General features: G+C 43.2%; 59 protein-coding genes. 14 read left to right on the top strand and 45 right to left on the bottom strand.

Annotated features, from left to right (window positions below; translation table 11 throughout):
- The 16 genes from HMPREF9965_RS05020 to HMPREF9965_RS05095 all read right to left on the bottom strand — a co-directional run.
- On the bottom strand, positions 1-939 hold a 939-nt coding region (locus tag HMPREF9965_RS05020; protein WP_255264841.1), incomplete at its 3' end, for a hypothetical protein.
- A 36-nt stretch (positions 940-975) separates the two neighbouring features.
- Positions 976-1,542, bottom strand: a complete 567-nt coding sequence (locus HMPREF9965_RS05025) for a GNAT family N-acetyltransferase (RefSeq protein ID WP_000434139.1) — start codon at positions 1,540-1,542, stop codon at positions 976-978.
- Between the two features lie 358 nt (positions 1,543-1,900).
- Positions 1,901-2,296, bottom strand: coding sequence for a helix-hairpin-helix domain-containing protein (locus HMPREF9965_RS05030; RefSeq protein ID WP_000038701.1), 396 nt, complete (start codon positions 2,294-2,296; stop codon positions 1,901-1,903).
- A 97-nt stretch (positions 2,297-2,393) separates the two neighbouring features.
- A complete protein-coding gene (locus HMPREF9965_RS05035) occupies positions 2,394-2,648 on the bottom strand; it encodes a DUF1912 family protein (protein WP_000119707.1) in 255 nt (84 codons plus the stop codon).
- Between the two features lie 9 nt (positions 2,649-2,657).
- Positions 2,658-3,992, bottom strand: a complete 1,335-nt coding sequence (locus tag HMPREF9965_RS05040) for a DUF438 domain-containing protein (protein WP_000752868.1) — start codon at positions 3,990-3,992, stop codon at positions 2,658-2,660.
- On the bottom strand, positions 3,992-4,225 hold the full coding sequence (locus HMPREF9965_RS05045; protein WP_000368739.1) for a DUF1858 domain-containing protein: 234 nt from the start codon (positions 4,223-4,225) through the stop codon (positions 3,992-3,994). The genes HMPREF9965_RS05040 and HMPREF9965_RS05045 overlap by 1 nt, the downstream gene beginning before the upstream one ends.
- Positions 4,226-4,320: 95 nt before the next feature.
- Positions 4,321-4,671 carry a 30S ribosome-binding factor RbfA gene (gene rbfA / locus HMPREF9965_RS05050; protein WP_001273601.1) on the bottom strand — a complete coding sequence of 117 codons (351 nt, stop codon included), beginning with the start codon at positions 4,669-4,671 and terminating at the stop codon, positions 4,321-4,323.
- A 250-nt stretch (positions 4,672-4,921) separates the two neighbouring features.
- Positions 4,922-7,672, bottom strand: a complete 2,751-nt coding sequence (gene infB / locus HMPREF9965_RS05055; RefSeq protein ID WP_000039233.1) for a translation initiation factor IF-2 — start codon at positions 7,670-7,672, stop codon at positions 4,922-4,924.
- Between the two features lie 16 nt (positions 7,673-7,688).
- Positions 7,689-7,988 carry a YlxQ-related RNA-binding protein gene (locus HMPREF9965_RS05060; protein ID WP_001041400.1) on the bottom strand — a complete coding sequence of 100 codons (300 nt, stop codon included), beginning with the start codon at positions 7,986-7,988 and terminating at the stop codon, positions 7,689-7,691.
- The gene (rnpM, locus tag HMPREF9965_RS05065; RefSeq protein WP_000857571.1) at positions 7,981-8,274 is read right to left on the bottom strand and encodes an RNase P modulator RnpM; all 294 of its coding nucleotides are present in this window, start codon (positions 8,272-8,274) and stop codon (positions 7,981-7,983) included. Before rnpM ends, HMPREF9965_RS05060 begins: the two co-directional genes overlap by 8 nt.
- Positions 8,275-8,295: 21 nt before the next feature.
- Entirely contained in the window at positions 8,296-9,432 is a 1,137-nt protein-coding gene (nusA, locus tag HMPREF9965_RS05070; protein ID WP_000032280.1) for a transcription termination factor NusA, read from the bottom strand.
- 42 nt (positions 9,433-9,474) lie between these two features.
- A complete protein-coding gene (gene rimP, locus HMPREF9965_RS05075; RefSeq protein WP_000338689.1) occupies positions 9,475-9,954 on the bottom strand; it encodes a ribosome maturation factor RimP in 480 nt (159 codons plus the stop codon).
- A 126-nt stretch (positions 9,955-10,080) separates the two neighbouring features.
- Positions 10,081-10,716, bottom strand: coding sequence for a tRNA (guanosine(46)-N7)-methyltransferase TrmB (gene trmB / locus HMPREF9965_RS05080; protein ID WP_001266105.1), 636 nt, complete (start codon positions 10,714-10,716; stop codon positions 10,081-10,083).
- Complete coding sequence (gene ccrZ, locus HMPREF9965_RS05085; RefSeq protein ID WP_000363016.1) at positions 10,713-11,507, bottom strand: cell cycle regulator CcrZ; 795 nt, start codon at positions 11,505-11,507, stop codon at positions 10,713-10,715. The genes trmB and ccrZ overlap by 4 nt, the downstream gene beginning before the upstream one ends.
- Before the next feature lie 47 nt (positions 11,508-11,554).
- Positions 11,555-12,604 carry an ABC transporter permease gene (locus tag HMPREF9965_RS05090; RefSeq protein WP_000653785.1) on the bottom strand — a complete coding sequence of 350 codons (1,050 nt, stop codon included), beginning with the start codon at positions 12,602-12,604 and terminating at the stop codon, positions 11,555-11,557.
- The gene (locus HMPREF9965_RS05095) at positions 12,601-13,332 is read right to left on the bottom strand and encodes an ABC transporter ATP-binding protein (protein WP_000889933.1); all 732 of its coding nucleotides are present in this window, start codon (positions 13,330-13,332) and stop codon (positions 12,601-12,603) included. Before HMPREF9965_RS05095 ends, HMPREF9965_RS05090 begins: the two co-directional genes overlap by 4 nt.
- 67 nt (positions 13,333-13,399) lie before the next feature.
- Between HMPREF9965_RS05095 and HMPREF9965_RS05100 the strand changes: the two genes are divergently transcribed.
- From HMPREF9965_RS05100 to HMPREF9965_RS05110, 3 genes are all read left to right on the top strand, one after another.
- Complete coding sequence (locus HMPREF9965_RS05100) at positions 13,400-13,810, top strand: HIT family protein (protein ID WP_001278324.1); 411 nt, start codon at positions 13,400-13,402, stop codon at positions 13,808-13,810.
- A 9-nt stretch (positions 13,811-13,819) separates the two neighbouring features.
- Positions 13,820-14,098 carry a hypothetical protein gene (locus HMPREF9965_RS05105; protein WP_000777740.1) on the top strand — a complete coding sequence of 93 codons (279 nt, stop codon included), beginning with the start codon at positions 13,820-13,822 and terminating at the stop codon, positions 14,096-14,098.
- A 69-nt stretch (positions 14,099-14,167) separates the two neighbouring features.
- Positions 14,168-14,821, top strand: coding sequence for a hypothetical protein (locus tag HMPREF9965_RS05110; RefSeq protein WP_000808738.1), 654 nt, complete (start codon positions 14,168-14,170; stop codon positions 14,819-14,821).
- 77 nt (positions 14,822-14,898) lie between these two features.
- Here HMPREF9965_RS05110 and dnaJ read toward each other — a convergent pair whose 3' ends face one another.
- From dnaJ to HMPREF9965_RS05175, 13 genes are all read right to left on the bottom strand, one after another.
- The gene (gene dnaJ / locus HMPREF9965_RS05115; protein ID WP_001066318.1) at positions 14,899-16,035 is read right to left on the bottom strand and encodes a molecular chaperone DnaJ; all 1,137 of its coding nucleotides are present in this window, start codon (positions 16,033-16,035) and stop codon (positions 14,899-14,901) included.
- A gap of 244 nt (positions 16,036-16,279) precedes the next feature.
- Positions 16,280-16,630, bottom strand: coding sequence for a hypothetical protein (locus tag HMPREF9965_RS05120; protein WP_000868201.1), 351 nt, complete (start codon positions 16,628-16,630; stop codon positions 16,280-16,282).
- 163 nt (positions 16,631-16,793) lie between these two features.
- The gene (gene dnaK / locus HMPREF9965_RS05125) at positions 16,794-18,617 is read right to left on the bottom strand and encodes a molecular chaperone DnaK (protein WP_000034667.1); all 1,824 of its coding nucleotides are present in this window, start codon (positions 18,615-18,617) and stop codon (positions 16,794-16,796) included.
- A 262-nt stretch (positions 18,618-18,879) separates the two neighbouring features.
- Positions 18,880-19,395, bottom strand: coding sequence for a nucleotide exchange factor GrpE (gene grpE / locus HMPREF9965_RS05130; protein WP_001288014.1), 516 nt, complete (start codon positions 19,393-19,395; stop codon positions 18,880-18,882).
- A 38-nt stretch (positions 19,396-19,433) separates the two neighbouring features.
- Positions 19,434-20,468, bottom strand: a complete 1,035-nt coding sequence (gene hrcA / locus HMPREF9965_RS05135) for a heat-inducible transcriptional repressor HrcA (protein WP_000256773.1) — start codon at positions 20,466-20,468, stop codon at positions 19,434-19,436.
- A gap of 160 nt (positions 20,469-20,628) precedes the next feature.
- The gene (locus tag HMPREF9965_RS05140; protein ID WP_001086355.1) at positions 20,629-21,141 is read right to left on the bottom strand and encodes a DUF2812 domain-containing protein; all 513 of its coding nucleotides are present in this window, start codon (positions 21,139-21,141) and stop codon (positions 20,629-20,631) included.
- Positions 21,142-21,175: 34 nt separating this feature from the next.
- Complete coding sequence (locus tag HMPREF9965_RS05145) at positions 21,176-21,751, bottom strand: DUF2812 domain-containing protein (RefSeq protein WP_000412847.1); 576 nt, start codon at positions 21,749-21,751, stop codon at positions 21,176-21,178.
- Positions 21,751-22,071 carry a PadR family transcriptional regulator gene (locus tag HMPREF9965_RS05150; protein ID WP_000423983.1) on the bottom strand — a complete coding sequence of 107 codons (321 nt, stop codon included), beginning with the start codon at positions 22,069-22,071 and terminating at the stop codon, positions 21,751-21,753. Before HMPREF9965_RS05150 ends, HMPREF9965_RS05145 begins: the two co-directional genes overlap by 1 nt.
- Before the next feature lie 113 nt (positions 22,072-22,184).
- Positions 22,185-23,531, bottom strand: coding sequence for a type I glutamate--ammonia ligase (gene glnA, locus HMPREF9965_RS05155; protein WP_001122885.1), 1,347 nt, complete (start codon positions 23,529-23,531; stop codon positions 22,185-22,187).
- Positions 23,532-23,567: 36 nt separating this feature from the next.
- Complete coding sequence (gene glnR / locus HMPREF9965_RS05160) at positions 23,568-23,924, bottom strand: transcriptional repressor GlnR (protein ID WP_000664331.1); 357 nt, start codon at positions 23,922-23,924, stop codon at positions 23,568-23,570.
- A gap of 76 nt (positions 23,925-24,000) precedes the next feature.
- Positions 24,001-24,528, bottom strand: a complete 528-nt coding sequence (locus HMPREF9965_RS05165) for an FUSC family protein (RefSeq protein WP_000540311.1) — start codon at positions 24,526-24,528, stop codon at positions 24,001-24,003.
- 124 nt (positions 24,529-24,652) lie between these two features.
- Complete coding sequence (locus HMPREF9965_RS05170) at positions 24,653-25,852, bottom strand: phosphoglycerate kinase (RefSeq protein ID WP_001096769.1); 1,200 nt, start codon at positions 25,850-25,852, stop codon at positions 24,653-24,655.
- A gap of 240 nt (positions 25,853-26,092) precedes the next feature.
- Positions 26,093-30,808, bottom strand: coding sequence for an endo-beta-N-acetylglucosaminidase (locus HMPREF9965_RS05175; protein ID WP_000653734.1), 4,716 nt, complete (start codon positions 30,806-30,808; stop codon positions 26,093-26,095).
- Positions 30,809-31,124: 316 nt separating this feature from the next.
- Here HMPREF9965_RS05175 and HMPREF9965_RS05180 point away from each other — a divergent pair, with 316 nt between their 5' ends.
- Positions 31,125-32,756, top strand: a complete 1,632-nt coding sequence (locus HMPREF9965_RS05180) for a Na/Pi cotransporter family protein (RefSeq protein ID WP_000026666.1) — start codon at positions 31,125-31,127, stop codon at positions 32,754-32,756.
- A gap of 92 nt (positions 32,757-32,848) precedes the next feature.
- Here the strand turns inward: HMPREF9965_RS05180 and HMPREF9965_RS05185 are convergent, their stop codons facing one another.
- Both HMPREF9965_RS05185 and pepA read right to left on the bottom strand, forming a co-directional pair.
- A complete protein-coding gene (locus HMPREF9965_RS05185) occupies positions 32,849-33,145 on the bottom strand; it encodes a hypothetical protein (protein ID WP_000852592.1) in 297 nt (98 codons plus the stop codon).
- Positions 33,146-33,165: 20 nt separating this feature from the next.
- Positions 33,166-34,230 carry a glutamyl aminopeptidase gene (pepA, locus tag HMPREF9965_RS05190; protein ID WP_000209187.1) on the bottom strand — a complete coding sequence of 355 codons (1,065 nt, stop codon included), beginning with the start codon at positions 34,228-34,230 and terminating at the stop codon, positions 33,166-33,168.
- 236 nt (positions 34,231-34,466) lie between these two features.
- Between pepA and HMPREF9965_RS05195 the strand changes: the two genes are divergently transcribed.
- The 4 genes from HMPREF9965_RS05195 (at position 34,467) to HMPREF9965_RS05210 (ending at position 38,185) form a co-directional block, all read left to right on the top strand.
- Positions 34,467-35,426, top strand: a complete 960-nt coding sequence (locus tag HMPREF9965_RS05195; RefSeq protein ID WP_000777214.1) for an ABC transporter permease — start codon at positions 34,467-34,469, stop codon at positions 35,424-35,426.
- The gene (locus HMPREF9965_RS05200) at positions 35,416-36,372 is read left to right on the top strand and encodes an iron chelate uptake ABC transporter family permease subunit (protein ID WP_001159834.1); all 957 of its coding nucleotides are present in this window, start codon (positions 35,416-35,418) and stop codon (positions 36,370-36,372) included. Before HMPREF9965_RS05195 ends, HMPREF9965_RS05200 begins: the two co-directional genes overlap by 11 nt.
- Entirely contained in the window at positions 36,369-37,121 is a 753-nt protein-coding gene (locus HMPREF9965_RS05205; RefSeq protein ID WP_000764280.1) for an ABC transporter ATP-binding protein, read from the top strand. The genes HMPREF9965_RS05200 and HMPREF9965_RS05205 overlap by 4 nt, the downstream gene beginning before the upstream one ends.
- A 98-nt stretch (positions 37,122-37,219) precedes the next feature.
- Positions 37,220-38,185 carry a siderophore ABC transporter substrate-binding protein gene (locus HMPREF9965_RS05210; RefSeq protein WP_000858292.1) on the top strand — a complete coding sequence of 322 codons (966 nt, stop codon included), beginning with the start codon at positions 37,220-37,222 and terminating at the stop codon, positions 38,183-38,185.
- Positions 38,186-38,216: 31 nt separating this feature from the next.
- Here the strand turns inward: HMPREF9965_RS05210 and yidD are convergent, their stop codons facing one another.
- The 10 genes from yidD to HMPREF9965_RS05260 form a co-directional block, all read right to left on the bottom strand.
- Positions 38,217-38,459 carry a membrane protein insertion efficiency factor YidD gene (gene yidD / locus HMPREF9965_RS05215; protein WP_000821618.1) on the bottom strand — a complete coding sequence of 81 codons (243 nt, stop codon included), beginning with the start codon at positions 38,457-38,459 and terminating at the stop codon, positions 38,217-38,219.
- A complete protein-coding gene (locus HMPREF9965_RS05220; RefSeq protein WP_001222214.1) occupies positions 38,459-39,181 on the bottom strand; it encodes a pseudouridine synthase in 723 nt (240 codons plus the stop codon). Before HMPREF9965_RS05220 ends, yidD begins: the two co-directional genes overlap by 1 nt.
- Positions 39,168-39,737 (bottom strand): SMC-Scp complex subunit ScpB, encoded by a 570-nt coding sequence (gene scpB / locus HMPREF9965_RS05225; RefSeq protein ID WP_000105288.1) that lies wholly within the window; start codon positions 39,735-39,737, stop codon positions 39,168-39,170. Before scpB ends, HMPREF9965_RS05220 begins: the two co-directional genes overlap by 14 nt.
- Before the next feature lie 18 nt (positions 39,738-39,755).
- Entirely contained in the window at positions 39,756-40,484 is a 729-nt protein-coding gene (locus HMPREF9965_RS05230; protein ID WP_000351917.1) for a segregation/condensation protein A, read from the bottom strand.
- Positions 40,484-41,218 carry a site-specific tyrosine recombinase XerD gene (gene xerD / locus HMPREF9965_RS05235; protein WP_303742442.1) on the bottom strand — a complete coding sequence of 245 codons (735 nt, stop codon included), beginning with the start codon at positions 41,216-41,218 and terminating at the stop codon, positions 40,484-40,486. The genes HMPREF9965_RS05230 and xerD overlap by 1 nt, the downstream gene beginning before the upstream one ends.
- Positions 41,215-41,676 (bottom strand): cyclic-di-AMP-binding protein CbpB, encoded by a 462-nt coding sequence (cbpB, locus tag HMPREF9965_RS05240; RefSeq protein ID WP_000560695.1) that lies wholly within the window; start codon positions 41,674-41,676, stop codon positions 41,215-41,217. Before cbpB ends, xerD begins: the two co-directional genes overlap by 4 nt.
- The gene (locus HMPREF9965_RS05245; RefSeq protein WP_001118946.1) at positions 41,673-42,194 is read right to left on the bottom strand and encodes a metallophosphoesterase; all 522 of its coding nucleotides are present in this window, start codon (positions 42,192-42,194) and stop codon (positions 41,673-41,675) included. Before HMPREF9965_RS05245 ends, cbpB begins: the two co-directional genes overlap by 4 nt.
- Positions 42,170-43,141: a nucleoside-triphosphate diphosphatase gene (locus HMPREF9965_RS05250; RefSeq protein ID WP_000182424.1), complete on the bottom strand. Its 972-nt coding sequence runs from the start codon at positions 43,139-43,141 to the stop codon at positions 42,170-42,172. Before HMPREF9965_RS05250 ends, HMPREF9965_RS05245 begins: the two co-directional genes overlap by 25 nt.
- Positions 43,138-43,932 (bottom strand): glutamate racemase, encoded by a 795-nt coding sequence (gene racE, locus HMPREF9965_RS05255; protein WP_000370379.1) that lies wholly within the window; start codon positions 43,930-43,932, stop codon positions 43,138-43,140. Before racE ends, HMPREF9965_RS05250 begins: the two co-directional genes overlap by 4 nt.
- Before the next feature lie 205 nt (positions 43,933-44,137).
- Positions 44,138-44,386: a YneF family protein gene (locus HMPREF9965_RS05260; RefSeq protein ID WP_000364987.1), complete on the bottom strand. Its 249-nt coding sequence runs from the start codon at positions 44,384-44,386 to the stop codon at positions 44,138-44,140.
- Positions 44,387-44,717: 331 nt separating this feature from the next.
- On the opposite strand from HMPREF9965_RS05260, the gene HMPREF9965_RS12705 reads away from it, so the two are divergent.
- Entirely contained in the window at positions 44,718-49,778 is a 5,061-nt protein-coding gene (locus HMPREF9965_RS12705) for an SIALI-17 repeat-containing surface protein (RefSeq protein WP_000716132.1), read from the top strand.
- Between the two features lie 67 nt (positions 49,779-49,845).
- On the opposite strand, the gene mraY is transcribed toward HMPREF9965_RS12705, so the two are convergent.
- The 4 genes from mraY to rsmH are packed head-to-tail and all read right to left on the bottom strand — an operon-like array spanning position 49,846 to position 54,365.
- Positions 49,846-50,826, bottom strand: a complete 981-nt coding sequence (gene mraY, locus HMPREF9965_RS05265; protein WP_000625788.1) for a phospho-N-acetylmuramoyl-pentapeptide-transferase — start codon at positions 50,824-50,826, stop codon at positions 49,846-49,848.
- A gap of 1 nt (position 50,827) precedes the next feature.
- Positions 50,828-53,083, bottom strand: coding sequence for a penicillin-binding protein PBP2X (gene pbp2X, locus HMPREF9965_RS05270; protein ID WP_000816046.1), 2,256 nt, complete (start codon positions 53,081-53,083; stop codon positions 50,828-50,830).
- 3 nt (positions 53,084-53,086) lie between these two features.
- Positions 53,087-53,404 (bottom strand): cell division protein FtsL, encoded by a 318-nt coding sequence (gene ftsL / locus HMPREF9965_RS05275; RefSeq protein WP_000840800.1) that lies wholly within the window; start codon positions 53,402-53,404, stop codon positions 53,087-53,089.
- Positions 53,405-53,414: 10 nt separating this feature from the next.
- A complete protein-coding gene (rsmH, locus tag HMPREF9965_RS05280) occupies positions 53,415-54,365 on the bottom strand; it encodes a 16S rRNA (cytosine(1402)-N(4))-methyltransferase RsmH (RefSeq protein ID WP_000159388.1) in 951 nt (316 codons plus the stop codon).
- Between the two features lie 165 nt (positions 54,366-54,530).
- Here rsmH and HMPREF9965_RS05285 point away from each other — a divergent pair, with 165 nt between their 5' ends.
- Genes HMPREF9965_RS05285 through HMPREF9965_RS05305 form a run of 5 tightly spaced genes read left to right on the top strand, consistent with a single transcriptional unit; the run spans position 54,531 to position 56,699 of the window.
- On the top strand, positions 54,531-54,725 hold the full coding sequence (locus HMPREF9965_RS05285; protein ID WP_001082470.1) for a helix-turn-helix transcriptional regulator: 195 nt from the start codon (positions 54,531-54,533) through the stop codon (positions 54,723-54,725).
- 15 nt (positions 54,726-54,740) lie between these two features.
- Complete coding sequence (locus HMPREF9965_RS12710) at positions 54,741-55,283, top strand: DUF3278 domain-containing protein (protein ID WP_000712416.1); 543 nt, start codon at positions 54,741-54,743, stop codon at positions 55,281-55,283.
- Between the two features lie 10 nt (positions 55,284-55,293).
- On the top strand, positions 55,294-55,635 hold the full coding sequence (locus tag HMPREF9965_RS13320; RefSeq protein WP_000838125.1) for a hypothetical protein: 342 nt from the start codon (positions 55,294-55,296) through the stop codon (positions 55,633-55,635).
- A 12-nt stretch (positions 55,636-55,647) separates the two neighbouring features.
- A complete protein-coding gene (locus HMPREF9965_RS05300) occupies positions 55,648-56,226 on the top strand; it encodes a DUF3278 domain-containing protein (RefSeq protein WP_000711215.1) in 579 nt (192 codons plus the stop codon).
- Complete coding sequence (locus tag HMPREF9965_RS05305; RefSeq protein ID WP_000200910.1) at positions 56,223-56,699, top strand: glutathione peroxidase; 477 nt, start codon at positions 56,223-56,225, stop codon at positions 56,697-56,699. The genes HMPREF9965_RS05300 and HMPREF9965_RS05305 overlap by 4 nt, the downstream gene beginning before the upstream one ends.
- The last annotated feature ends 306 nt before the right edge of the window (positions 56,700-57,005 follow it).

Below are 57,005 nucleotides of genomic sequence, written 5' to 3' on the forward strand. Positions count from 1 at the left end.
TGTTATATTATATTTTATATCCCATGATTTTTGTTTCAATCTATAATTTAAATTATAAATTCCGTAATATTTCAACTCTAAATCTGTCTTATTTTTTTCTATCTTTTTTATTTGAGAAATATATTTGTGACCTATATCGAAAATTTGATAAAGGAAAAAAATTTCTGAAGAAATTATAATTAACACTAAGATTACTGGCAGGATGTCTACTAGCAAATTCACTTTAATCAGATTATAAAAATTTAATAAAATAATTGTTAAATAAAGTGAATATAAATAAGGGAATACAAACGCCATTATGAAAGAAAGGAATAAAATTATTTTTTCTTTTCGCGAATCAAAATTGAGCTTAGATAGCAATTTTATCAGGAAATATTGCAAAATTAAAAAAATAAGTTGAAAAAAAGATAGATATATATTGAGTATGTCGTTTACATTGTTTGCCCAGAAAAACATTATTGTATTTAAAAATATCAGTCCCCATCTTAAAAGATTCCATAGGGCAGTACGACCAATTCCTACCTCATTTTTCGAACGTTCCCAATCATATTTCAGGAGCAGTTCTAGGTATTGACTGAGCTTTTGTGACTTTTCCTCTGAGTAATCAAAATTACTTAAAAGATCCCAAATATGTCCATCTTTCATGTAATACTCATTAACATATTTTACATTCATATCAGAGCCATATGGATTGATTTGTGATTTAAGTCTACTAACTGCAGATTTCCTATTTTTTCCGTCTAGTAAATCAACAATTATCAACTTTATACTTTTTCTCCATTCTGTTCTTTCCTTAGTAATATAATCAAGCCAATTTCTTTTACTATTATTTACAAACACTAAAATCGCACTCAAGATAGCCCCTAGACCAGCTCCACTAATTAGAGTAATAATCTGGCTTATTTCCAATCTTCTAACCTCGCTTTCAAAATTCTTCAATACATCCCAACTGTTCGATTTTCTCGAACAGTTCAACTAACAGTTTAAACTCTCCCACTCACTCCTCAGCAAGCCATATATCAGACTGTCACAGCGGTTGCCTTGAGCATCTTTGCGGTCTCTTATGCGAGCTTCTAAGGTAAAGCCAAGTTTTTCTGCAACTCGTTGACTTTGGAGATTATGGCTGTAGCAAGATAGTTCAACCTTGTGAAGACCAAGTTCTTTAAAAGCCTCATCAATCAAGGCACGTGCCGCCTCTGGAACATAACCTAGACCCCAATAGTCTGGATGTAAGATATAGCCAATCTCCAAGACATCATCCTCATGACGACGAGGGAAATCAACAGAGCCGATGACCTTATCGGTTCCTTTAACGACAATTCCATAGCCCGCTGGGAGATTGTTCTTTTCATTACGCTCGGGAAGGATATGCTCTAGATAATAAATCTCATCTTCCAAGGTCTTGACGGGCGGAAATGCTGCTGGATAGGCGACCTCTGGCAAACTAGCGTAGGCATGGATATCCTCGGCATCCGCCACTGTACGGACTCGTAAAACTAGCCGTTCGGTTTCTAATCGTTCTGGTAATTGTGCTTGCTCCATCTTCCTACCTCGCTTCCCATAAAAAATGCCCCTGCCATCTACATGACAGGGACGAATGTGTTTATCCGCGGTACCACCCAATTTCGGGCAGATGCCCGCAACTCTAGTCTTCTTGTTTCTCTTTTATGATGTCGTTAGCTCGCTTTGACGTACTTCAGTACAGCCTACAACTCGCTGCCTAGTCCTAAAAGGAAACAAAAAGACTATTCTAATATTTCATTTTCATCCATCAGCAACCAATTTTGACACATTTGTGGACTTCTCAGCACCGCCACTTTCTGTAAAATGTGGGATTCAAAACACCTCTGATGGCTTTATTGTAGCAAGTTTTTCACAGAAATGCAAGGGACAAGAAAAATTACTTGAAGCTGATTCCGTGTTCTTTTAATTTCTTGATGGTAGCTGGGCCGATTCCTTTCAAAGCAAGGAGTTCTTTTTCCGTCCAGTTTTTAAAGTCAGCAGCCGACTTGATACCTTCATCATAGAAAGTCTTAGCACGATCTACTGAGAGGCCACCCAAAGTAGCTGCGAAATCTTCTACTGAACTGGCTACTTTTTGAGCTTGTTCCTTGGTCGCTTCTACTGCTTGTTCCACTTTTTTAGAGACAACTTTTCCTGCTTCGCTGGCAGACTTTTCTGCGTGTTTCACGACTTTTTTGGTCTCTTCGACAACCTTAGTCACAGTACTTGAAAATGCACCTGAGCGACGGAGGCTATTTCGCAATTGTTTTTTACGTTGGAGTTTCTTTGACATGATAAAATCCTTTCAATAAAAAATCCCTGATTTGACAAGGATTTAATAAAGATATTCTATCAAGATTTCGGCGAAAAATCAAGAAAGTATCACTATTTTAATAATTTCGCTCGCCAAACAAGCCCTCTGGCAAGTCATGGAATCCCTTGCCCGCCTTGAAATTTTCAAACTTACCAAGCAAGAACTGGTAGGCATCCAAGCGGCTTTCGTAGCGAATCATGGCATCTTTGGCACGCTCGTCTTGATCTTCCTCGTAGACCTTTTGACTTTCCTTGTGCGCCATGTCGTTGATCATGATCTGGGTATTGACCCAGGCTTCAAATTCCTTCATAAATTCCTGTTCGTAACTCATTGATTCTCCTTATTCTAATCCACGGAAATAGTCCGTATCAATCTCACGGTAGGGCTGGATATCCTGAACATACTCCAACACCCCTTGAAATTCTCCGTCTTCATCGTGTACCGCGGCATAGGTTATGTGGACAAACTTGCCTCGTGACTCTGACTTGAACCACATTTCATACTTGTCCTTGACCCCTTCACGAAGACCTTTCATAACGGCCTTCACCTTGTCTAAGTACTTGGGCGGATGGCAGAGTTCTACATTGCGCCCGACTTGGGACGGCGTCCGTTTGAAAATCATCTCATCAGCTGGCGCATTGTCATTGTAATACTGAAAAATATCGTCTTTATTGACAAAGGTAATCTCCATGGGGAGGTGATTGAGGATGAGGTTGGCCTGCTCAACAGAGAGATAGCCATTGCCAAAAGCCTGTTGACTATGGCGGTCCAGCACTGCTTCCTTTTCCTTAGGGGTAAAGGTAATGGTAAACTGACCTTCTGGCGTATCGATAACTTGCTGCACTTGACCTTCAGCCGTGTCTAGTTGCACGGGCTCCTCTGCACTCTTTTCCTCAACAAAACGCTGTCGTTCTGGAACCCATTTCTCAGACGGACGGATGATGGCATAGCCATAGGCATCGCTCTCCTCCGCAATCTGAATCCAATCGTCCTGGGTGAAAGACTCGAGGAGAATCATGAGGAGGATGGACTCTTCCTTGAAAATCATACTTTCAAACTCTGTCGCAAAAGCTTCAAAATCTTCTTTCACACTGCTAATCGACACTTCTGGAAGTGACTTGGCTGTCGTTAGAGCTGTTTGAAAGAGTTCCCTAATCTGGTCATCCACTCCCCACATAACTTTTGGAGGTGAATCGTGACCATAGCGCTCCATGATGGGAAAGAAGAGCTCTTCCTTGCGCTGGTAGTGGATATCAAATTGCCCCAAAAGCCCCATTTGACGGACCAAACCCTTGCGCATTTCTGCCAGCATTTCCTCGTCTTCCATAGACTCATAGGTATCTAACAGTCTCCGAATGCGAATCAAGGCAGCGCGGAGGGCCAGATTTTCATCCTTGAAGACCCGAACTGGGTGACCTGGGTGCTCTGTATCCTCTACTTCGACACCCTTAACAGCATTTTTAAAAAGATTGGCATGGACATCACAGAGCTCCATGACATCTTCAAAAGTGACTCCTGAGTCTGAGTTCATCAGCTCGTGCTCCATGAGGGAAATTTCGATGGCTGACACACCTGTAAAGGTCGCATCAAAACGCTCCTGAACTGACTCAGGAGAGGCGCCATTGTGCAATTCTAACAAAATATCCCGTAGGATATGAATCCGTTCATCTGCCATTAGTCTAATCCAATCACTTCGTAACCATTCGCTTCTAGCGTGCGGACAATCTTGTCCATAGGAGTTCCTTCGAGCTTAGAACCCTGTTTGAGCGATACTTTGCGACCGACTGTGTTGCGCATCAAGGGATTAGCAAGTGGTTTAAAACCAAGCTCCACTAGGATTTCCAAGACTTCTGGATGCTTATCCACCACTTCTGCAACGGGAATTGACACATCGATGATATTATCCATGACGACCTCCATGTATGTTCTAAAATGATTTTGCTGCTTATATTATACCATAAGGACGATTAGCATACACCAAAAAAGAGGGTTGCCCCTCTTTCTTAATTTTTATCCAGATTACGTAGCATCTCGTCAATCTTGTTTCCATATTCAATGGACTCATCTTTGACGAAGGTTAAATCTGGGATTTTGTACAATTTCAAATTGCGACCAAGTTCACGTTTGATCGTACCAGTTGCTTTTTCAAGCCCGATTTGAGCTTTTTGATTATCCGAAGCAAGGTTACTCAAAATGGTGTAGTAAACCTTGGCAACAGACAAGTCACCCAGCATCTGAACATCTGTAATGGTCACACCTTGGACACGCGGATCACGGACCTTCTTTTGCAAAATCTCGTTGACTTCACGCTTGATTTCCATGCCTACACGATCCGTACGGAAATGATTTGCCATGATATTCCTTTCTCTACTTTGAACCAAAAGCTAGGCCAGCAGACCTAGCTATTTTTAAACTTATTGATTTTCATTTCAAATTGAAACGAAGTTCAATTTGAAACCACCTGCTTCTTTCGCTGTGGTGAAAGTGATGGAACTGATTTATCAGTCCCATCACAGGGGATTTTTGAGACCCTAGGCTCAAAAATAAGCAATGAAACCATCGGTTTGCTTGCGTCCCTCACCACCTAAGAAAGGAGCAAAAATCTTATCTCTTGATTTCTTCCATGACGTAGGCCTCAATCACATCATCCATCTTGATATCATTGTAGCCATCAATCATGAGACCACCTTCACGACCGTTTGTAACTTCTTTGACGTCATCTTTGTAGTGTTTCAAGCTTGCGAGTTCACCGTCATAGATAACAACACCGTCACGGATTACACGGACTTTAGAATCACGGGTAACTTTACCGCTAGTAACCATAAATCCACCGATGGTTCCCACTTTAGATACCTTGAAGGTTTCACGGATAACTGCTTCACCGATAACTTTTTCTTCAAATTCTGGATCAAGCATCCCTTTCATGGCTTCTTCCATCTCTTCGATAACCTTGTAGATAATGCTGTGGAGACGGATTTCTACATCGTCAGCTTCTGCTTGTTGACGCGCTTGTGGCGTAGGGCGTACGTTGAAACCAACGATAAAGGCATTTGAAGCTTCCGCAAGGGTCACGTCAGATTCGTTGATAGCACCAACTGCCGAGTGAACGATAGTAACTTTCACACCTTCTACGTCAATCTTTTGAAGTGAGGCAGAAAGGGCTTCAACCGAACCTTGGACGTCGGCCTTGATGATAACATTGACTGACTTGAGTTCACCTGCCTTAAGCGTATCAAAGAGGTTTTCAAGGCTGACACGTTGGGTAGCTTGACGTTGTTTCATGAGGGCACGTTTTGCACGCTCTTCACCGGCTGCACGCGCAGATTTTTCATCTTCGTAAACGGCAAAGTGGTCACCCGCCATTGGTGCTTCGTTCAAACCTGTGATAGAAACTGGCGTTGATGGTCCAGCAACCTTGACACGACGACCAAGGTCATTTGTCATAGCACGGACACGTCCGAAAGTATTACCAACAACGATTGGGTCTTGAACATTCAAAGTACCTTGTTGGACAAGAAGGGTTGCGACCGCACCTTTTCCTTTATCCAAGCGAGCCTCGATAACTGTACCGATCGCACGAACTGTTGGGTCGGCCTTGAGTTCTTGGATTTCAGCTACAAGTAGGACCGTTTCCAAGAGTTCATCGATGTTTTGGTTGAATTTAGCTGAGATTTCGACAAATTCAGAATCTCCACCCCAGGCAGTTGACATGACACCGTGTTCAGCCAATTCACCGATAACGCGTTCTGGGTTGGCACCTGGTTTATCAATCTTGTTGATGGCTACGATGATTGGAACGTTCGCTGCTTTTGAGTGGTTGATGGCTTCGATAGTTTGAGGCATAACCCCGTCATCTGCCGCTACAACCAAGATGGTAATATCGGTAACAGAAGCACCACGCGCACGCATAGATGTAAAGGCCGCGTGTCCTGGTGTATCAAGGAAGGTAATCTTCTTGCCATTTTCCACGATTTGGTAGGCACCGATATGCTGAGTGATACCTCCTGCTTCTCCTGTTGCAACACGAGAGTTACGAAGGGTATCTAGAAGGGTAGTTTTACCATGGTCAACGTGTCCCATGATGGTTACAACTGGTGGACGCTCAACTAATTCATCTTCATTAAGATAGCCATCCTCGACAAAGAATCGTTCGATGTCGGCATTATCCACTTCAACCTTTTGTTTGGCTTCGATACCGTAATCCACCATGAGGAGTTCAATTGTTTCCCCATCCAAGGATTGGTTTTGTGTGGCCATGACACCCATCATAAAGAGTTTCTTAACGATTTCAGCTGGTTCACGTTTGATACGTTTTGCGATTTCAGCAACGGTCATACCATCTGTATACTCAAATTCCGTTGGCAATTCGTGGAACTTACGCTCTGTAACAGGTTTTGGAGTCTGGTTACGGTTGTTTTGCTTGTTCCCTTTTTTATTTTTCTTGTTGTTATTCCAGTTACTATTTCTTTGATTTCTCACTTGATTCTGACTACTTCGATTCTTTTGTTGTTTTCTAGGACCATCTTCTTCGTGATCATAATCGTCACGTTCTTTGTCTGGTCGAGCTTGTTTTTTACGACGTGTATCCACTGGCGCTTCTTTCGCTACAGGAGCTACTGTTACGGCTGGCTGCGTTTGTTCAGCTAGCTTAGCAGCTTCCTCAAAGATTTCCTCAGGTTCCTTGCGTTTATTAGCTTGAGCCAAGGCTTCTTTGGCAGCTTGCGATTGTTTGAAGCGCTCCTCGCTTGAGCGTGCGTACTCTGCATTTTGCTCTGCTTTTAGGGCTGCTGCACGGGCTTTAAAGTCAACACGTGGCCCAGCTGGTTTTGGCTGGAAGTCTTGCGGCTGACGGCGATCATTGCCACGATTCCCTTGACCTTGTGGTTTTTTCCCTTGGTCGTTGAAACGGCGATTGTCGCGATTTCCTTGACCAGGTTTGCCACCATTACGGCCATCGTTTTTCTGACGGTTGCCGTTTTGTTGTTGGTCACGGTTGTTTCCCTTATTTTGTTTGCGTCGTTCTGCCTGCTCTTTGGCACGCGCCTCACGCTCCGCCTTGAAGTTTCGGCTCTGCGGTCTTGCAGCCACCACTTTTTCTTCCTTAGCGGCAGCTGGTTTAGCTGATGCAGGCTTTTCAGCTTTCTTTTCTACACTTGCTTTTGGTGCTGCAGGTTTTGCTTCTGCCTTAGGAGCAGGTGCAGATTTAAAACTAGCTGCGATTTGCTCAGCAGCAGCAGTTTCCACGCTCGATGAGTGGCTTTTTACATCCAAGCCCAACTCTTTTGCACGCGCTACAACTTCTTTACTTTCTTTTCCAAGTTCTTTTGCGATTTCGTACAATCTTTTCTTAGACAAATCATGTCCTCCTCTTCTATTCCATAAGAGACCTCATTTTCTTTGTAAATCCAGCATCTGTCACAGCCAAAACCTTTCTTGATTTTCCGACTGCTATGCTTAATTCCAGTGTTGAAAACACGGTTATAACTTCTACTTGATAATAGTCACTTTTATCTTGAATCTTCTTGGTTAGATTAGGGCCAGCATCATGGGCTAGAAAGACTAGCTTGGCTTTCTGTTCTTGAATGGCCTTGACTACCAATTCCTCACCCGATATGATCCTGCCTGCTCGTTGAGCCAGTCCCAAGAGATTGCTTATCTTTTGCTTATTCAAGTCCCAACTCTCTTCTTTTCACTTTGTGATCCACATAAGCGATCAACTCATCATAAAAGCTTTCATCCACTTCCATGCTAAAGCTGCGGTTAAAGACCTTCTTCTTTTTCGCCTCTAGGGCTTCTGCATTGTCTAGTTTGATATAAGCGCCGCGGCCATTGGCCTTGCCTGTCGGATCGATAAAGACTTGCCCTTCCTTGTTCTTGACAATGCGCAGCAAATCACGCTTATCAATCACTTGGTTGGATACAACAGACTTGCGCAAAGGGATTTTTCTTGTTTTCATCTTTCCCTCCTCTAGCAGCTTTTATTCTTCGATCAATTCATCCGCAACTGCGTAATCAACTTGACCTGCTTCTTCCATAGCTTCAAACTCACTGGCAGACTTGATATCGATACGGTAGCCCGTCAAGTGAGCTGCCAAGCGAACGTTTTGTCCACGACGACCGATGGCAAGAGAAAGCTTGTTATCAGGTACAACGACCAAGGCACGTTTGCTGTCGTTTTCATCAAAGATAACTTGGTCAACCTCTGCAGGTGCGATGGCATTGTAGATAAACTCAGCTGGATCCGCTACCCACTCGATAACATCAATGTTCTCTTCTACAGGAATCATACGGTCGCTCTTAGCGTCGTAGCGAGCTGGGTGGAACTTGCTGGTGATCTTCTTGATATTGGCACCACCACGCCCAACGATTGTCCCGATAGCGTCCACGTTTGGATTGTGGCTACGAACGGCAACTTTAGTACGGTCACCAGCTTCACGGGCTACGCTCATGATTTCGACAGTTCCATCGTAGACTTCGGGAATTTCTTGCTCCATCAAGCGTTTGATCATTTCTGGATGGCTACGACTGACAAAGACGTTGACACCACGAGGGTTGTCTTCAACCTTGTAAACATAAACTTCGATACGATCATGAGAAGCAAAAACTTCTCCAGGGATTTGGTCTTGTTTTGACAATTGAGCTTCGATGCTACCAAGATTGACATAGATGAAACGGTTGTCAAAACGTTCTACTGTACCAGACATGATTTCTTGTTCATGTTCCTTGTAAGTATTGTAAGTGATGGCACGTGTTTGCTTGCGCATTTTTTCCATGATGGTTTGTTTGGCAGATTGGGCTGCTACACGACCAAACTCAGCTGGCGCTTCTTCAAACTTGATTTTATCACCAAGTTCATAGGCTGAATTAATGGCAAGGGCATCTTTCAAGCTGATTTCCAAACGACTATCAAATACTTCATCTACAACTTCACGGACAGTATAAACTGTAAAGTCACCTGTTTTTTCGTTGAAGTCAATAGCTACGCTGTCTGATTGACCATAGCGTCTGCGATAAGCGGAACGAAGCGACTCTACTACTGCGTCGATGATATCTTCTTTTTTGATTCCCTTGTCTTCTTCCAAAATGCGGAAGGCCTCTAGCATTTCTTTACTCATGTTTTCTTCACTTTTGAATCCTCAAAAGCTATCCTTTCTTTTCTATAGTTTTACTGCTAAACGTGCTTTTGATACTAAACTGTATGGAATTTGGACGGTTTTCTTACGTGTTTTGTCCATATACTCCATGGTCAACTCATCCTCTTCAAAGGATAGCAAGGTACCTTCAAAGACTTTTTGCTTATCGATGGCTTGGTAAAGCCCGACATGAATGTATTTCCCAACTGCTCCAGCGACTGCATCCTTGGTTTTCAAAGGACGTTCCAAACCTGGACTGGTGATTTCTAAGAAATATTGTTCTGGGAAGGGATCGGGCTTGATGTTGTCTAAGACAGGACTGATAATTTCTGTCAAGTCTGCCGTGTCGTTCAAGGTAATTCCTTCAGGTTTGTCTACAAAAATACTGAGAATCATGTCACTGCCAATCTTTCCATACTCGATATCTACGAGCTCGAAAGGCGCTTGGATGACAGGTTCTACAACTTCTCTGACTAATTCTACGATTGTTGCGATTGCGTCCACCTCCTCATAAGCAAGAGGCGAAGATATTTCCCCGCCTCTCTTTCTCATATTCTTACTATCAGTATAGCACGTTTGTCAATTTATGTAAAGCATAAGCACTCAAACGGCTGGTTTTCAAGCTATTTCTTAAAATTCTGCCTCAACTCGGTAGATCACTTGACCCTTGTTGGAGAATTTTTGCTCATATTCCGTCATGACATTGCCTTCAAAATCACTGGCATGCAGGTCCAGCCAAACACCATTGAGTTTCATCCCATACTGAGAAAAACTCACTAGACTGTACTCAAACAAGCCACGATTGTCTGTCTTGAAATGGATTTCCCCATTCTCAGGCAAAATGCGCTTGAAGGTATCCAAGAAACTCTTGTAGGTCAAACGACGTTTTTCATGGCGTTTTTTAGGCCAAGGATCAGAAAAGTTTAGGTAGAGACGATCAATCTCACCGTCTTCAAAGTAGTCAGTTAAATCCGAACCATCTACCCACAACAACTTGATATTGGGCACTCCAACTTCAAGCACCTTGTCCAAGGCATAACTCAATACCGACTTTTGGATGTCAATCCCGATGTAGTTGATGTCAGGATTTTGCTTGGCCATACCTGATACGAAGGCCCCTTTCCCACTTCCAACTTCTACATGAATAGGATGATCATTTCCAAACAAGTCTCTCCATTTCCCTTTGGATTCCAAGGGATTGAGGACAACATACTGGGGATTGGCCTCTAGTAACTCTGTCGCCCCTTTACGATTCCTAACTCTCATCTCTTCTTTCCATACTTGTCACGGAAGACACGCAAGGCATAAATCTCCCGGTTTACATTATCTAAATCTTGATTTACAAAGTATTTGGCAATCTGGCTCAAGTAAGAATACTGACCGTACCAATACAATTTATCTAACACTGTCTGATTGTACTTATAGCCGTAGTCTCTCAACCATTGGCGCCACTGATGATCTGGAATGTAGTGGCATAGCAAATGCGCCACATCAAACATGCGATCCGTCAGGCGAACCGAATCCCAATCCACTAGATAAACAAGCCCACTCTCTGTCTCAATCCAATTACTATGGCGAAGATCACCATGCACAATCGTTGCATGGTCTTCCCTAAATCCTGGAACCGTCCTGCGCAAATCATCAATCACCGAATTTAAGTACTGATGTCGTTTCAAGACTTCAGGTGCTTCTTGCCTCCAAGACTGCAACAAGTCTACTGGCGTCTCCATGGTATATCCCAAACGGCTCAACTGCTTCATCAAGGGACGTGAGCGGTGGAGACGTGTCAAGATATTGATGATCTGCTTGCGGTTCATATCGTGCGGTGTCAAGATTTTACCCGTCAACCATTCTTGGGCACACATATCACGACCATCTGGCAAACGACGAGTCCATAGTAATTGAGGAGCGATTTGTTCTCTGGCAAGGCCAGGTAGGATTGGAGAGGTGTTCATTTTTACAAAGACGCGCTTCCCATCAGGGTAGCTTCCCATATAAGCCTTGCCGCTCTTCCCAGGTATCGGGGTCAGCGTTAGCTCATTATCACCCAAGTCCATTTCTTTCCTCCGTATAAAGTTTCCTTACTATTCTACTAGTTTTTGGTCTATTCGTCAACCAATCTTTTCAGTTGGTAAGGTAAATAAAACAATTGTAGGAAGAGACTAGCCCCTACAAGAGTCAACAAGGCTATTTTTTCTTGAAAAATCACTGTTCCGACTAGCATTTCCAACAAAAGAACTACACTTCCAACACCGACTACAATCTGTTTTAAGCCCTTTTCTTTTTCACCCTTTTCTAAAGGAAAGAGCTGGGTCAAGTACTGGTAGTCAAAGGCATGATAGAGTGCTAGCAACTGGAAGAGCAAGAGATAGTTAAACAGGACAACCACTGCCGTCGCAATCCAAGACTGCTCGATAAAGATCTCAGCTAACAAGGATAGGAGCAAGAGGCGGAGACTGAGGGCAAAGAGATCCCCATTTCGCAGATAAGAGCGGAGATAGAGGTTTTGCCAGATCTTCCCTGGCACCTTTTGAACAGTCTTTAGGATGAAATCCAGATAAGCACGACGCTTGACACTGTTTGAAATGCCCTTGACCTGAGTAAAGAGAGCGAAGAAACGAAGCAAGAGTTGCTTGCGTTTGCTTTCTTGGGCAATGACATAGTCCCAGTCCAGCCCAGTTTCAGTAAAAAATTTGCTGGCTTTTTGGCGAAAGAGGAGGTATTTCCCAGTTCCCAATAAAAGCACATAGATGAGAAAGACTGGCAAACCATAGCCCATGGCTAAAAATAAGGGCGCAAAAAGAAGTAAGCAGAGAGTCTGTACCAATAGCCAAAAGACCAGTGAGCGCACCGTCTGCCCTTTGAGGTGGGACATGATCTCCTCTTCACTGACTAAGAGAAAGAGTTTGTCAGGTACTTCCATGTAGGTCGCGATTCCTCCCCAAGCTAAAAGCAAGGCAGAGACAATCCCCAAAAACAAGAGAATAGGCCAATGATTTTCAGGAAAATCTTGCAAGAGTTGACTGTACTGGTAAGCTAGAAAACCAATGAGAACCAGCAGGAACAAGACAAAGTGGTCATTGAGAACATAGCGCAGATAACCGACACATTCCTTACGAAAAGCCTGTTTTCGCTTTAAAAACAAGTCTTTCATAGCTCCTCCTCTTTGGTCAGAGCCAAGTAAATGTCGTTCAAACTAGCATCAGGCATATCAAAGGCCTCGCGGAGTTGCTGGAGGTTCCCCTGAGCCCGCATCTCCCCCTTGTGGAGAATGACAAAGGCGTCACACATCTTTTCCGCCGAGTCCAGAACATGGGTACTCATGAGAATGGACTTGCCTTTTTGCTTTTCTACTTCCAAAAGCTGAATCAAGTCGGCAATTGCCAAGGGATCAAGACCAAGAAAAGGCTCATCAACGATGAAAAGACTCGGATCCACGACAAAAGCACAGATAATCATAACCTTCTGCTTCATTCCTTTTGAGAAATGGACAGGAAACCAGTCTAATTTTTGATCCAGACGAAACATCTTTAACAAAGGTTTTACACGCTCAAAAGCCACTTTCTGATCGATACCATAAGCCATAGCAACCGTCTCGATATGCTCTCTGAGGGTCAATTCCTCATACAAGCTAGGCGTCTCTGGGATGTAGCCAATCTGCTTGCGGTAGTTGGTCGCATCTTCTCGCAGGGTGAGGCCATTAATCTTGATTTCCCCACTGTAAGGGGTCAAAAGACCAATAATCTCATTGATTGTCGTTGATTTCCCAGCACCATTGAGACCAATCAAACCAACCAACTGCCCACTTTCAACTGTAAAGGACACATCTTTCAAGACAGGAACGTGAACATAGCCTCCTGTCAGGTTTTTAATTTCTAACATATTTTCTCCGAATCTGGTATAATGTAGCTATATTATATCAAAATTCAATACAGTAGAGGTGGATTTTATGTCAGATTGCATTTTTTGTAAGATCATCGCAGGGGAGATTCCTGCTTCAAAAGTATACGAGGATGAGCAGGTTCTTGCCTTCCTTGATATCTCTCAAGTAACGCCTGGACACACCTTGGTCGTACCAAAAGAGCACTACCGCAATCTTTTGGAGATGGACGCTACTAGCGCCAGCCAACTATTTGCCCAAGTGCCAACAGTGGCTCAAAAAGTTATGAAAGCTACCAAGGCTGCTGGTATGAATATCATCGCCAACTGCGAGGAAGTTGCTGGTCAAACGGTCTTTCATACTCACGTGCACCTCGTACCTCGCTACGGTGCAGAAGATGACCTTAAGATTGACTTTATCGCCCACGAACCAGACTTTGACAAACTTGCCCAAGTCGCTGAAACCATTAGAAACACCTAAGGAGTTGCCATGAAACTATCAAATCTACTGCTATTTGCAGGAGCTGCAGCTGGAAGTTATTTTGTTGTGAAAAATCGCCAAGCCATTCAGGATGAAGTGCTAGATACAACTGACCGCGTCGAAGCTATCAAGGATGATTTGGATATCATCCAAAACAGCCTACAAATCATCGACCAACAAAAAGCCCTTATCAAGGAATACCAAAAAGATTTAACCTACAAGTTCAAAGTTTTAGAAAAAGATTTCCAAACTAGAATGGCGGTCCTCCAAGAAGAAAAACAAGAATAAGAAATCCTCCAACTTTCCTTAAATCCATTTTGGATTACTAGATTCGAACAGAAAAGGGAGGGAGTGAAAATGAAACAGTTTTTAAAAGTTCTAGCGAAGGTCATCGCGATCCCTTGTGGCTGTCTCTGCCTTCTTGCGGTCCTAGCATTTCTACTACTGATGAATCTTTTCAAGGCTTCACCAAGTGACATCCGTGAGGGGAATGAAGCCTTAAAACAAATCTTTATCTCCCTTGACATGCCTCCTAAGAAAGTAGAATCAAATGGACACTATCAATTCGAGGGTGGAGGCTTAAATTTTTATGTTACTTTCTCAGATGAGGTTATCAATAGTCACACCGTCCTAAAAGAAAGTCCAAAACTCACCAAAAACCGACTCGAAGTCTATGTCCTACAGACAGGAGAGATTTCATACTATAAAGTTGGAGACAACTTATTCAATCATGGTTTAATACAATTTTTAGAGGAGGAGGGCGAGAAGTATCTCCAAGAAATCGGAAAGAAATTTAATCCCAATTACTCAATTCTCTTTTGGAATGATCAGGAAAGTCTAAAAAGGGGAATTGCATTCTATGAAAAAGCTTTGACTTTGGTGGATATTCAGGATAATTCAGCAATCAAACACATTGATACCGTCACCGTTAAGTCAGGTAAAGAAGCGGAAATCAAGCAACTCATCCGAGAGATGGATGCAGCTGGCCTGCTTACTCAAAGAGCTAAATAGCCAACCAGCTAAAGAATGAGTTTCTCGGTGCTAAATTTTCAAAGATAACAAAAAAGAGCCAATCGGCTCTTTTTACTTTATTCTCCTTCAAAGGCATCTTTTATGTGGTCAAAGAAGCCTTTTTTCTTTGGATTGACTTTCAAGTCACCTGCAGCTGCGAATTCCTTCAAGGCTGCTTTTTGGCGGTCGTTCAAACCTGTCGGAGTCACGACATTGACAGTAACGTATTGGTCACCAACGGCACCGCCACGAAGGCTCGGTGCTCCCTTACCACGTAGACGGAATTTCTTGCCAGTCTGAGTTCCTTCTGGGATGACCAATTCGACATCACCATGCACGGTTGGAATTTCCACAGTATCTCCAAGGGCTGCTTGGACAAAGTTGAGGTTCAGATTGTAGAAGATAGTCGTTCCTTCACGTTCAAACTTATCACTAGCTTCAACTGAAACCACCACGTACAAGTCCCCGTAAGGTCCACCGTTAAAGCCTGCTTCGCCTTGACCAGCTAAGCGGATTTGTTGGCCTGTTTCCACACCAGCAGGGATTTTTACATGTACGCTATGAGCTTGTTTTTCATGACCTGTTCCGTGACATGTAGTACATGGATCTTTAATTTCTTTTCCGCGACCATGACAGACATCACAGGTTACTTGACGACGCATCATACCAAGAGGAGTCTGCGTATCGACGTTAATAACACCAGCGCCATGACAGCGTCCACAAGTGACTGGACTTGTCCCTGGCTTAGCACCAGATCCATTACATGTACGACAGCTGGCTTCACGGTTGTACTTGACTTCTTTTTCAGTTCCGAAGATAGCTTCTTCAAAGGTCAAGTTCACACGGTACTGGAGGTCGTCACCTTGACGAGGAGCGTTTGGATTGCGCGAAGCTCCGCCTCCTCCGAAAAAACTTGAGAAGATATCTTCAAAACCACCGAAGCCACTTGCTCCGTCAAAGCCACCGAAACCGCCAGCACCACCAAAGCCACCGTTGGCACCCGCAGCCCCATATTGGTCGTAGGCTGCACGTTTTTGGTCATCACTCAAAGTCTCATAAGCTTCTTGAACTTCCTTGTATTTTTCCTCAGCTCCAGGCTCCTTGTTGATATCTGGGTGATATTTTTTGGAAAGCTTACGATAAGCCTTTTTGATCTCGTCTGCCGAAGCGTTTTTTGACACCCCCAGACGATCATAAAATTCAGTATTGTTCATACAAGATACCAAGACCGTAAAATTCGACTGAAAAATAGGAAATCTGACGCTGGAGCGATGCTCCTAGACAGATTTCTCTTTTTTCCGAGAATTTAGGTCGAGTTCAATTCCTTTCTTTTATATTGTTGAGACAAAACCCAAACAAATCAGGTTCAGTCCCTTTTTACCGAAAAACAGAGGCTGGGTTGCAACCTCTGTCTTCTCAGCTTGAGTAATTAAGCATTTAAAAATGGAAATTATAGCGTCATTTTTTTCTAATTTGACAAAGCTCTTTGACTACGTTGTAACTAGAAATAGCAACCTCAATATAATCTTCATTGCTACCGTTTCCAACTTTTATTTGTTTCGTGATAGGGCTACCATCTCCCGTTTTTTCAATAAATTCCAGTAGAGAAGTGGGCGAAACTGTTTCTTTATGAAACTTCACCCGAGTAACATCATTATTTTTATCTTCATAAATTTCTAAAAACTTCCTACCACGCATCTTTTCAGAGTAGTATAACGCAACATATGGAGGATTAGATTTTAATGCGTATTCATCATGAACATCCAAACCTCGCTCTTTCAGTTCCTTAATTAATTCTCTAACTTTCATAACAGTCTCCTTACACCTCATCCCATCGTGAAAAAGAGACGTAGCTGTTTTCGCGTTAGCGAATTACAGATATGGCTACTTTTGGGTGCAAATCTTCCTAGAAACTAAAGTTTCTGCGTCAGATTTCCTATTTTCACTGTGAGGTTTTAACGGGCTTTGCATCTTATTTTTCCGTAAACTCTCCGTCTACGACGTCATCGCCTGCGTTTCCTGTTGCTTGTGCACCTTCTGCTCCTGCTTGAGCTTGTTGGGCTGCTGCGGCTTGTTCGTAGAGTTTCACAGCAAGTCCTTGAGCTTTTTCGTTCAATGCTTCAAGTTTTGCTTTCATTTCGTCCAAGTTGTTGTCTTCTTGCGCTTTCTTAAGGTCATCAAGGGCAGCTTGGGCAGCATCACGTTCTGCGTCAAAGCCCTTACCTTCAGTTTCCTTGATTGTCTTTTCAGTAGCAAAGATTGCTTGGTCTACTTCGTTACGAAGGTCAACTTCTTCTTTACGTTTCTTATCTGCTTCAGCGTTTGCTTCTGCATCTTTCATCATACGGTCGATTTCTTCGTCAGTCAAACCTGAGTTTGATTGGATGACGATTGTTTGTTCTTTTTGAGTTCCAAGGTCTTTAGCTTTAACAGATACGATACCGTTCTTGTCAATGTCAAATGTTACTTCGATTTGTGGGATACCACGAGGTGCAGCTGGGATGTCTGTCAATTGGAAGCGCCCAAGAGTCTTGTTATCTGCTGCCATAGGGCGTTCACCTTGAAGAACGTGGATATCAACGGCTGGTTGGTTGTCTGCTGCTGTTGAGAAGACTTGTGATTTAGATGTTGGAATAGTTGTGTTACGGTCGATGAGTTTTGTGAAGACACCACCCATTGTTTCGATACCAAGTGACAATGGTGTTACGTCAAGAAGGACAACGTCTTTAACATCACCAGTGATGACACCACCTTGGATAGCCGCACCCATAGCAACTACTTCGTCAGGGTTCACTGATTTGTTTGGTTCTTTACCAGTTTCAGCTTTCACAGCTTCTACAACGGCTGGGATACGAGTTGAACCACCAACAAGGATAACTTCGTCGATTTCTGACAAGCTCAAACCTGCATCTGAAAGGGCTTGACGAACTGGAACTTTTGTACGTTCTACAAGGTCACGAGTCAAATCGTCAAATTTCGCACGAGTCAAAGTCATTTCCAAGTGAAGAGGGCCAGCTTCACCAGCAGTGATAAATGGCAAGCTGATTTGTGTTGAAGTTACACCAGAAAGGTCTTTCTTAGCTTTTTCAGCCGCATCTTTCAAACGTTGCATTGCCATTTTGTCAGTAGACAAATCAATACCGTTTTCTTTCTTGAATTCTGCTACCAAGTGGTCAATGATTTTTTGGTCAAAGTCGTCACCACCAAGTTTGTTATCCCCTGCAGTTGACAATACATCGAAGACACCGTCACCCAATTCAAGGATAGATACGTCGAATGTACCACCACCAAGGTCAAATACCAAGATTTTTTCTTCTTTGTCAGTCTTGTCCAAACCATAAGCAAGGGCTGCTGCTGTTGGTTCGTTGACGATACGTTCTACTTCGAGACCAGCGATTTTACCAGCGTCTTTTGTTGCTTGACGTTGAGCATCGTTGAAGTAAGCTGGAACTGTGATAACTGCTTTGGTTACTTTTTCACCAAGGTAGTCTTCAGCATAACCTTTCAAGTATTGAAGGATCATAGCTGAGATTTCTTGTGGAGTGTATTCTTTTCCGTTAGCAGAAACTTTTTCAGAAGTTCCCATCTTAGATTTGATAGAGATAACTGTATCTGGGTTTGTAACTGCTTGACGTTTTGCAGCATCACCAACGATGATTTCTCCGTTTTTGAATGATACTACAGATGGAGTTGTGCGGTTCCCTTCTGGGTTTGCGATGATTTTGCTTTCAGTTCCTTCAAGAACTGCAACTGCTGAGTTTGTTGTACCTAAGTCAATACCGATAATTTTAGACATGTGTTTTTCTCCTTAAATTTTATATTCTTTCTTTTTGATTTTTTGATATTTCCCTTAAGTGGTGGGGACGTAAGCAACTCCCTTCGGGATTTCATCACTTATTTTTGAGCCAATTGTCTCAAAAAATCCCCTGTTTCAGTAGCACACGCTACTGAAACTTTCACCACGGCGGGAAATATCTTCCTTGCAAGCCTCCGGCTTGCTTCTTATCTTTCTTCATAGTTTATTGTCGTTTCGGACAAGGTTTTTTAGGTTTTCTAGCCTAGTTATAGACCACTACCATCGCTGGGCGTAGGATGCGGTCATGGAGTTTATAGCCTTTTTGAAAGACTTGCGCGATGGTATCTGCTGGATGTTCGTCGTCTGCTGGGAGAGTTTGGATGGCCATATGATAGTTATGGTCAAATTCGCCATCAGCTGCGATTTCTTCGATTCCTTCTTCTTTCAAAGCATGAATCAAGCTTTCTTGCACCATCTCCAATCCTTTTTTGACGTCGTCTGTCAAGCCTTCAACGGCAAGGGCGCGTTCTAGGTTGTCGAGCGATGGGAAGATTGCTTTTGCCAAGTCTTGACTACGATAGCGTTGCAAGTTTTGACGCTCTTCATTAGCACGGCGTTGGATGTTTTGCATTTCTGCATGAGCGCGAAGGTATTTGTTTTCGAACTCGTCCGCACGTTCATTTGCCAAGTCCAACTCAGACTTCTCAGGAGTTGTTTCTTCAGCTGTTTCCACAACTTCCTCTTCTTTTACTTCTTCGTTTTTGATTTCCTCAGACATTTTTCGCCTCCTTTTTAGGAATTTATGTAATTTCATGTTCAACTCACCTCATAATGATTACTACTCAAATATCGGTAGAAATCTGTGAGTTTCATAGTTAAGACTCGATTGACCACATTGACCTGGTTGATTAGTTGCTGGTAGTCCAGATTGACTGGACCGATAATTGCCAGAATTCCAAAACCACGATAAGGTATAAGGAATTTACTGCTAATCACTGCTAGATCAGCTAGGCAGGATTCTTGACTATCTGCAACACGAACATTTTGCATCTGATCTTCATGCAGACCTTCACGAATTTCTAAGGCTACCTTCTGTGGTTGGTCAAAGAACTGATAGGCTGCTAGATTGGCAAAATTCAAGAGATTGACCTTGCCCGCCACTACAATGTTTTCATTGAACATTTCCTTAAAAATGTGTTCAAAGAGATCCATAACATTGTCCGTTGTTGTAAAGTAACGCTGGATAATCTGCGGAATCTCCGTCCGAATCTTGTAGTGAATATCCAGAACGGTGTGACCGAGGAAACGTTCCTGAATGATGGTCTTCAGTTTCAGCAAATCCTCTTGCAAGAAATTCCTTGGAATCAGAAACTGACTGGTAACCGTTCGAGACTCGTCTAGGGTGAAAACTGCAAGAGCAGTATGTTGTCCTAGAACGACAATATCGAAAGCTGTCAGGCGCTGTCTACTTGGCTCAACATCCAGAGCCACTACCGTACAGCCACTTAGGTCTGTTAGTAGATTGGCAGCCTCTTGCAGAATATCCTCCAGTTTGAAAAATTCCTGATCGAAGGCTTTAACAATCTCATAAACCTCATTTTCAGCCAGTCGGTCAAAATCCAGTGAATGTTTTACATAGTACTGAAAACCAGCGACACTTGGCATCCGACCACTAGAAGTATGAGCTTTCTCAAGCAAACCTTGCTTTTCTAGAGCCGCCATATCATTACGAATGGTTGCACTGCTAGAGTTAATAGACTCTTGTAGTGCTTTGGATCCGACAGGTTCGTGCGTTTTGGTAAAGATGTCAATAATCAGATTCAAAATATCCTGCTGACGCTTTGTAACCATCTCATCACTCCCCTCTGTCAGATTGATTAGCACTCGATACACCTAAGTGCTAACTTATGATTCTATTATACACCCTTAAAAGAGAATGTCAAGACAAAAACTCAAAAAATTAGCACTCTTTTGCCAAGAGTGCTAAAAATCAGTCTGAAGACCTAGAAACTTACTTTTCATCAATTTGGTATTTCCTTTTAAGTCTGAAAAAACCATAGATTAGATAAGAAATTAAGCAAGCATATAACAAGAAAATAATAAAGAAAGACATAGAAAGTTCTTCTTTAAATAAACTCATACAAACAACAAAACCACCTGAGAAAGCAGCTGTACAGGAACGAAGTCTAGAACACATTACCTCCCATCTGAGACCATTAGTCATATAGACTTGATCCTCTGGAAGTATATCTGAAGATGATTTACGAAGAATCAAACAAGAACCTGTTTCTATCAATTCCCAACCTCTATTTATAAATTCTTGCAGTTCATGCTTATGCTTTCTAAGAAATCTAGAATCATAGATACGATAGATGACATCATCCGGTTGACATTGGTCAAAATAGAAAAAACCAAAACGACTCGTTCTATATCTCCAACCTTTCAAGTGCATCTCATGCAAATACTCTTCTTCCTTGTCCAAATCAATAATGGTGAAAATCCGAAATTGTACTTTGCTATTCATTGCCTGACCTCCAAATCAGAAAACAAGTATTGTTTCAGCTATCAGATAATTCTTTCCACTTTTGGAACAATCTCCAAAAAATATAAGAAATCTGAATCGCAAAAACTATCAATAAAACACAATCCATAATAACAATCAAAAACATTACCCAACTGAAAGAACTACCTCCACTGAAAAACTTTGAGAAAACCGGTAGTAGAGCTGAAAAAAGAATCAAAATAGGTAGCATCCGCATTATTAAAATCCGTTTGACCATGGCTAACTTCCCAGTAGCGTCATTATAGATTTCAAACTCGGCATCCAACTCAATTCCAGAACGAAGCTTTCTAAAGTAGGAAAAGCCATTAAAGTCTGTAATATGCTCCCAGCCACAGTCTTTAAATAGTTGTAAATAGGAGGCTCTCTCTGATTTTTCCATTGGGTGAAAATCCAACTGATAAGACACCTGCTCCGGTTGGCACTTTTCAAAAGTATACTTAACCGCAACTACTAAGTTAGAGTAACTCACTTCCTTAAGTTTCCAACCCTTAGCATGCATTTCCCCAAGGTATAAAGCCTCTCTATCATAATCCGCAATGGTAGTAATTCTATAAACAACCTTCTTTTCCATCATCCTTCCTCCCGACTGTTTCTGTAGAGTCGTTCAATACGTTTCAATTCTATCTCCAAAACTTTTTGTCCCAAGTCAGTGATCTGATAGATTTTACGTTTTTCCTCTTCTCGGACAAAGGAAATCAAGCCATCCTTTTCCATCTTTGACAAGGTCCCATACATAGTTCCAGGACTAATCGAAACTTGCGAATCTGTCACCTCCTTGACCTTTTGTGTGATACCATATCCATGGTTCTCCTTCTGTAAACAAAACAAGATATAAAAACCCGTTTCAGTCATGGGAAGGTAAACACGCCTGATCTTATCTGTTAACTCCATTTATAAACACCTCCTATTCAGTTCGATACATCGTACTTCGTTATACAAATATATCACACCTCGATATAAAATGCAAGAAAAAAAGACCGCCCTCAGGCAATCTTTCTTCTATATTAGTAAAGATCTAAATAATTATCAACTTCCCATTGTGACACAAAGGTTGCATAGCTAGCCCACTCGATACGTTTGGCTTCGAGGAAGCTCGTATAGATGTGTTCACCTAGGGCAGCCTTAACCACTTCATCCTCAGTCAGAGCTTTCAAGGCATTGTGAAGAGTTGATGGAAGGTCTGTAATTCCTGCTTCCTTACGCTCTTCTGCCGTCATGATGTAGATATTTTCTTCAATCGGAGCTGGTGCTTCGATTTTGTTTTCAATACCATGCAAACCAACTTCTAACAGAACCGCCATAGCGATGTATGGATTTGCCATTGGATCCACTGAACGCAACTCGAGACGAGTTCCCATACCACGTGAAGCAGGCACGCGCACAAGTGGTGAACGGTTGCGACCAGCCCAAGCAATGTAAACAGGCGCTTCGTATCCTGGAACCAAACGTTTGTATGAGTTAACTGTTGGGTTCATGATGGCAGTATAGTTGTAGGCATGCTTGATCAAACCACCAAGGAAATGATAGGCCGTTTCTGACAACTGCATTCCTTTTGGATCATTTGGATCAAAGAAGGCATTGTTTCCTTCTGCATCGAACAAGGACATATTACAGTGCATACCTGATCCAGCAATACCAAATTTTGGTTTTGCCATAAAGGTTGCGTAAAGACCATGTTTGCGAGCAATGGTTTTAACAACGAGTTTAAAGATTTGAATCTTGTCACAGGCACGGAGGACTTCATCATACTTGAAGTCAATTTCATGTTGACCAACCGCAACCTCGTGGTGACTTGCTTCTACTTCAAATCCCATTTTAGTCAAGACATTCACGATTTCACGACGCGTATTGTCTGCAAGGTCAGTAGGTGCCAAATCAAAGTAGCCACCCTTGTCATTTACTTCAAGTGTCGGGTCACCATTTTCATCGAGTTTAAATAGGAAGAATTCTGGCTCTGGACCAAGGTTGAAGGATTTGAATCCTACTTCTTCCATATGACGAAGAGCACGTTTGAGGTTGCCACGAGGGTCACCTGCAAATGGTTCACCTTCTGTTGTATAGACATCACAGATCAAACCTGCAACACTTCCGTTTTCATCTCCCCAAGGGAAGACTGTCCATGTATCCAAGTCTGGGTACAAGTACATATCTGACTCATTGATACGTACAAAACCTTCAATAGAAGATCCATCAAACATAGCCTTGTTTGACAAGACTTTATCTAACTGTTCATCTGTAGCAGGAATTTCGACGTTTTTCATCGTCCCCAAGATATCTGAAAACATGAGACGAATAAAGGTAACATTTTTTTCCTTGACTTCACGACGAATATCTGCAGCTGTGATTGGCATGGTTTTTCTCCTTAATGTATGACTACTTGCGGTTGCCTAACCGCGACCAAAAGGCGACTGTGCTGAAGCAAAGCGTCCCTGTTGGAGGAGCTCATTATGAAGCGCACGACGCACTTCCGTTGGGCTCACTGCTTTCTTGGATTTCGCCTCACGTTCAGCATATTTCTTCTTAATGGCAGCGATATTGAAACCTTCAGAGATATAATCTTTGATTTCAAGCAAACGATCCATGTCATTCAAAGAATACATGCGACGGTTCCCTTCGTTTCGATCAGGCTTTATCAACTCTTGATCTTCATAATAACGAATCTGACGCGCCGATAGATCGGTCAACTTCATCACACTGCCGATAGGAAAAACAGCCATATTTCGGCGAAATTCTCTTTCCTTCATTCACAATTTCCTTCTTTCTGTCTATTATAGTCTAAAAAAATACATACGTCAATTGATAATGTCACAAAATATAACATTATTTTCTTTTTTTCTCAAAAAGATTTCTGAAGCGATCAATATCATAATTTACGAGTATTGCCACAAAAACACCCATAAAAGTTTCAAATACACGAGCAAACACGTACAAAAATGTTTCTCCGCTCGGTATTGATAGGGTAATAATCAACATAGCTGCTACACCACCAATAACTCCCGCCTTATTGTTCATGGCAACATTTGTCATAATGGTTAACATGGTGCAGATTGGCACAATCAGCAAGGTCACCCAAAAGGCTTCTTGAAATAAGGTATTTAAGAGGAAAAAGACAAGGGCGTAAAAACCTCCGATGCTATTTCCTAAGATACGTGAAGTTCCAAAATGGACACTCTTATCAAAACTTTCTCGTAGACTGAAGACCGCTGTTAAAGCTCCAATTTGCAGCCCCTTCCAGCCAAAAAAACCAAAAATCAAGAGAACTAAAAAAACAGCAATTCCGGTTTTAAAGGTTCGTAGACCAAGCTTAAACTGTGACTTATCAAATTTATATTTTTTAAAATAACCCATAATCTCAACTTTCTATTTCCATTTTATCATAATTTAGTTGATTTTATGAGCCAGAATCAATCGGAAGCGTTTTTAATTCAAGCCACAAGAAAAAGAGGAAGCAAAGTTCCTCTTTTCATAATTCTTATTTTTCAGTCAAAGCTGCAAGTCCTGGAAGAACTTTACCTTCAAGGAGTTCCATTGATGCTCCACCACCAGTAGAGATCCATGAGAACTTGTCTGCACGACCAAGGTTGATGGCTGCGGCAGCTGAGTCACCACCACCGATGATTGATTTCACGCCTGGTTGTTTCACGATAGCGTCCATCACACCGATTGTACCAGCTTGGAAGTCTGGGTTTTCAAATACACCCATAGGTCCGTTCCATACAACTGTTTTGGCACCAGTCAAGGCTTCGTCAAATTTAGCGATAGATTTTGGACCGATATCCAAACCAAGGAAGCCTGGATCTACTGCTTCACCTTCAGTGTCTTTTACTTCAGTGTAGTCTGCAAATGCGTTTGCTTCTTTTGAGTCAACTGGCAAGATCAATTTGCCGTTTGCTTTTTCAAGAAGAGCTTTGGCAACATCCAATTTGTCTTCTTCTACAAGTGAGTTACCGATTTCGATACCTTGAGCTTTGTAGAATGTGTAAGTCATCCCACCACCGATAAGGACTTTATCAGCTTTTTCAAGCAAGTTTTCGATAACACCGATCTTGTCTGATACTTTTGAACCACCAAGGATAGCTACGAATGGGCGTTCTGGAGCTTCAACTGCTTCTTTGATGTAGGCAATTTCGTTTTCAAGAAGGAAACCAGCAACAGCTTTTTCAACGTTTGCTGAGATACCAACGTTAGATGCGTGTGCACGGTGAGCTGTACCGAATGCATCGTTTACGAAGATACCATCTCCAAGTGATGCCCAGTACTTACCAAGTTCAGGATCGTTTTTAGATTCTTTCTTGCCGTCAACATCTTCGAAACGAGTGTTTTCAACCAAGAGAACTTGTCCATCTTCAAGAGCGTTAACAGCGGCTTCCAATTCAGCACCGCGTGTAACACCTGGGATAAATTTAACTTCTTGTCCCAATTTAGCAGCCAAGTCAGCAGCTACAGGAGCAAGTGATTTACCTTCTTTATCTGCTTCTTCTTTTACACGTCCAAGGTGAGAGAAGAGGATTGCACGTCCACCTTGCTCAAGGATGTACTTGATAGTTGGAAGAGCTGCAGTGATACGGTTATCATTGGTAATCACGCCATCTTTAACAGGTACGTTGAAGTCAACACGAACGAGAACTTTTTTCCCTTTCAAGTCAACGTCTTTAACAGTCAATTTTGCCATTAGATATGACTCCTTCTTTTTTTATACGTGTTAATTATATCACAAAATCAACAAAAGAGATAGAAAAACCCTAAACTTTTCGAGTTCATTCTTGCAACTGAAACTACTTTTTTTAAAACTAAAACTAGAAAAAACTTGCCAAATAACTAATTAATGCAAGAAAAACGAGTTAAAACAAGGCCTGACCGATCTTCAGTCAAACCTTGTTTTTTAGTTTTTATGAGAAAATCCAAGATTCGATTAATCTTCTCTCTTTTTCAAAGCTACAAGTCCATAGGCACTCATTACTCCGAGGAGCCCCAGCGCTACTAGACTAGCATCTGTTTCTAGTCCAGTATTTGGAAGTTCTTTGCTTGTTTCTTCAACTTTTACCGGTGCAGCTAAAAACGCTTGGTCCCTTGTTTGTGAGACTTGCTCTTCTTGCGTTCCTACTTCAACAATTTCTGGGATAGATTCCTTGAGAACTTCAGTTGAACGGAGGGTGCGTTTGCCTTGGGCATCTACTTCTACAAAGTGACGAACTTGGCCTTCAACTCCTGCCTGCACAACACGACGTTGACCTTTAAGGAGATCTGAATTTAGTCGTTCTTGACGTTCGAAGGCAAGTGGTTTTTCTTCAATTTCAAGAGTTGGTTTCTCGTGAACTAGATCTTTTACACCTTCAGCTGGTTGGTTACTTGATAGAACTTTTGTTCCAACTTCGGTGATTTCTGGGATTGCTTCCTTGACTACCTCAGTCGAACGAAGGGTGCGTTTGCCTTGGGCATCTACTTCTACAAAGTGACGAACTTGGCCTTCAACTCCTGCTTGCACAACACGGCGTTGGCCTTTGAGAAGGTCAGCATTTGGTCGTTCTTGGCGTTCAAAGGCTTTTGTTTCAGTTTCAACAACTAGTTCAGGGAGGGCCTCAACCGTTGGAGCCACTTCATTTGGATCCATGCTTCCAACATGATGGCTTTCTTCTGCAGGAGCTAGTTTCTTATTCAGCTTTTCTTTCATGTCCGCATAAGCTTGTGGAGTTGGCATTTGTGAAGCTAACAAAGTTTCTGCTTGGGCGATCAACTCAGCTTGAGGATCTTTTTCACGAACTTTTGTCAACAAGCCTTCCAATTCTTCTCTAGCAGTTTGATAACGTTGATTTCCATCTAAGTCTGTCCCTGCTTGTTTCAACTCATTCAAAGCCTGGTTGACTTCTTCTTGACTAGCATTGTGGTTTTCTGCTACAGCTTTCGCTGCATTGAGCTTCTCTACTAGTGCTGCTTGTTTGTCCTCACTTGAGAAGGTGTAGGCAAGGGTTGACTGACGGCCTTGGGCAGCAGTGATTTCTTGTTTGAGGTACTCATCGTTGACAGCTGCTTTTGGAGAAACCAAGACATCAAACTCAGCAGTGTGCCCCTTGTAATGCAAGGTCAAGGTTTGACGACCAGTCTTTTGAGCATCGTAGCCCGTAATTTCAACACCTTGATCCGTGAAGGCATGACTTTCTTCCGTCTCATCATCATAGAGAACTCCAAAGCGACCTTCTGCAAGATCCAGTTGATCACCTACTAGATAATCCGTTTTCGGTTTCTGAGTAATGTACAAACCTGCTACTTCTTTTGGTTTTCCTTCATCTTGACCTGTCACTTGTACCTTCAAGTCACCGCTTACTGGAAGTCCAAGATAGCTAACTGTGAGCTTCTGCTCCCCTTTTTGATGAGCGTCGTATCCAGACACAGTCACACCTGAGTGAGTAAGGTTGATCAGTTCATCGGCTTGTCCCCCTTCGTATTGAACACGGAGAGTGCCGCCTCTAAGGTCAAGTTTTTCTCCCTCTTTGTAAACTGTCTTCTTAGGTCCTTTTTCAAGGCTAACTGTAGCAATTCTTCTCTCATCCTGCGGAATCGCTACAGCCAAGGTGTTACTGATTTCTTTGCCAGGTAGTTGAGTACGGTAGTAGAGAAGAGTTGGTTGCTTGTCAAAGGCCAATGGTGCTGTTGCCAGATCGCCACCAGTTTCAGACTTCAATGTTGCAATCGGTGTTTGTGAATCTGCCTTGTCGTAAACGGTGATGGTCGCGCCTGCTGGAACATCAGAGAAACCTAGTTGAACTTGATGGTTTCCAAGTGAACGAGCACCTACCTTAGCCATTGGAATATTTTGACTTTCTGTGTCCAAGGTTTCGTACATCTTCCAGTTGTAGATACGAATGGCCTTCCAAGGTGTTCCGTTATCAGATGTAATGACATGCAAACGCCAGTCTTGGGCAGTGATTGGTTTATCAAGAGTGATATCCGTAACGTGCGCTTTATTGCCACGGACTTCCTTAGCTAGTTTCCACTCGCCATCAGTATCCTTGTAGTAAAGATCAAAGTCCTTGGTGTTCATCAAACCATCGTTAACAGACTCACCGCCAGCTCCCGCATGATCCATCACCCATCTAACAACACGACGTGGTTGGGTCAAACGAATATCGACACTACCGCTCAATTGTCCTGAAGACCACTTGTCTGACAAGCTAGTAATGGTACCGTTCAACATGCCTTCGATGCCTTCTCCACCTTCAGTATTTGGGAAAGTGCTACCGATAACAGTTGCCCCTGGAACAATATTTTCAGCTAAAGGTCTTGGGAGAGTCGTATCCTGAACTGTCATGCCCCAGTTAAAGGATGCCGTCGCCGCTTCGGAACGGAGGCCATTTTTACCAACTGCAACGACTTTCAACTCCTGAGTCCTACCAGTCGCATTAGCAGAACGGCTAACTTTTGGCAAGTAGATGGTTGAAGCAGATGAACCTGTCAACAAACGCCAGTTATCTCCATCTTTTTCGTAGACTTCATAGAAGTCCGCATCTTGGTTACCAGCAAATTGGACCACTGCTTCAGCTTCTTGGGCATTCTTAAGAGATTGCTTCACCACAGAGAGACCTGTAGGTGCTTGTGGCGCTTGGTGATTGTCCGTGATAGTTAATTGTCCTAGGTTGAACTGATAATCTTTTACAGCCCCTTCATGTTCGAAGAAGAGTTTAACTGCATAGATGGTTTTACCTGCTAGTGAGCCAAGGTCAATTTCTTCATTTGTCCAGTTATCAGAAAGAGTCAGTTCTTTCCATGCCCCTGCATCCTCAAATTTGTAGTCTGGAGTCGTAGAGAAGGCCATATAAACTTTCGAGCCTTTTCCTCCCTTGTGGGCAACCCGAAGTTTGGTTTTCTCAGTTACTTCTAGTTTGGTAGAATACAAATTCACATCTTGGTCCGTCTTACCAGCTACATCACCTGAGAATTTAAGGGAGTTTCCGCCATTGTAGGCATCTGTAAAGTCATATTCTGCATGGAGTTTTTCCCCTGTCGAAGTCTGCCACCAGCGCCATGTTGGCAATACACCTGAAACCGAACGGTAGTTCCACTCAGAATCCTTAGAAACTTTGCCGTCTACAAACCACTTTCTACCATGACCTGTATTAAAAGAGGTCGTGAAGGTCCGGCCTACTGCTGGAGTGCGGTCCGCAACTAAATTGGCAATCCCATACCACTCTTTGTCAGCTGGTTTTTGAGCCGTTGGATCTCCTTGGTAACCTGTAAAGAAGATGTCTTCGTTTTTGTGGTAATCTTCACCTGTTTTTCCTAGACTGGTAATTGTATCTGGCGCAAAGAGTCCAAGTGATAAACGCAACTTGCCTTTTTCATCTAAGAGGGCATCCCATTTGACCTTGGTCTTATAAGAACCACCTTGTTGCAATTCCAAGCCTGCAAAGACATCATACTGGCTACGTTCTAGCCATTTTGCCATCTCTACGGAGTGGTCATTCTTTTCCTTGTTCCAGTTGAAGTTAGCAAAGAATTGATCTGCAGGGACTTTGTCTCCTTCTTTTTGCATAAACTGGTAGTTGTAATCACCAAGACCATCTTCGTGGTAACGACCATATTTGTAGGTCATGGCATCATACCAAGCATACTTGATTGGGTGGTTGACTTTAGCCGCGTATTCTTTTGTATAGAGCATGAACTGGCGCATCTTTTCACCAAGAGGTGCTACCAATTCCCCCGTTGTTTCTTGGTTGATGAAATAGCCATCAAAGCCATAGTATTTAGCGAGATCAACGAGTTTTCGTGCAATAGGGAAGGTGCCATCCTCATCTTGTTTCAAGGCAGCGGCAAATTTCTCTTGGTCAGCAATGCTGTTTGACCAGTTGAAAAAGAGTGTTCCATAAACGGGAACTCCGTTGCGGTGCCCGGCATCAATGACATCTGGAGTAGGGACTAGGCCTTCCCAAAAGACCATTGAATCCAAGTATTGCCAGTAGTCAAAGGCATAAGCCTTGAATTCCTCTCCACCGACAGAAGCGTGATCTTTGGCCTTTGAGTTGGTATTTGCCAGCGCCTGAACCTTGGCTCTTCTGCTTGCTTTTTCATTGACCAACTGGCCTCTATGGCGCTTAGCGAGTTCAACAGAAGAACGGTTGATAGGATCATCCTCACGCGCACCCGGTTCCCATTTCAACAAATCATCCCATGTATCAAATTTGATTTCTTTTGGTCGGAGACTCTTCTCTTCATTTTTAGGAACGTCTGCTAGACTTGGTTTGTCGGCTTTATTGTCAACCACTTGAGGAGCTTCCTCAGGCTTGACTCCTTCTTTATCAGTTGGTTTTTCAGCTGTTTCTGTCGGAGCTGGTTTCGCTTCTTCTTTTTCATTAACTAGATTAGTTATTGCTGGAGTGTTTTCTGAAATTGGTTGCTCAGCTACTTTGTTCTCAGTTTCCTCTAATTGTTTTTCGATAGCTGCGGTGTCTGGATTAGTTGTTTCACTGGCACTTGTCGCTTGAGTGCTCGTATTAGTAGCTGTTTCAGGGGCAGCAACCTGTTCGGCAAGAGCTGGGCTCGCAAATAAAGCTGAACCAATCATCAAGGAACAAGCCCCGATTGACAGCTTACGAATACTGTAACGGCAACGTTTTTCAAAAAATAGATCTTTCATCTTATCCTCCTAATAGAACAAAAAAAGTAACTGTTCCCACAATCAATCATCAGAACAGGATTATCTTCATTCTATCTTATATGAAAGCGATGTCAATCTATTTCACGCATAAACTATAACTAGGATAAAAAACAGTTAAATTTGGATATAATCCTTGCAGACATTTATACTTGAGGTAAGAATACTATTTAAGGAAGAAATTTAAAAAAGTTAGCGATTTCTTACTAAAATATCAAGAAAACACTTGTGAGATTTACTTTTATCCTTTAAAATAGAATAGGAGAAATTCCGTTATTATTTTTCGGAGGAAAAAGAAATGTCCATTAATTGGCAGGAAATTTTATTTCACTTTTTAGGAGGTCTAGGACTGTTTTTATACAGTATCAAGACCATGGGAGACGGTTTGCAACAAGCTGCTGGAGATCGCCTTCGTTTTTACATTGACAAGTACACTAGCAATCCCTTTTTAGGTGTTCTAGTCGGGATTGTCGTGACTGCCCTCATTCAGTCAAGTACAGGGGTTACAGTTATCACGGTTGGGCTGGTCAGCGCTAGTCTTCTCACTCTTAGACAGGCTATCGGAATTATCATGGGAGCCAATATTGGAACCACCGTTACTTCCTTTATCATCGGTTTCAAGCTTGGCGAGTATGCTTTACCCCTGATTTTCCTTGGAACCATGTTCCTCTTCTTTACAAAAAACAGAACAGCAAACAATATCGGGCGCATCCTGTTTGGTGTAGGGGGAATCTTCTACGCTCTCAACCTCATCAGTGCCGGTATGAGCCCGCTTAAAGATTTACCACAATTCAAGGAGTATATGGTAACCTTGGGACAAAATCCTATTTTAGGAGTGGTAGCTGGTGCAGTGATTACCGTCCTCATTCAGGCCTCTTCTGCGACAATCGGGATTCTACAAGGTCTCTATGCAGGTGGTTTCCTTGACCTTAAAGGTTCACTACCAGTTCTCTTCGGGGACAATATAGGGACAACCCTAACCGTTATCATCGCGGCAGCTGGAGCCAATGTCTCTGCAAAGCGCGTTGCAGCGACCCACGTTACCTTTAACGTTTTAGGAACTATTCTTTGCTTAATCTTATTAGGCCCCTTCACTGCTATGATCGAGTACTTCCAAGCACTCCTTCACCTCTCACCTGAGATGACCATCGCCTTCTCTCACGGAGCCTTTAACGTAAGTAATACCATTGTACAATTTCCATTCATCGGAGCCTTGGCCTATTTTGTAACCAAGCTCATCCCTGGTGAAGACGAGGTTGTCAAGTACGAGCCTCTTTATCTCGACGAACAACTTATCCAACAATCTCCTTCTATCGCTCTAGGAAATGCCAAAAAAGAACTTTTGCACTTAGGGAACTATGCAGCCAAAACTTTTGACCTTTCTTATAACTATATCATCGGTTTGGATGAAAAGGTAGCTGAAAAAGGGCACAAGACAGAGGAAGCCATCAACACCATCGATGAAAAACTCACTCGTTACCTCATCAGGCTCTCAAGCGAATCCTTGAGCCAAAAGGAAAGCGAAGTGTTGACTAACATCCTTGATTCATCTCGTGATTTGGAACGGATTGGGGACCACGCAGAAGGCTTGCTCAACCTAACAGACTACCTCCAACGCAAAGATGTTCATTTCTCTGAAGCTGCTCTAGAGGAATTGGCTGATATCTATCAAAAAACCACTGACTTTATCAAGGATGCCCTTGATAGCGTGGAGAACAATGATATTGAAAAAGCTCAAAGTCTGATTGAACGCCATAAAGAAATCAACAATATGGAACGCATTCTCAGAAAAACCCACATCAAACGCCTTAACAAGGGTGAGTGTTCTACACAAGCTGGAGTCAACTTTATCGACATCATTTCCCACTACACTCGTGTATCTGACCACGCTATGAACCTAGCTGAAAAGGTCATCGCTGAACAAATCTAATAACCAAAAAGCTATCCTGAATAGGATGGCTTTTTCTCTTAATCAAGAATGTCTTTTCTGACATATAAAAAATACTTTGATTCACAGTGGAATCAAAGTATTTTAAAGAGCTCTCCAAACATAATAGCAGAAACTGCAGTGCCTCTGTACTTGGCTTCTTCTCTTTTGATAAAGCGCGCCAAATTGATCAATTCAGGTGCTGGGTGTTTGGGATTTCTGAACAGCTCAAGATTAACCAGTCCCGAGAGTCGGACTGCTAGCAATTGTTCATTTGTAGTAGGTAGTTTTTTAGCAGTCTCTAGGAGAGCAGCGACTAAATCGTCACTCAAGCCCTGACGGGCATGGTTATAGAGATCTTTTATTAAGCTTTCTAGATTCACTTCCGCCATTCCGAGCACCTCTCTTATGTTTAATAATTTTTAATCAAATCAACTGTTGAGCGGTCCAATTTTTTCACTAGGGCTTGCAAGAAAGCTTGGGCTTCTAGGAAGTCATCCATAGCGTAGAGAGTTTGGTGAGAGTGGATATAACGAGCGCAAACTCCGATGGTTGTAGATGGGACACCACCATTTTTCAGATGAGCTGCCCCAGCATCTGTTCCGCCTTTTCCACAGTAGTATTGGTACTTGATACCTGCTTCTTCAGCCGTTGTCAAAAGGAAATCCTTCATACCTGGGAGAAGCAAGTGACCTGGATCGTAGAAGCGAATCAAGGTTCCATCCCCAATCTTACCTTGGCCACCGTAGACATCACCTGCAGGTGAGCAGTCAACTGCTAGGAAAACTTCTGGGTCAAATTTGGTTGTGGAAGTATGAGCACCACGGAGACCAACTTCTTCTTGGACGTTGGAACCAAGATAGAGTTCATTTCCCAGTTTTTGGCCTGACAAGGCTTCTGCAAGCTCGCTTACCATGAGGACACCGTAGCGGTTGTCCCAAGCTTTTGAGATGATATTTTTTTCATTAGCTGTCAAGATAGCGGAGCTATCAGGGACAATGGTGTCACCCGGACGGATGCCAAAACTTTCTGCTTCAGTCTTGTCCGCAAAACCACCATCAAAAACAATATCTGAAATAGCTGGCATGGTTGGTCCACCTGTTCCACGAGTCAAATGTGGAGGAACAGAACCTGAAATCACAGGGATTTCACGACCGTCACGAGTAAAGAGTTTAAAGCGTTGGCTGCTGACCACCATAGGATTCCAGCCACCGATTTCAACCACACGGAAGGTTCCGTCTGGCTTAATCTCACTGACCATAAAACCAACTTCGTCCATATGAGATGCGACCAAAACACGGGGAGCATCAGTAGCTTCTGAATGCTTGATACCAAAAATACCACCCAAGCCATCTGTCACCACTTCATCCACATGCGGAGTCAACTTCTCACGAAGATAGGTACGGACAGGCGCTTCATGACCTGAGATCGCAGCAAGCTCTGTTACTTCTTTGATTTTTGAAAATAATGTTGTCATATCAGTTCCTTCTTTCTGTCCTCCATTTTACCACTTTTTATAGGAGAAGGATAGTGGGAAGGTGGATTGGGTTTTACAAGTTTATCCTATAAAATAGAGGGGCAGATGTTATTTCAGTAATTTTTCTTTCTTTTTACATTAAATTGTCAGAAAATTTATTGACAGATTAAAAAAATCGTGTTACATTTATATCCGCAGGTATCTTTCGATACCAAATCTACACGAAAGGACGGGGTATGAAACTCTCTCATATTTTAACAGGCTTACTTCTACTCCTAGTCTTTCTCTCCATCACCATTGGAACCAGTGATTTTTCTTGGGAAAAATTCTTTGCTTTTGACCAACAGACTTGGCTTCTCTTTCAAGAGTCGTGTCTTCCAAGAACCATCAGTATTCTCCTTGCAGCCTCTAGTATGAGCATGGCAGGACTCCTCATGCAGACCATCACTCAAAATCAGTTTGCTGCTCCGAGTACTGTCGGAACGACCGAAGCCGCCAAACTGGGAATGGTGTTGAGCCTCTTTGTCTTTCCATCTGCGAGTCTGACCCAAAAGATGCTCTTTGCTTTTGGCTCATCCATTTTATTTACCCTCTTCTTCCTGGCCTTTATGACTATTTTTTCTGTAAAGGAAAGGTGGATGTTGCCCTTGATCGGGATTATCTATAGTGGGATTATCGGTTCTATCACAGAAGTTATCGCCTATCGTTTCAATCTGGTTCAGAGTATGACTGCTTGGACCCAGGGCTCCTTCTCCATGATTCAGACCCATCAGTATGAGTGGCTCTTCTTAGGCCTCATTATCCTGATAGCCGTTTGGAAATTATCCCAAACCTTTACCATCATGAATCTAGGGAAAGAAACCAGTGAAAGTTTGGGGATTTCTTACTCACTACTTGAAAAACTGGCCCTCTTTCTGGTGGCGCTAACGACAAGTGTCACCATGATTACCGTGGGTGCCTTGCCTTTTCTCGGGGTCATCGTTCCCAATCTGGTCCGCAAGCGCTATGGAGATAATCTGAGCCAAACCAAACTCATGGTCGCTCTGGTCGGCGCCAATCTGGTTCTGGCCTGCGATATCCTCTCTCGAGTTCTCATTCGGCCCTATGAGCTGTCTGTCAGTCTCTTGCTAGGAATCATCGGTAGCCTCGTCTTTATCCTGCTTCTATGGAGAGGGGGACGAAAAGATGCAGTTTAAAAGCAAACATACCAAGCTCTTCTGCCTTCTCATTATTCTGGCCATCGGAGCTTGTCTCCTCTACTTTTGGCCCTTCACCCAGCTGTCTGCCTTTGCCTGGAAGCTACGTTCCAAAAAAATCATCGTTTATCTCTTGGTAGCCATCGCGACAGGGATTTCGACCATTAGTTTTCAAACCCTGACGGAAAATCGCTTCCTAACGCCAAGTATTTTGGGAATCGAATCCTTCTATGTCTTGCTACAGACCCTGCTGCTGATATTTGAAAGTAAATTTCTACAGCTTGGGAAGTCTCCTGTCTTAGAATTCCTAGTCTTGCTTCTGCTTCAATCCCTCTTCTTTCTCGCCTTACAAGGTTACTTGAAGACGCTGATGAAGCAAGACCTGGTCTTCATTCTGCTAATCTGTCTAGCACTCGGAAGTCTCTTTCGAAATATCAGTACCTTCCTCCAAGTTCTGATGGATCCAAATGAATACGATAAACTGCAGAACAGTCTCTTTGCCTCCTTTCAGCATCTCAACACTTCCATCCTAGCCATCGGTTCTCTGATCATCCTCGCTTTGACAATCTTTTTCTTTCGAAAAGCAGTCGTTCTAGATGTCCTACACCTGCAAAGAGAAACGGCTCAGATACTGGGACTGGATGTTGAAAAAGAACAGAGAGAACTCCTCTGGGGCATCGTACTTTTGACCTCAACAGCAACTGCCTTGGTAGGGCCTATGGCCTTCTTCGGCTTTATGTTGGCCAATCTCACTTACCTGATTGTCAAAGATTATCGGCACAAGTTGCTCTTTATCGTAGCCATTCTAATTGGATTTATTAGTTTGACCTTGGGGCAAGCCCTGATTGAACGAGTTTTTGCGCTGGAAATTCGCATCAGTATGATCATCGAGAGTGTGGGTGGCTTCTTATTCTTTATCTTACTTTATAGGAGGGCACGTCGGTGAAACTGGAAAACATTGACAAATCCATTCAAAAACAGGATATTTTGCAAGACATCTCCCTTGAAGTCAGTCCTCATAAACTGACAGCCTTTATTGGTCCAAACGGTGCTGGAAAATCGACTCTCCTCTCCATCATGAGCAGACTGACCAAGAAGGATCAGGGAATTCTCAGTATCAAGGGCCGTGAAATTGAAAGTTGGAATTCGCAAGAACTAGCCAAAGAACTGACCATCCTAAAGCAGAAAATCAATTACCAAGCCAAATTGACGGTTGAAGAGCTGGTCAGCTTTGGACGTTTTCCCTACAGTCGTGGTCGACTGAGGGCAGAAGACTGGGAAAAAATCCGAGAAACTCTGGACTATCTGGAACTGACCAACTTAAAAGACCGCTACATCGATAGCCTGTCTGGGGGACAACTCCAGCGCGTCTTTATCGCTATGGTACTGGCCCAGGATACGGACTTTATCTTGCTAGATGAACCGCTCAACAACCTCGATATTAAGCAAAGCGTCAGCATGATGCAGATTCTCAAGCGACTGGTGGAAGAGCTCGGTAAAACCATTATCATCGTCCTCCACGATATCAACATGGCCAGCCAGTATGCGGATGAAATTGTTGCCTTTAAAGACGGCCAAGTCTTTTGCAAGGGAACGACTGCCCAAATCATGCAGCCTGACCTACTCAGTCAACTCTATGAGATTCCCATCACACTGGCTGATATCAATGGCAAAAAGATCTGTATCTATAGCTAGACAAGCAGAACTCATGTTAGAAAACCCTCTGTCTCTTAGCTAACAACCCTATCTAAGAGACTCCCTACATCGTTATCACATTTTAAAAAGGAGAAATTATGAAAACATCCCTTAAACTTTACCTCACTGCTCTAGTGACTAGCTTCTTGCTCTTACTTGGTGCATGTAGTACAACTAAAACTACGAAGCAGACAGAGACAAGTAGCTCTGCTCCAACAGAGATAACCATTAAAAGTTCACTAGATGAGGTCAAACTTTCAAAGGTTCCTGAAAAGATTGTGACCTTTGACCTCGGTGCTGCGGATACTATTCGCGCTTTAGGATTTGAAAAGAATATCGTCGGAATGCCTACAAAAACTGTTCCAACCTATCTCAAAAGCCTAGCTGAAAAAGTTAAAAATGTTGGTTCTATGAAAGAGCCTGATTTAGAAGCCATTGCCGCCCTTGAACCGGATTTGATTATCGCTTCACCACGTACCCAAAAGTTCGTAGACAAATTCAAAGAAATTGCTCCAACTGTCCTCTTTGAAGCTGGAAAAGAAGACTACTGGACTTCTACCAAGGCTAATATCGAATCCTTAGGAAGCGCCTTTGGTGAAACAGGCACACAGAAAGCCAAGGAAGAATTGGCTAACCTAGACAAGAGCATCCAAGAAGTCGCAACTAAAAACGAAAGTTCTGACAAAAAAGCCCTTGCGATCCTCCTTAATGAAGGAAAAATGGCAGCCTTCGGTGCCCAATCTCGTTTCTCTTTCTTGTACCAAACCTTGAAATTCAAGCCAACTGATACTAAATTTGAGGACTCTCGCCACGGTCAGGAAGTCAGCTTTGAAAGTGTGAAAGAAATCAACCCTGACATCCTCTTTGTCATCAACCGTACCCTTGCCATCGGTGGGGACAACTCTAGCAACGATGGCGTCCTAGAAAATGCCCTCATCGCTGAAACTCCTGCCGCTAAAAACGGTCAGATTATCCAACTAACACCAGACCTCTGGTATCTAAGTGGTGGCGGACTTGAATCAACTAAACTCATGATTGAAGACGCTCAAAAAGCGTTGAAATAAGCAAGAAAACCCAACATCATCTGATGTTGGGTTATTTTTTTTCTTGATTCCGTTTTAGTGAAAAGTGGTCTGGGACGGGGTCCTTACCTGTTTTCGACCAGGGGTGGCAACGTAAAATCCGAGCCAAGCCCATCAAAACACCCTTGAAACCATGTTTTTCAATAGCCTGAATCATGTAGTTGGAACAAGTAGGATCAAAGCGACAAGAGGGTGGAAAGGCTGGTGAGATAAAGCGTTGGTAAAAGCGAACTGGCGCTATTAAGATTCGTTTCATTATTTCTTGGTTACAGCCATAGTATGCAGTTGGCTGATTTCTTTTTTGTTAAGGCGACGGGATTCTCCCGGACGAAGGCCTGTCAAATCTAAGTGTCCAAAACGAGTCCGAGACAACTTGTCCACTTGGAGACCGACGGCTTCAAACATTTTTTTAACCTGATGGTTACGCCCTTCATGGATGGTCAACTGCACTACTGAGCGATTTTTGACTGGATCCACTTTGAGAATCTCATAGACAGCAGGCTTGGTTTTCTTGCCATCAATCTCAAGGCCACGGGTCAGGGGACGGAGATTTTCTTTGTTGGCCACACCTTTAACACGCGCGACATAGACCTTGTCAATCTCATTACGCGGGTGAATCATCTCATCCGTAAAATCCCCATCATTGGTCAAAATCAAGACACCAGATGTATCCCAGTCCAAACGTCCAACTGGGTAAATACGTTCTTTGACATTGGGCAAGAGGTCAACAACCGTCTTGCGTCCCTTGTCATCTGTCACACTGGAAATGACACCACGTGGTTTGTTAAGCAGATAGTAGACCTTTTCTTCGTTATAGATAGGCTGGCCTTCAACTTCAACCTTATCACCAGCCTTGATGGTCGTTGCTAGTTCACGCACCACTTGGCCGTTGACCGTCACCAAGCCTTGCTTGATCAACTCTTCTGCTTTTCTCCTACTGGCCACACCTGCGTGGGCAATATATTTATTGATTCTCATCTTCTTCTATCCTTTCACCAAATAATTGGCTTTCTTGGGCTTGAATCTCAAGCTCATCAATCACTGGCAGTTCTTCCAAATGGTTAATTCCCATGTAATCTAGGAAATAATCCGTAGTCACATAGAGGTTGGGGCGCCCCAACACTTCTTTTTTTCCGTCTTCTCGTATCAAGTCAAAGGCCTGCAACTTTGCCAAGGCCCCACTCGAGTTAACCCCACGGATGGCATCAATTTCTATCCGCGTAATGGGCTGCTTGTAGGCAATGATGGACAAGGTCTCAAGGGCAGCCCGAGACAGACTTTGGTTGATGGGAGCTTTGGAGTATTCCTTTAAAATCGCTGCAAATTGAGGCTTGGTCACCAATCTGTAAGCGCCCCCTGTCTCAATCAGGGACAAGCTCGACTCTTGGTCTTTTTCATACTTTTGGGCTAATTTTTCTAAACTCTGCTGGATGCCTGTCGGAGGAAGCGATAGGAGTTCAGCCAACTGACGGACCCGAATCCCATCTTCACCTGCTACAAACAAGAGCGCTTCTATTTCTGCTAAAGTACTCATCTTTCCTCTCTATCAAGTCTAGCTTTGTGCCTCTTGACTTTCTTCCTTCTTTTCCATGAGATAGATATCTCCGAAACTCTCCTCTTGAACAAGGATCAGTTCTTGGGTTTTGATTAACTCTAGGGTTGCCAAAAAGAGGGTGATGACCTCTTGGATATTTTGGGCTTCCTTGAACAAATCCTGCAAGCGTAACTGGTCTCGTCCAGCCAAGGACTCTTTTACAATACCCATCATGTCCTCAATCTTATACTCATCCCGCAAGATGGTCGTGTGGTTCTGAGCGAATTCCTCTTTTTTCTTGGCTAGGATATTGGAAAAAGCCAAAAAGAGGTCAATGGTCGTCCTATCATGCACAAGCTCCGCATCTTCGTAGATCAACTCTGTCGGCGCTTTGGAATAGTACTGAGCCCGATCTTGGTGCTTAGCCTCCAAGTGCTCACCCAAGAGCTTAAACTTACGGTATTCTTCGATTTGGGAGAGGAGATCCTGCTCCAGGTCATCCTCCAAATCTGTCACTTCTGCTACCTTTGGAAGGAGTTTGCGGCTCTTGATGAGCATCAACTGACTGGCCATGACCATATACTCACCAGTCACTTCCAGACGCATATCCTGCAGGGTTGAGACATAGGCTAGATACTGTTCGATGACTTCCGTAATGGGCACATCGTAAATATCCATCTGATACTTGGAAACCAAGTGCAAGAGCAAGTCCAGTGGCCCTTCAAAATCTTTTAATTTAATATCCATTATCTATATTTTTCTAAGGTCAGGACTGTTTTTAATCCTAATTTTTTTGCTATTTCGTACAAATCGACCTTGTTTTCTATTTGTCTTAGAATGAACTGTTCCCGCAAGGCTTGGGCTGATAAGGCTGGGAAACCTTTCTCCTTGACAAAAGATTCTAGCTGACGAAAGGCCCACTGACGAGAATAGGCTTTCCCTCCCCTTTCAAAAAGATAGGTCTGGCCCATCAAGGGTTTCAATTCTGAAAGCAAGGTCATGGGAATAGTGACAATCCTCTGTTGGGAAGCCTTGTTGATTCGCAACACCTGAAAATCCAAATTGATATCCGCAACCTTGAGAGCTAAAATCTCGCTAGGCAAGAGTCCCATTTCTAGGATTAAGAGCGCTAGCAGGCGTCCCTCTGGATAGTCACTTTCCTGCCAAAAAGAGGCTAGGTCTAACAGTTCTGGCTTTTCGGTCTTCTTTTCAGCTTGTTTGGCTAATTCCAAGCGGTAAAAACTGTCCACCTCTCCTGTTTGATAGAGAAAGTAGAGAAATTGGTTACAGGACGAAAGTTTCCGTTTCTGGGCGCTCATTTTTAGATTGGCTAGCTGGGCTTGGTAAATCTTGAGACTGGTATCAGAGATCCGCTCACCTACAATGTCTAAAAACTGCTCCAGATCATACTTATAGGACTGCTTGGAATTGGCAGACAAACCCTGCTTTCCCTCTAAAAAGTCTGAAATCCTATCTCTCATTTGCATCGAATCTCATAATCCTTATTAAAATCATGCAAGAGAGCATTGACAGCCTTGAGGATGGACTTGCGCGTGATGATTCCTTGAAAAATTCCTTCATCATCTACCACGGGCAAGAAGGGTTCATCTACCAGTTTATGGAGAACCTCTGTGATGTTATAGTCTGGAGCGACGACTGCCACATCTGTCTTGGTCATATTGACGATATCTGTCGTTGCCATCTGTTCATCCGTCAAACCTTGCTCCATTTGATAAGCCAAAATATCTCTCAGACCAATGGTTCCGACAAAGCGTTTGTCAAAGGTCACAACAGGGATACGGGTATAAGTGATTTGGCTCAACACTAAAATCGCATGGTCGGCATTGTGGGTATCAATCAAAGCTGCTAGATTCTCAGCAGGGGTAAGAAAAGTCTCTTCCTGCTCCAGTAAAAATGCTTCAAATTCCTTGGCAATCATCGAGCAAACTCCTTGGACAAGCCTGGATAAACCTCATGATCACGTGTCAAAAAGTCTACTTTGAAACAGCTGTCATCAATCTCCACACGGGCATAGAGGCATTCCCTGATGGTTCCTCGTGGTTGGCTGATGGAGCCTGGATTTAAAAAGAGTGTTTTTCCTTCCATCCAAGCATTTGGAACATGCAAGTGACCATAGAGACAGATATCGGCATCTTCTTCCTGAGCCCAGTAGTCCAACTTTTGAAAATTGAAATTGATATCAAATAAGTGTCCGTGAGTCTGGATAATCTTGGTCGGACCAAGTTGTGTCACCAAACGTTCTGGGTAGCCAGCATAAAAGTCCATGTTGCCTTTGACGACATGGATGCCCTCCCAGAGCGAAGAATCTGGACGAAGTTCAGAGTCCCCATCGTGAAAAATGGCATCGACTTTCCCCAGATAGCGGTCACGAATTTCTTCCACAATCAAGCTATCGCCATGGGAATCACTCATTACAATGATGGTTTGCTTTGCCATGATGGAAATACCTCCAAAAGTTTCTTAACGGCTAAGGCACGGTGGGACTGGCTATTTTTTTCTTCCAGGGTTAATTCAGCTGCTGACTTGCCTGTCTCTCCCACAAGGAAAAGTGGATCATAGCCAAAGCCATTTTCACCCTTGGGTTCAAAGTTGATATAACCTGGCCAGTCAGCTTCAACAACCAAGCTTTCCTTGTTTGGACTGGCTACAACCAGGGTCGTGTGGAATTGAGCGGAACGGTCCTTGAGATCAAAGACCATGGCCAATTCGTGCAAGAGCTTGGCATTATTTTCACGATCAGTCGCTCCCACTCCTGCAAAACGGGCTGACCAGACTCCTGGCAAACCACCGAGGACATCGACTTTGAGACCTGAGTCATCTGCCAAAACCATCTTGCCTGTTAATTGGGAAATGGTTTCTGCTTTCAGGCGAGCATTTTCTTCGAAGGTCATGCCTGTTTCTGCTACTTCAGGCAGGTCAGGATAGTCATTGAGATTTTCCACATCGTAGCCTAACTTATCAAAGATAGCTCGGAATTCCTTAGTCTTGCCCTCGTTACGAGTCGCAATCAACAAGGTTTCTCTAACCTTGTTAGTTTCAAAGAAGGCTTGAACATTGACCCCTTCTTTAGGCAATTCTACATGCAGGAGTTGCCCATTTTCAACCAAGAGTAGGGCTCCCTGACGTTGGATGACTTCCAAGTTACGTCCTGCTTCCGCATTTAAAATCTCAACGATAAAGGAGAGCAGACGGAAGTTAGAAGACCAGCGCATCACCGTTATCGTAATCGGAAAGCCATTTTCCTCATCACGAAAAATCCGCGCCAAATCCATAAAATCAAGATTAAGCGGATCTTTGATAAGGCTGTAGATGCCTCCATAGATGTCCCAGACACCGACATACCAGTCCTGGTCGTCCTTGTATTCATAAATTTTGTTTGTCATAATGTTACATGCTCCACATGAATTTCTTTTTCCAGCCATTCTGCTCCAATTTGGGCAAAACTTTGGCTATTGGCTGTTGTGTAAAAACGATGTTGAAGAGGTCCCGCATCTCGGCTACGATTGATTTCGAAGTAGTTAAGCAAAACCGAGATATCCCGTACGCACTCTGCCCCGCTATCGATGAGCTGAACTTTGGGGCCCATGACATTCTGGATGATGGGGCGAAGGAGCGGATAGTGGGTACAACCCAAAATCAGGCTATCCACCTTTCCAACCAAGGGGCGCAGAGTTTCATAAACCACTTTCTTGGTTACACTGGTTGATAAGGCACCAGACTCGACCAAAGGGGCAAACTTGGGACAGGCCAAACTTTCCACCTGTAAGTCTGGATCCAAATCATGGATTTTCTGACGGTAGATGTCTGATTGTACCGTCATGGGTGTTCCAATCACTCCGATTTTCCCACCTTGACTGGACTTGATAGCTGCCGAAGCTCCTGGCAAAATCACACCTAGGACAGGAATGTCTAATTGAGCCTTGATTTCTTCCCAGACGACCGCAGTCGCAGTATTACAAGCAATGACAATCATCTTGACATCCTTAGTCAAGAGAAAGTTGACCAACTGCCAAGTATATTCACGGATTTGCTCAGCAGGACGGGGACCATAGGGCGCCCGTGCTGAATCTCCAATATAGACGATTTCTTCATGGGGAAGCTGGCGCATAAGCTCACGAACAACGGTCAAGCCCCCGACACCCGAATCCAAAAAACCAATTGGTCGATTATCCATACAGTCTTCTTTCTAGTCTTTTTTCTGATTGATAGTTCATCATGATTTCTTGTCCTGAACGATTTGACCGACAGCTTGATAGAATGCCAACTGCCTCTCTCTTAATCATAATCAAATATCAATAGAATGCAAGGAAAAAGTCTTATCCTTGAGAACTATTGAACATAGTGAGAAGTCTGGAACTTTCATCCCAGACTTTTCCTATTTATTTTTTCTTTTTATTGTTAGCGAGGGCTGCTTTTTGTTGACGGATGATTTGGTGGTAAACTTGTTGTACCTTGGCTTCGCTTGGTTTTTGACCATTTGCACTCAAGAGAGCACGAACTGCCTCAGCATTCAAACGTGGGTTGTCCGCAAATTCTTTTTCAATTTGCTTACGAACCAAGTACATCCCTCCAAGAGCTCCTCCTAGAAAAGCTAGCACAATCAAGACAATTGCTAAAAGTAAATCCATTCTTTTTCTCCTGTTTCTTTTTGAGTCTTCTATATTATACCACAAAGTGACTTTCCTGACTAGTTTGTTTTACGCTTTCAAGGAGGGGTTAAGCCAATTCTAAGCTAGTCTTACAATCAGAATGAACTATGAAATTACGAATAATTCCACCCTTTCCTCTCTTTCTTCTACTTTTTTAAGAAAAAACAACAACAAATATGTCTCTTGCAGAAAACCTCTTGACAAATGCTAGATGACCAGTAGAATGGGAGGTGAGGAGATAAATAGAAACGAATTAAAAGGAACTGCTTTATAAAATGTAAGCGGTTTCGAATAAACGAAGGAGGGTTTTATGAAAAAACACTTTTGGGAGAAATCCTGTCGCTATAGCATCCGCAAGCTGACGGTTGGGACTGCTTCTGTTTTACTAGGAGCTGTTTTTCTAGTCAACCACACTGTCTCCGCAGACAGTGTTGAGGTCAAACAAACTGAACAGACCTCAGTCGAAGCTAGCACTAAGCCTGATAGTGAACCTAGAGCAGTTGAAGCTACTAGGACCACAAATCCGCCTCTAGCTGAGAGCCCAGCTGCCGAAAGCAAGCCAACCGAGGAGACTCAGACTATAAGTAGTCAAGCTAGTGAAGAAGCTATTGTAGAAGCTAAAGAAAATAAGGAACCTGAAAAAGCAGATCAGCCCGTGACAAAGCAAGAAAACTATCAACTCAACTACAATCAACCAACAGCTCCCTCCTATGATGGATGGGAAAAGCAAGCCCTCCCTGTCGGAAATGGAGAGATGGGAGCCAAGGTTTTCGGTCTCATCGGGGAAGAGAGAATCCAGTACAACGAAAAGACCCTCTGGTCAGGAGGTCCCCAACCTGATAGTACCGATTATAACGGAGGGAACTACAAGGAGCGCTATAAGGTCTTGGCAGAGATTCGTAAAGCTCTCGAAGATGGAGACCGCCAAAAAGCCAAACAACTAGCTGAACAAAATCTAGTTGGACCAAACAACGCCCAGTATGGTCGCTACCTAGCCTTTGGGGATATATTCATGGTCTTTAATAACCAGAAGAAAGGGCTTGATACTGTAACAGACTATCACCGCAGTTTGGATATCACAGAAGCTACTACGACTACTTCTTATACCCAAGATGGGACGACCTTCAAACGCGAAACCTTCTCCAGCTATCCTGATGATGTCACCGTGACTCACTTGACCAAAAAAGGAAACAAGACGCTTGACTTTACCCTTTGGAATAGCTTGACAGAGGACTTACTTGCTAATGGCAACTACTCTTGGGAATATTCCAACTATAAGAACGGTCATGTCACTACAGATGAAAACGGAATCCTTCTAAAGGGAACTGTCAAAGATAACGGTCTCAAGTTTGCATCCTATCTAGGAATTAAAACAGACGGAAAGGTGACTGTTCAGAATGAGACTCTAACTGTTACAGGCGCAAGCTATGCAACCCTCTATCTCAGTGCCAAGACTAACTTTGCTCAAAATCCTAAAACCAACTATCGAAAAGACATCGACCTCGAAAAAACAGTTAAAGGGATTGTAGAAGCAGCTAAGGCCAAAGACTACAAGACACTTAAAAAGGCCCACATCAAGGATTATCAAAGTCTCTTTAACCGCGTTAAACTAAATCTAGGCGGAAACAAGACTGCTCAAACGACAAAAGAGGCCCTTCAAGGCTATAACCCAGAAAAAGGGCAAAAATTGGAAGAACTCTTCTTCCAATACGGACGTTATTTACTCATCAGTTCGTCTCGTGATCGGACAGATGCCCTGCCTGCCAACCTACAAGGAGTCTGGAATGCTGTAGACAATCCGCCTTGGAACGCTGACTACCACCTCAATGTCAATTTGCAAATGAACTATTGGCCAGCCTACATGAGCAACCTTGCTGAAACAGCCAAGCCAATGATCAATTACATTGATGACATGCGCTATTATGGTCGTATCGCTGCCAAGGAATACGCTGGTATCGAATCCAAAGACGGACAAGAAAATGGTTGGCTTGTCCACACCCAGGCGACACCATTTGGCTGGACTACTCCAGGCTGGAATTACTATTGGGGGTGGTCTCCTGCAGCCAATGCTTGGATGATGCAGAACGTCTATGACTACTATAAGTTCACCAAGGATGAGACCTATCTCAAAGAAAAGATTTATCCAATGCTCAAGGAAACAGCTAAGTTCTGGAACTCCTTCTTGCACTATGACCAGGCCAGTGACCGTTGGGTGTCTTCTCCATCCTACTCACCAGAACACGGGACCATCACCATCGGAAATACCTTTGACCAGTCACTAGTCTGGCAGTTATTCCACGACTACATGGAAGTCGCCAACCATCTGAATGTCGACAAAGACTTAGTCACAGAGATCAAGGCTAAATTTGACAAACTCAAACCGCTTCACATCAACAAAGAGGGACGCATCAAGGAATGGTACGAGGAGGACAGTCCGCAATTCACCAATGAAGGGATTGAAAATCACCACCGCCACGTTTCCCATCTAGTTGGGCTCTTCCCTGGTACGCTCTTTAGCAAAGATCAAGCTGAATACCTAGAGGCTGCGCGTGCTACCTTGAATCACCGTGGAGATGGTGGTACGGGTTGGTCTAAGGCAAATAAAATCAACCTCTGGGCTCGCCTGCTGGATGGTAACCGTGCCCATCGATTGCTCGCTGAACAACTCAAGTACTCAACCCTAGAAAACCTTTGGGATACCCACGCTCCTTTCCAAATCGATGGCAACTTTGGAGCGACCAGTGGGATGGCAGAAATGATCCTCCAATCTCATACAGGCTATATTGCCCCACTGCCAGCCCTTCCAGATGCATGGAAAGACGGACAGGTTTCTGGATTGGTTGCCCGAGGAAACTTTGAAGTCAGCATGAAGTGGAAAGATAAAAATCTGCAAAGCTTGTCCTTCCTGTCAAATGTCGGTGGAGACCTGGTTGTAGACTATCCAAATATCGAATCCAGCCAAATCAAGGTCAATGGCAAACCAGTCAAGGCAACGATCCTTAAAGATAATCGCATCCAGCTTGCAACGCAAAAAGGTGACGTCATTACCTTTGAACACTTCCCTGGTCGTGTAACCAGTCTAACAGCAGTTCGACAAAATGGAGTCACTGCCGAACTCACCTTTAACCAAGTAGAAGGCGCTACCCACTATGTCATCCAAAGACAAGTGAAAGACGAAACTGGCCAAACCTCTGCGACCAGAGAATTTGTAACCAATCAAACCCACTTTATTGACCGATCACTCAATCCTCAACTCGCCTACACTTATACTGTAAAGGCTATGCTGGGCGAACTCGCCACACAAGTGTCTGAGCAGGCTACTGTTGAAACCTATAGCGAGTTGATGGATGACCGAGATAGCCGCATCCAGTACGGAGCTGCCTTCGGAAACTGGGCAGACTCAGAATTATTTGGAGGAACAGAGAAATTTGCTGACCTTTCACGAGGAAACTACACAGACGAAGATCTCACTGCTACCATTCCTTTCACTGGTGTTGGTATCGAAATCTATGGACTGAAATCGTCTGAACTAGGTCTTGCCACTGCTAAAATTGATGGCAAAGAGGTCGGCGAACTTGATTTCCATACTGCTGGGGCAACTGAAAAAGGTAGCCTCATCGGCCGCTTCGCAGGATTATCTGACGGACCTCACACATTGACTCTTCGCGTTAAACGTGAGCACAAACACCGTGGTAGTGAGCGCTCGAAAATTTCATTAGACTACTTCAAAACCCTAGCAGGAACGGGCAATACGATTGAAAAAATGGATGATCGTGATTCGCGTATCCAGTATGGTTCCCAGTTTAAGGACTGGTCTGCCCCTGAGCTCTACGGAGGTACGGAAAAATACGCTGATATCAACAACAGCGACTCTAGTGCAGCTTCAGAAGCTCAGGCAACTATTTCCTTTACAGGGACGGGCATTCGAATCTATGGTTTGAAGAGCCTCGCTCTTGGACGAGCACGTGTTACACTAGATGGCAAAGAAATGCCAAGTCTAGACTTCTACACTTCAGGTGCAACCGAAAAGAGAGCCTTTATTGGCGAATTTACAAACCTTACTGACGGCCCGCACACCCTAACGTTACGTGTTGACCCAGATTCACCAGAAGGTCGCAAGAAAATTTCTCTAGATTCCTTTGATATCATCAAAGCCCCTGCTGTTGGTATAGATAGCCCAAGTATCGCTCCTCTTAAGGAAAATGACAAAGAAATTTCCTTAACCCTACCATCTGGAGATTGGGAAGCCATCGCTGTGACCTTCCCAGGTGTCAAAGATCCTCTAGTCTTGCGCAAAGTGGACGAAACGCATCTGGTTACAAGTGGGGATCAGACCGTGCTACCAATCCAAGACAATCAAGTTCAAATCCCAATCCCTGACGGTACTGATCGACAAATCGGAAAAGCGATTGCAGCTTATGCCATTCAAGGAACTACCACAAGCAGTCCTGTCGTAGCCGTCTTTACTAAAAAGGATGAGAAAAAGGTTGACGAGAAACAACCAACTACAAGCAAGGGGGACGAACCAGCTCCTACTGTTGAAATTCCGGAATATACTGAGCCTATCGGAACTGCAGGGCAAGAGGAAGCTCCAATAGTAGAAAAACCTGAGTACACTGACCCTATCGGAACGGCGGGTCAAGAGGAAGCTCCTACTGTTGAGAAACCTGAATACACCAACCCTATCGGAACCGCAGGGCAAGAGGAAGCTCCTACTGTTGAAAAACCTGAGTACACTGACCCTATCGGAACTAGTGGGGATCAGGCCGCTCTAACCCTTACCCTTCCTGATTATCCAGTTCGAGTCTTAAAAGACAAGGAAACTGGAGTGGAAATCATTGGTGGAGTCACTGACTTAGAAGGAATTTCTCACATCTCTAGCCGACGTGTCCTAGCTCAGGAACTCTTTGGCAAGACCTATGATGCTTACGACCTACAACTTAAAAATCCAACAGATCACAGCTTACAGCCAAAAGGCTCTGTCTTGGTTCGCTTGCCTATTTCAGCTAACGTAGAAAAGGTCTACTATATTACTCCGACCAAGGAGTTGCAAGCCCTTGATTTCGACGTTCGAGAAGGAAAGGCAGAATTCATCACTATTCATTTCAGTACCTATGCTGTCGTCTATCAAGCTGCTGGAACAACCTCTAACACAGAGGAAAAACCAAGTGCTTCAGATGTAGAAACCATAGCACACGAGGCTGAACAACTTTCAGCTAGTCCGATCCCTGCGAAAACTGGAAATCATTCTCCTAAAGAACAACTTCCAGCGACAGGAGAAGCGTCCAACCCACTCCTCTTCTTAGCAGGACTCAGCCTAGCCCTTACAGCCACTTTTATGTTAAATGGAAGAAAGGATGAATCCAACTAACTTTTAACATTACAAAAACAGGATGAAGAACAACTTCATCCTGTTTTATTTTTGAATCAAAGGTTTTTTACAGCAGGTATAAAAAGGCTAAGGTCAAGAGACTTGCTAGAAGCCCAACTCCCCAAAAGAAGAAGTCAACTTTCCACTCGCTCCAAGGGTTGCCCTTGCCTGAGAAGCCTCCAAGCTCAAAATGATGATGCACAGGTGTCATACGGAAAATACGCTTCCCACCACTAAGTTTGAAGTAGGTGACCTGCATCATAACAGAGCTTGTCTCAAAGACATAGATAATTCCAATCAACAAAAGGGTCCATTCTTGGTGGAGAGCCATAGAAATAGCTGCCAGCATCCCACCAAGAGCCAAACTTCCCACATCTCCCATAAAGACCTTGGCAGGTTTGTGGTTAAAGACGAAGAAGCCTAGCAAACCACCAATCATGGCAAGAATCACAAGAAGAATATCCAGTTGATTTTGCATGTAAGCAATCACACCGTAAGCTGATAAGCTAATCACCACGGAAATACTCGCTAAGCCGTCAATCCCGTCAGTCAGATTCACCGCATTGGAAAAACCAACTAGCCAGAAAAGGGCAAAGAAAATATAGAAAATACCCAAATGAAGAGGATAGCCAAAGACAGAAAGTATGTCACCACCACGCTCATAAAAGAGGTAGAAAATCACTCCTCCAAGGAGCTGGAGAGCAAGCTTTTGCTTGGGATTCAAACCTTCGTTGATCTTACGAAATACCTTGAGGAAGTCATCCAGAAAACCTACCAAGCCATACAAAACCAAGATAAACAAAATCATGCTTACATTGTTGGTCAATTGTTGGGTAAAGAGAGCGACAAGGAAGCTAACAACTACTGCAACGATCAGGAAGACAAGACCTCCCATAGTTGGAGTCCCAGCTTTAGCTTGGTGTTGCTTGACATCCTCGTGCATCTGCTGACCTGTAATCTGTGCTTTTCGATAAAATCGGATAAAGGCTGGAATGCCGATCAGGGTCAATAGAAAGGCAAGAATTCCAGCACTAATGGAACTAATCATCTTAATCTCCTAAAGTTATTTTCATTTTTTTAATGTCTTTGAGGGCTGTATTGGCACGGACACTTTGTTTCTTGACCGTTTTACCACTACCTTCCCACTCGACTTCTATATTCAGCCATTTGGCCAATGTTTGCACATTTTCATCTGTCCAACCATACATATCAGGCATTTCTTCGACCTTATCTGACAGGATCAAGATCTGCTGATTGGCTTCCAAATTATCTCCTTCAGAAACCGAGAGTTCCTTGATCTTGGTTCCTGTTCCGATAACGATTGGTTGGACAAGGTTACGACGCAATTCCTCTGCTAGGTCTCCCGGCGTAAAGTCCTTGGTAGCTGGCATGGCATAGCTTGTCGTCTTGTTGACCTGATCCAAGCTCTTGGCAGTTGACTGAAGATTGAGGGATTCTTTCATAGCAGAGGCTCTCTCAAGGATTGGGTTGGCAAACTCTCCCAGCTGAACACCCGAATAATGCTCTGGCTGTTGCACCGTCACATAGAGGATAAAGTCAGGATTCTCTGCAGGATGCATCGACACAACAGAGAAGATATAGTTGGTTTCACCTGTCAGGTAACCCCCATTCTTCTCATCGGCAATCTGAGCTGTCCCTGATTTCAGGGCAACATTCTGACCTGGAACATTGACAGTTGCTTTTCCTGTACTGTGGTTGTACATGGTACCGTAGACAGGATCTGTTCCGACCATGACCATGTGGTCTCGCGTTGACGATGCGGCCGCTTTTGAGACGGGATTTCCGACGATTTCCTTTTGAGACTTGCGGACAGACTGGTCATTTGGATCATAGAGGGCACTGATAAATTTCGGCTCCAACATAACCCCATCATTGGCAATAGCTGTAAAAGCACGAAGCATCTGGGTCTGAGTAACAGAGATCCCTTGCCCAAATGAACTCATAGCAATATTGACAATGTTATCAGCAGGCAATTGACCTGTGTACTCATCTGCCAGACCAAAACGGGTCGGCACCCCAAACTTAAAGCGGTTAAGGTAGTCCAGCCAAGTTGCATCCCCCATCTTTTGCTCAAGCAAAGTCATCCCGATATTACTTGAGTGGGCAAATCCTTGAGAGAAGGTCATGGTGCCACCACTAGTCAATCCTTCATTGACGTCCCAGTCTCGAATGGTCGCATCTGCTATTTTCAATTCACTACTGTTAAAGTACTCGCCACCGGGGAAGGTGTTGTTATCAATAGCTGAGGCCAACATCATCACCTTCATAGTTGATCCTGGCTCATAGTTACTTTGGTAGAGGATATCACGCCAGACAAAGTCTTTTGTGATGCCATCCTTGGTATCGGCATTGAAGGTCGGCCGTTGGGTCGTAGCCAGAATTTCCCCTGTCTTAGCGCTGACCAAGGTAGCCGTCATATACTTGCCCTTTACCTTTTCCTGAAAGGCATCCATCTGCGTTTCCATAAAGGATTGCAAGGGACTAGAAAGGGTTGTGTACACATCCTTTCCATCCACTGTTTGTTGGGAAGCCTGCTCCGTACCCGGAACAATATTTCCCAGACGATCCTTCTCATAGGTGATGATCCCATCTGTACCCGCCAGAATGCTATTTAAAGAACTCTCCAATCCAGATGTCCCAATCAAGCTCTTGGTACCATCCTCATTTTCATGAAGTTGCGCTAAACCAATAAAGGAAGAAGCAAACTGACCATTGGGATAATTACGGTTAGGGCTTGTGGTAAAGTCAACTCCCTCAACGCCAGCAGTTTTTAGGTCATTTTTAATAGCCATCATATTGGCATAGGTAATCCCATTTCCCTTGGTACCAAAGGATACCTGTTTTAGATCTGGCTGAGAAAGTTGTTCTTTGACATAGGACTCCTCCATATCCAGATATTTATGGAAAATTTCAGCTACCTTATTAAATTGAGAATCCTCTACATAGAGAATTTTGCCTGTTGCTGACTTGTAGGTCTTGTCAATAACGGCATAAATATTGTAAGAAGTCGCATCTTCTGCAATAGGTGTTCCATTTCGATCGTAGATGGTTCCCCGTTTTGCAGGAATCGTCTTGGTTGTTTGGTGAACCTTTTTAGCCTCTTTGACCAAGTCCTTGCCAAATTTGCTACCCGTTCCGATAATGACCGCAAAGTTAACCAAAAAGACAGCGAAGAGTGTGACCGCCAATAAACTCAGGCTTTTTCCTACTCTTCTGCGGTTTTCTTCTGGAGATTTGCGATTACGAACGGCATAACGGATGATTTTTTCTTTCCACTGTTTCATTTCTTACTCCGCTGCTCGGATATTTTCGTTATTCAGCTGCAAATCCTTGGAATTTGCAATCTCTTTCAAACGTTCTGAACGAATCAATTCATTGACCTCTTGCTTGGCATCGTCTAGCTCGGTTTTCTTTTCTTCGATTTGAGCATTGACCTTGGTCAATTCATTCTGAACTTGTAATAGCTTGGTCTGCATAAACACAACGCTAATTGCCAAGATAATCATTGTAACAGCAATCGAAACATAGAAGGCCTTTTCCACACGTGAAAAACCTTTAAACTTCGTTTGCAATAACTGGCTTGTTTTTTCGATTCTTTCTGCCATGTTTTTCCTCTTACTTGTGAATTTTTCTGGCCACGCGCAACTTGGCTGAATGCGAACGGTTGTTGGCTTCTAGCTCTTCGGCACTTGGCAAGATTGGCTTACGGGATACCAATTCCATCTTAGGCTTAAGATCATCTGGAATGAAGGGCAAGCCTTTGGGAACTTCCACTGTTGAAGCCTCCTTAAACAACTGCTTGGTCAAGCGGTCTTCCAGCGAATGGAAGGTAATGACTGAGATTCTACCATCCAGAGCCAGCATGTCCATAGCCTGCTGGATAGATTCGTCTGCAGCGCCCAGCTCATCATTGACTTCGATTCGGATAGCCTGGAAAATCTGCTTGGCAGGGTGTCCCTTTTTCTTGAGCTCCTTGGCAGGCTTGGCAGACTTGATAATCTCTGCCAACTCTGTCGTTGTCTCAATTGGTTTCACCTCACGCGCTTGCTCAATCTTGCGGGCAATCTGTTTAGAAAACTTATCCTCGCCATATTTGAAAAAGATCCGAACCAAGTCATGATAGTCATAATGATTGACCACCTCATAGGCCGTCAGACTAGCTTCCTGATTCATCCGCATATCCAGTGGCGCATCCTTTTTATAAGAAAAACCACGCTCACGCTGATCCAGCTGAGGACTGGACACTCCCAAGTCATAACAAATTCCATCAATTTCCTGGACACCAGCCTCCTGCAAACGTGCCTGCAAATGACGGAAGTTATCCTTGATAAAGGTTACCATCCCCTTTTCGATATAGGGTGCCAACCGTTTTTGCGCATTGTCAATGGCATTTTGGTCCTGGTCAAAGGCATAGAGATGGCCTTTTTCACTTAATTTACTTAATAAATATTCGCTATGGCCTGCTCCGCCCAAAGTCGCATCAACGTAGATACCGTCAGGTTTTACGTCGAGCATATCAATCGTTTCATGGAGTAAGACCGTTACATGATGAAATTCTTTTGTCATATCCTATCTATTTTACCACAAATCCGACTAGCTTGCACTAGTCAGACAAATAGGGCAAAAAAAGTAAGATTTCTTTAAGAAATATGTCAAATATGCTTGACATCTATTTCACAGAAGAATATAATATAGTCAAATATATGCGACACAAATTAGAAAGGAGAACAGATGAATCGTGTGAAAGAATTTCGCAAGGAACTGGGCATTTCCCAGCTCGAGCTAGCCAAGGATATCGGTGTCTCGAGACAGACCATCAATATGATTGAGAACGACAAGTACAATCCAACCCTGGAACTCTGTCTCAATCTCGCCCGCAGCCTCCAAACTGACCTCAACAGTCTCTTTTGGGAGGACGATTTTTAAAAAAGGAGCAAACAAATGAAAAAAGAAACTCTCACTGAAAAACTCATCAAACGCATATACGGTATTTCTGGTCCCCTTGACGAACACAAACGGCGCGAGGCCGATCGTATCGGGAATCAGGTCTTTATTGTCCTCTTTTATCTGATGACATTTGGCAATCTTATCCCGCTCGTTCTTGCCTATAAATACCCACAAATTGTCGCTATCGGCTATCCTCTCGTGGTGTTTGGCATTTCGATGGTAGCTTCCCTCTATGTGGTCTCCCAAACCAAGAAAACGGGCATCACAGCTATTGATCCCGAAATGCTGAGTCAAAAAGAAAGCAAACAGCTACGTTTTCCTGGTCTAAAAGCGGGCCTAATCTTTGGAATAGCGATATTTTTTATAATGCCTCTCATCGATACTCTAACAAGTGAAAATCCAAATTTCATCAGTTCTCTTCTGAATTCAAAACATATTTTAAAAACTATACTGGGAGCTTTCTTTTTCGGACTGATGATGCAAATTGTTGTCTCTCTTCGCATTGAAAAAGCTAAGAAAGAGCAGGACGACAATTAGGAGGTGCCTTATGAAATCACTAGCTAGACTACTGATCAGTCATGTTTTTATCAGTATCTTTATTACCTTTTTCCTACTTTCTGGACATATTGAGCATCCTTTCTTGATTATCTTTCTTTTATTCCTTCCTGTATTGAACAAGGGACAGAGATTCCAAAAAATCCAATCAAAAAAAATACGTCTTCTAAACGCATCTCTCTGTTTTATCCTCGTATCCTTTTCACAACTTTTATCAAATCCTATGGATTGGAGATACCTGGTATTTCTAATAATCTGTATCATTTTTAGTTTGGTTTACTTCTATACTCTCTATCAACTATTTAAAGAAGTCAATCAAAAATCGCTCATTTAGGAAGTTACTCCCATGAAAAAAGAAGATTTCACTACTCGCTTACTCAAACTATTCTTTCACATACAAGGCCCCTTTGATGAATGCCGCCAAGAGATGATTTACAAGGCTTGTGCTCGTGCCTTGATCCAAATCGTTTACTCCTCCCTCCTACTCTTCTTGTTCTATCTCCTATTTGGACGCTTCATAGAGTTGGTTCGAGATGCCATGCCCTACCTCTATTTTGGACTTATCTTCGTCCTCGCATCTAGGGCGAGACTAGCAGTTCGCAACTTACATTTAGACAAGGATGACCCGTCCGAAATCCATCACAAAAGCTACAGCAAAAGCCAGATTAAAGTTCGTAGTTGGGGTGTATTCATCAGCATTCCAATTAGCTTGTTTGTCTTATCAGCCTTTCACAAACTCTTTGTTCAGCATCTTCCTCTCGACACCTTTTGGGACAATCTCTCCCAGTTCGATAAAATGCTCCCTTTACTAGTCTTGGGTTTAGGAATTGGTGCCATCTTTGGAAGCATGACCTATGCCTTTTTATCGGAACACAATGTAAAACACTCTGAACCAATAACACATAAGGAAAATATAGAAAAATGACCAGTATATATGATTTTTCCGTTTTAAACCAAAATAACCAAGCGACTCCCCTAGAGAGCTATCGTGGTAAAATTCTCTTGATTGTCAACACTGCTACTGGATGTGGTTTAACGCCCCAGTACCAAGGGCTCCAAGAACTCTATGAACGCTATCAAGATCAGGGCTTTGAAATCTTAGATTTCCCTTGTAACCAGTTCATGGGACAAGCACCCGGCAGCGCAGAGGAAATCAATAGCTTCTGCAGCCTACACTATCAGACCACTTTCCCTCGCTTTGCCAAGATCAAGGTCAACGGCAAGGAGGCAGATCCTCTTTATGTTTGGCTAAAAGACCAGAAATCTGGCCCGCTAGGAAAACGAATCGAATGGAATTTTGCTAAGTTTCTCATTGGCCGAGATGGGCAAGTCCTTGAGCGCTTCTCTTCCAAAACAGACCCCCAAACCATCCAAGAGTCTCTCCAAAAAATACTCTAATTTCTTTTTAAAACGTATCCTTTCATTTAGTTTGACCCCTGAAAGGATGCGTTTTTCTTTAAAAAGTAACTGATTTTCTTTAATTTATATTTATTTTTTTGCTTTTTGCTATTGCAATTCTTTCATTAATTTAGTATATTTGTTATATTAAAAGTTTTCAGTCATTTTAAGGGAGAAATGACCTTTTAAATTTTTTTATCTTAAAATGAAAGCGCTTTATAAACAGGAGGTAAGGTGGCTTACAAATTATCAAAGAGTTTTTCATTAAATCAAGTTGTAACCAAGTCATACTTGGGCTTGGGCAGT

This window comes from Streptococcus mitis bv. 2 str. SK95 (assembly GCF_000222705.1).
Taxonomy (GTDB): Bacteria; Bacillota; Bacilli; order Lactobacillales; family Streptococcaceae; genus Streptococcus; species Streptococcus mitis_AY.

Excerpts from the sequence above, each read along its gene's own strand:
- HMPREF9965_RS05025 (WP_000434139.1), bottom strand. The coding sequence starts at position 1,542 with ATGGAGCAAGCACAATTACCAGAACGATTAGAAACCGAACGGCTAGTT.
- HMPREF9965_RS05030 (WP_000038701.1), bottom strand. The coding sequence starts at position 2,296 with ATGTCAAAGAAACTCCAACGTAAAAAACAATTGCGAAATAGCCTCCGT.
- HMPREF9965_RS05035 (WP_000119707.1), bottom strand. The coding sequence starts at position 2,648 with ATGAGTTACGAACAGGAATTTATGAAGGAATTTGAAGCCTGGGTCAAT.
- HMPREF9965_RS05040 (WP_000752868.1), bottom strand. The coding sequence starts at position 3,992 with ATGGCAGATGAACGGATTCATATCCTACGGGATATTTTGTTAGAATTG.
- HMPREF9965_RS05045 (WP_000368739.1), bottom strand. The coding sequence starts at position 4,225 with ATGGATAATATCATCGATGTGTCAATTCCCGTTGCAGAAGTGGTGGAT.
- rbfA (WP_001273601.1), bottom strand. The coding sequence starts at position 4,671 with ATGGCAAATCATTTCCGTACGGATCGTGTAGGCATGGAAATCAAGCGT.
- rnpM (WP_000857571.1), bottom strand. The coding sequence starts at position 8,274 with ATGAAAACAAGAAAAATCCCTTTGCGCAAGTCTGTTGTATCCAACCAA.
- nusA (WP_000032280.1), bottom strand. The coding sequence starts at position 9,432 with ATGAGTAAAGAAATGCTAGAGGCCTTCCGCATTTTGGAAGAAGACAAG.
- trmB (WP_001266105.1), bottom strand. The coding sequence starts at position 10,716 with ATGAGAGTTAGGAATCGTAAAGGGGCGACAGAGTTACTAGAGGCCAAT.
- ccrZ (WP_000363016.1), bottom strand. The coding sequence starts at position 11,507 with ATGGACTTGGGTGATAATGAGCTAACGCTGACCCCGATACCTGGGAAG.
- HMPREF9965_RS05090 (WP_000653785.1), bottom strand. The coding sequence starts at position 12,604 with ATGAAAGACTTGTTTTTAAAGCGAAAACAGGCTTTTCGTAAGGAATGT.
- HMPREF9965_RS05095 (WP_000889933.1), bottom strand. The coding sequence starts at position 13,332 with ATGTTAGAAATTAAAAACCTGACAGGAGGCTATGTTCACGTTCCTGTC.
- HMPREF9965_RS05100 (WP_001278324.1), top strand. The coding sequence starts at position 13,400 with ATGTCAGATTGCATTTTTTGTAAGATCATCGCAGGGGAGATTCCTGCT.
- HMPREF9965_RS05105 (WP_000777740.1), top strand. The coding sequence starts at position 13,820 with ATGAAACTATCAAATCTACTGCTATTTGCAGGAGCTGCAGCTGGAAGT.
- HMPREF9965_RS05110 (WP_000808738.1), top strand. The coding sequence starts at position 14,168 with ATGAAACAGTTTTTAAAAGTTCTAGCGAAGGTCATCGCGATCCCTTGT.
- dnaJ (WP_001066318.1), bottom strand. The coding sequence starts at position 16,035 with ATGAACAATACTGAATTTTATGATCGTCTGGGGGTGTCAAAAAACGCT.
- HMPREF9965_RS05120 (WP_000868201.1), bottom strand. The coding sequence starts at position 16,630 with ATGAAAGTTAGAGAATTAATTAAGGAACTGAAAGAGCGAGGTTTGGAT.
- dnaK (WP_000034667.1), bottom strand. The coding sequence starts at position 18,617 with ATGTCTAAAATTATCGGTATTGACTTAGGTACAACAAACTCAGCAGTT.
- grpE (WP_001288014.1), bottom strand. The coding sequence starts at position 19,395 with ATGTCTGAGGAAATCAAAAACGAAGAAGTAAAAGAAGAGGAAGTTGTG.
- hrcA (WP_000256773.1), bottom strand. The coding sequence starts at position 20,468 with ATGGTTACAAAGCGTCAGCAGGATATTTTGAATCTGATTATTGACATC.
- HMPREF9965_RS05140 (WP_001086355.1), bottom strand. The coding sequence starts at position 21,141 with ATGAATAGCAAAGTACAATTTCGGATTTTCACCATTATTGATTTGGAC.
- HMPREF9965_RS05145 (WP_000412847.1), bottom strand. The coding sequence starts at position 21,751 with ATGGAAAAGAAGGTTGTTTATAGAATTACTACCATTGCGGATTATGAT.
- HMPREF9965_RS05150 (WP_000423983.1), bottom strand. The coding sequence starts at position 22,071 with ATGGAGTTAACAGATAAGATCAGGCGTGTTTACCTTCCCATGACTGAA.
- glnA (WP_001122885.1), bottom strand. The coding sequence starts at position 23,531 with ATGCCAATCACAGCTGCAGATATTCGTCGTGAAGTCAAGGAAAAAAAT.
- glnR (WP_000664331.1), bottom strand. The coding sequence starts at position 23,924 with ATGAAGGAAAGAGAATTTCGCCGAAATATGGCTGTTTTTCCTATCGGC.
- HMPREF9965_RS05165 (WP_000540311.1), bottom strand. The coding sequence starts at position 24,528 with ATGGGTTATTTTAAAAAATATAAATTTGATAAGTCACAGTTTAAGCTT.
- HMPREF9965_RS05170 (WP_001096769.1), bottom strand. The coding sequence starts at position 25,852 with ATGGCAAAATTGACTGTTAAAGACGTTGACTTGAAAGGGAAAAAAGTT.
- HMPREF9965_RS05175 (WP_000653734.1), bottom strand. The coding sequence starts at position 30,808 with ATGAAAGATCTATTTTTTGAAAAACGTTGCCGTTACAGTATTCGTAAG.
- HMPREF9965_RS05180 (WP_000026666.1), top strand. The coding sequence starts at position 31,125 with ATGTCCATTAATTGGCAGGAAATTTTATTTCACTTTTTAGGAGGTCTA.
- HMPREF9965_RS05185 (WP_000852592.1), bottom strand. The coding sequence starts at position 33,145 with ATGGCGGAAGTGAATCTAGAAAGCTTAATAAAAGATCTCTATAACCAT.
- pepA (WP_000209187.1), bottom strand. The coding sequence starts at position 34,230 with ATGACAACATTATTTTCAAAAATCAAAGAAGTAACAGAGCTTGCTGCG.
- HMPREF9965_RS05195 (WP_000777214.1), top strand. The coding sequence starts at position 34,467 with ATGAAACTCTCTCATATTTTAACAGGCTTACTTCTACTCCTAGTCTTT.
- HMPREF9965_RS05200 (WP_001159834.1), top strand. The coding sequence starts at position 35,416 with ATGCAGTTTAAAAGCAAACATACCAAGCTCTTCTGCCTTCTCATTATT.
- HMPREF9965_RS05210 (WP_000858292.1), top strand. The coding sequence starts at position 37,220 with ATGAAAACATCCCTTAAACTTTACCTCACTGCTCTAGTGACTAGCTTC.
- yidD (WP_000821618.1), bottom strand. The coding sequence starts at position 38,459 with ATGAAACGAATCTTAATAGCGCCAGTTCGCTTTTACCAACGCTTTATC.
- HMPREF9965_RS05220 (WP_001222214.1), bottom strand. The coding sequence starts at position 39,181 with ATGAGAATCAATAAATATATTGCCCACGCAGGTGTGGCCAGTAGGAGA.
- scpB (WP_000105288.1), bottom strand. The coding sequence starts at position 39,737 with ATGAGTACTTTAGCAGAAATAGAAGCGCTCTTGTTTGTAGCAGGTGAA.
- HMPREF9965_RS05230 (WP_000351917.1), bottom strand. The coding sequence starts at position 40,484 with ATGGATATTAAATTAAAAGATTTTGAAGGGCCACTGGACTTGCTCTTG.
- xerD (WP_303742442.1), bottom strand. The coding sequence starts at position 41,218 with ATGAGAGATAGGATTTCAGACTTTTTAGAGGGAAAGCAGGGTTTGTCT.
- cbpB (WP_000560695.1), bottom strand. The coding sequence starts at position 41,676 with ATGATTGCCAAGGAATTTGAAGCATTTTTACTGGAGCAGGAAGAGACT.
- HMPREF9965_RS05245 (WP_001118946.1), bottom strand. The coding sequence starts at position 42,194 with ATGGCAAAGCAAACCATCATTGTAATGAGTGATTCCCATGGCGATAGC.
- HMPREF9965_RS05250 (WP_000182424.1), bottom strand. The coding sequence starts at position 43,141 with ATGACAAACAAAATTTATGAATACAAGGACGACCAGGACTGGTATGTC.
- racE (WP_000370379.1), bottom strand. The coding sequence starts at position 43,932 with ATGGATAATCGACCAATTGGTTTTTTGGATTCGGGTGTCGGGGGCTTG.
- HMPREF9965_RS05260 (WP_000364987.1), bottom strand. The coding sequence starts at position 44,386 with ATGGATTTACTTTTAGCAATTGTCTTGATTGTGCTAGCTTTTCTAGGA.
- HMPREF9965_RS12705 (WP_000716132.1), top strand. The coding sequence starts at position 44,718 with ATGAAAAAACACTTTTGGGAGAAATCCTGTCGCTATAGCATCCGCAAG.
- mraY (WP_000625788.1), bottom strand. The coding sequence starts at position 50,826 with ATGATTAGTTCCATTAGTGCTGGAATTCTTGCCTTTCTATTGACCCTG.
- pbp2X (WP_000816046.1), bottom strand. The coding sequence starts at position 53,083 with ATGAAACAGTGGAAAGAAAAAATCATCCGTTATGCCGTTCGTAATCGC.
- ftsL (WP_000840800.1), bottom strand. The coding sequence starts at position 53,404 with ATGGCAGAAAGAATCGAAAAAACAAGCCAGTTATTGCAAACGAAGTTT.
- rsmH (WP_000159388.1), bottom strand. The coding sequence starts at position 54,365 with ATGACAAAAGAATTTCATCATGTAACGGTCTTACTCCATGAAACGATT.
- HMPREF9965_RS05285 (WP_001082470.1), top strand. The coding sequence starts at position 54,531 with ATGAATCGTGTGAAAGAATTTCGCAAGGAACTGGGCATTTCCCAGCTC.
- HMPREF9965_RS12710 (WP_000712416.1), top strand. The coding sequence starts at position 54,741 with ATGAAAAAAGAAACTCTCACTGAAAAACTCATCAAACGCATATACGGT.
- HMPREF9965_RS13320 (WP_000838125.1), top strand. The coding sequence starts at position 55,294 with ATGAAATCACTAGCTAGACTACTGATCAGTCATGTTTTTATCAGTATC.
- HMPREF9965_RS05300 (WP_000711215.1), top strand. The coding sequence starts at position 55,648 with ATGAAAAAAGAAGATTTCACTACTCGCTTACTCAAACTATTCTTTCAC.
- HMPREF9965_RS05305 (WP_000200910.1), top strand. The coding sequence starts at position 56,223 with ATGACCAGTATATATGATTTTTCCGTTTTAAACCAAAATAACCAAGCG.